This window comes from Aquibacillus rhizosphaerae (assembly GCF_030282825.1).
GTDB lineage: Bacteria > Bacillota > Bacilli > Bacillales > Amphibacillaceae > Aquibacillus_C > Aquibacillus_C rhizosphaerae.
In genome coordinates this window covers 519,042-576,255 of sequence record NZ_JASTZU010000063.1, presented here as the reverse complement: position 1 = coordinate 576,255, position 57,214 = coordinate 519,042, and the positions used below count along the sequence as shown (strand labels likewise).

General features: G+C 35.5%; 47 protein-coding genes and 4 pseudogenes (1 of these 51 running past the window's edge). 13 read left to right on the top strand and 38 right to left on the bottom strand.

Features of this window, described 5'->3' with window-relative positions:
• Positions 1-264 precede the first annotated feature (264 nt).
• Both QQS35_RS23000 and QQS35_RS22780 read left to right on the top strand, forming a co-directional pair.
• Complete coding sequence (locus QQS35_RS23000; protein WP_407934004.1) at positions 265-2,325, top strand: Ig domain protein group 2 domain protein; 2,061 nt, start codon at positions 265-267, stop codon at positions 2,323-2,325.
• A gap of 278 nt (positions 2,326-2,603) precedes the next feature.
• The gene (locus tag QQS35_RS22780) at positions 2,604-2,927 is read left to right on the top strand and encodes a DUF2628 domain-containing protein (protein ID WP_285934557.1); all 324 of its coding nucleotides are present in this window, start codon (positions 2,604-2,606) and stop codon (positions 2,925-2,927) included.
• Between the two features lie 120 nt (positions 2,928-3,047).
• Here QQS35_RS22780 and QQS35_RS22775 read toward each other — a convergent pair whose 3' ends face one another.
• The 3 genes from QQS35_RS22775 to QQS35_RS22765 form a co-directional block, all read right to left on the bottom strand.
• Entirely contained in the window at positions 3,048-4,001 is a 954-nt protein-coding gene (locus QQS35_RS22775; protein ID WP_285934556.1) for an arabinan endo-1,5-alpha-L-arabinosidase, read from the bottom strand.
• Between the two features lie 231 nt (positions 4,002-4,232).
• A complete protein-coding gene (locus QQS35_RS22770; protein WP_285934555.1) occupies positions 4,233-5,228 on the bottom strand; it encodes a hydroxyacid dehydrogenase in 996 nt (331 codons plus the stop codon).
• 242 nt (positions 5,229-5,470) lie between these two features.
• Positions 5,471-6,610 (bottom strand): DUF2264 domain-containing protein, encoded by a 1,140-nt coding sequence (locus tag QQS35_RS22765; protein WP_285934554.1) that lies wholly within the window; start codon positions 6,608-6,610, stop codon positions 5,471-5,473.
• 307 nt (positions 6,611-6,917) lie between these two features.
• On the opposite strand from QQS35_RS22765, the gene QQS35_RS22760 reads away from it, so the two are divergent.
• Both QQS35_RS22760 and QQS35_RS22755 read left to right on the top strand, forming a co-directional pair.
• Positions 6,918-7,787: an AraC family transcriptional regulator gene (locus QQS35_RS22760; RefSeq protein ID WP_285934553.1), complete on the top strand. Its 870-nt coding sequence runs from the start codon at positions 6,918-6,920 to the stop codon at positions 7,785-7,787.
• A gap of 502 nt (positions 7,788-8,289) precedes the next feature.
• Positions 8,290-8,766 carry a hypothetical protein gene (locus tag QQS35_RS22755; protein WP_285934552.1) on the top strand — a complete coding sequence of 159 codons (477 nt, stop codon included), beginning with the start codon at positions 8,290-8,292 and terminating at the stop codon, positions 8,764-8,766.
• Positions 8,767-9,031: 265 nt separating this feature from the next.
• Here QQS35_RS22755 and QQS35_RS22750 read toward each other — a convergent pair whose 3' ends face one another.
• The 9 genes and pseudogenes from QQS35_RS22750 to QQS35_RS22715 all read right to left on the bottom strand — a co-directional run bounded on the left by QQS35_RS22750 (position 9,032) and on the right by QQS35_RS22715 (position 17,138).
• Positions 9,032-9,685, bottom strand: a complete 654-nt coding sequence (locus tag QQS35_RS22750; protein ID WP_285934551.1) for a DUF3889 domain-containing protein — start codon at positions 9,683-9,685, stop codon at positions 9,032-9,034.
• Positions 9,686-10,118: 433 nt separating this feature from the next.
• Complete coding sequence (locus QQS35_RS22745; protein WP_285934550.1) at positions 10,119-10,838, bottom strand: 5-formyltetrahydrofolate cyclo-ligase; 720 nt, start codon at positions 10,836-10,838, stop codon at positions 10,119-10,121.
• A gap of 235 nt (positions 10,839-11,073) precedes the next feature.
• On the bottom strand, positions 11,074-11,490 hold the full coding sequence (locus QQS35_RS22740) for a hypothetical protein (RefSeq protein ID WP_285934549.1): 417 nt from the start codon (positions 11,488-11,490) through the stop codon (positions 11,074-11,076).
• A 716-nt stretch (positions 11,491-12,206) separates the two neighbouring features.
• Positions 12,207-12,533, bottom strand: a pseudogene (locus tag QQS35_RS22735) (redoxin domain-containing protein); the annotation flags it as partial.
• 15 nt (positions 12,534-12,548) lie between these two features.
• A complete protein-coding gene (locus tag QQS35_RS22730) occupies positions 12,549-12,716 on the bottom strand; it encodes a hypothetical protein (protein ID WP_285934548.1) in 168 nt (55 codons plus the stop codon).
• Between the two features lie 671 nt (positions 12,717-13,387).
• Entirely contained in the window at positions 13,388-14,887 is a 1,500-nt protein-coding gene (locus tag QQS35_RS22725; RefSeq protein ID WP_407934002.1) for an extracellular solute-binding protein, read from the bottom strand.
• A 685-nt stretch (positions 14,888-15,572) separates the two neighbouring features.
• On the bottom strand, positions 15,573-15,812 hold the full coding sequence (locus QQS35_RS22865) for a DMT family transporter (RefSeq protein ID WP_331490940.1): 240 nt from the start codon (positions 15,810-15,812) through the stop codon (positions 15,573-15,575).
• The gene (locus tag QQS35_RS22860; RefSeq protein ID WP_331490939.1) at positions 15,779-16,090 is read right to left on the bottom strand and encodes an EamA family transporter; all 312 of its coding nucleotides are present in this window, start codon (positions 16,088-16,090) and stop codon (positions 15,779-15,781) included. Before QQS35_RS22860 ends, QQS35_RS22865 begins: the two co-directional genes overlap by 34 nt.
• Before the next feature lie 28 nt (positions 16,091-16,118).
• Entirely contained in the window at positions 16,119-17,138 is a 1,020-nt protein-coding gene (locus QQS35_RS22715; RefSeq protein WP_285934575.1) for an FUSC family protein, read from the bottom strand.
• Positions 17,139-17,628: 490 nt separating this feature from the next.
• On the opposite strand from QQS35_RS22715, the gene QQS35_RS22710 reads away from it, so the two are divergent.
• The gene (locus QQS35_RS22710; protein WP_285934547.1) at positions 17,629-17,784 is read left to right on the top strand and encodes a DUF1540 domain-containing protein; all 156 of its coding nucleotides are present in this window, start codon (positions 17,629-17,631) and stop codon (positions 17,782-17,784) included.
• Positions 17,785-17,964: 180 nt separating this feature from the next.
• Here the strand turns inward: QQS35_RS22710 and QQS35_RS22705 are convergent, their stop codons facing one another.
• The 4 genes from QQS35_RS22705 to QQS35_RS22690 form a co-directional block, all read right to left on the bottom strand.
• Positions 17,965-19,092: a DUF4145 domain-containing protein gene (locus QQS35_RS22705; RefSeq protein ID WP_285934546.1), complete on the bottom strand. Its 1,128-nt coding sequence runs from the start codon at positions 19,090-19,092 to the stop codon at positions 17,965-17,967.
• 133 nt (positions 19,093-19,225) lie between these two features.
• The gene (locus tag QQS35_RS22700) at positions 19,226-20,101 is read right to left on the bottom strand and encodes a radical SAM/SPASM domain-containing protein (protein ID WP_285934545.1); all 876 of its coding nucleotides are present in this window, start codon (positions 20,099-20,101) and stop codon (positions 19,226-19,228) included.
• Positions 20,102-20,488: 387 nt separating this feature from the next.
• On the bottom strand, positions 20,489-20,635 hold the full coding sequence (locus tag QQS35_RS22695) for a hypothetical protein (protein ID WP_285934544.1): 147 nt from the start codon (positions 20,633-20,635) through the stop codon (positions 20,489-20,491).
• A 114-nt stretch (positions 20,636-20,749) separates the two neighbouring features.
• Complete coding sequence (locus tag QQS35_RS22690) at positions 20,750-21,451, bottom strand: HAD family hydrolase (RefSeq protein WP_285934543.1); 702 nt, start codon at positions 21,449-21,451, stop codon at positions 20,750-20,752.
• Positions 21,452-21,739: 288 nt separating this feature from the next.
• Here QQS35_RS22690 and QQS35_RS22685 point away from each other — a divergent pair, with 288 nt between their 5' ends.
• Positions 21,740-22,291 (top strand): DUF7010 family protein, encoded by a 552-nt coding sequence (locus QQS35_RS22685; RefSeq protein ID WP_285934542.1) that lies wholly within the window; start codon positions 21,740-21,742, stop codon positions 22,289-22,291.
• 186 nt (positions 22,292-22,477) lie between these two features.
• Here the strand turns inward: QQS35_RS22685 and QQS35_RS22680 are convergent, their stop codons facing one another.
• A complete protein-coding gene (locus tag QQS35_RS22680; protein ID WP_285934541.1) occupies positions 22,478-22,930 on the bottom strand; it encodes a DUF305 domain-containing protein in 453 nt (150 codons plus the stop codon).
• 234 nt (positions 22,931-23,164) lie between these two features.
• On the opposite strand from QQS35_RS22680, the pseudogene QQS35_RS22675 reads away from it, so the two are divergent.
• Positions 23,165-23,663: pseudogene (locus tag QQS35_RS22675) on the top strand (DUF3231 family protein); the annotation flags it as partial.
• A gap of 250 nt (positions 23,664-23,913) precedes the next feature.
• Here the strand turns inward: QQS35_RS22675 and QQS35_RS22670 are convergent.
• Entirely contained in the window at positions 23,914-24,030 is a 117-nt protein-coding gene (locus tag QQS35_RS22670) for a YjcZ family sporulation protein (RefSeq protein WP_285934540.1), read from the bottom strand.
• Between the two features lie 183 nt (positions 24,031-24,213).
• On the opposite strand from QQS35_RS22670, the gene QQS35_RS22665 reads away from it, so the two are divergent.
• Both QQS35_RS22665 and QQS35_RS22660 read left to right on the top strand, forming a co-directional pair.
• Positions 24,214-24,627 (top strand): hypothetical protein, encoded by a 414-nt coding sequence (locus QQS35_RS22665; protein WP_285934539.1) that lies wholly within the window; start codon positions 24,214-24,216, stop codon positions 24,625-24,627.
• Between the two features lie 315 nt (positions 24,628-24,942).
• Positions 24,943-25,026 (top strand): annotated as a pseudogene (locus QQS35_RS22660) (YjcZ family sporulation protein); the annotation flags it as partial.
• Positions 25,027-25,352: 326 nt separating this feature from the next.
• On the opposite strand, the gene QQS35_RS22655 reads toward QQS35_RS22660, so the two are convergent.
• The 4 genes from QQS35_RS22655 to QQS35_RS22640 form a co-directional block, all read right to left on the bottom strand.
• A complete protein-coding gene (locus tag QQS35_RS22655) occupies positions 25,353-25,928 on the bottom strand; it encodes a hypothetical protein (RefSeq protein ID WP_285934538.1) in 576 nt (191 codons plus the stop codon).
• A gap of 751 nt (positions 25,929-26,679) precedes the next feature.
• Positions 26,680-27,669, bottom strand: coding sequence for a D-alanyl-D-alanine carboxypeptidase family protein (locus tag QQS35_RS22650; protein ID WP_285934537.1), 990 nt, complete (start codon positions 27,667-27,669; stop codon positions 26,680-26,682).
• Positions 27,670-28,016: 347 nt separating this feature from the next.
• Complete coding sequence (locus QQS35_RS22645; protein WP_285934536.1) at positions 28,017-28,667, bottom strand: SDR family oxidoreductase; 651 nt, start codon at positions 28,665-28,667, stop codon at positions 28,017-28,019.
• Between the two features lie 124 nt (positions 28,668-28,791).
• Positions 28,792-30,297, bottom strand: a complete 1,506-nt coding sequence (locus QQS35_RS22640; RefSeq protein ID WP_285934535.1) for an MDR family MFS transporter — start codon at positions 30,295-30,297, stop codon at positions 28,792-28,794.
• Between the two features lie 215 nt (positions 30,298-30,512).
• Between QQS35_RS22640 and QQS35_RS22635 the strand changes: the two genes are divergently transcribed.
• A complete protein-coding gene (locus QQS35_RS22635) occupies positions 30,513-31,406 on the top strand; it encodes a TetR/AcrR family transcriptional regulator (RefSeq protein WP_285934534.1) in 894 nt (297 codons plus the stop codon).
• A gap of 183 nt (positions 31,407-31,589) precedes the next feature.
• Here the strand turns inward: QQS35_RS22635 and QQS35_RS22630 are convergent, their stop codons facing one another.
• The 5 genes from QQS35_RS22630 to QQS35_RS22610 all read right to left on the bottom strand — a co-directional run bounded on the left by QQS35_RS22630 (position 31,590) and on the right by QQS35_RS22610 (position 36,093).
• Positions 31,590-31,844: a hypothetical protein gene (locus tag QQS35_RS22630; protein ID WP_285934532.1), complete on the bottom strand. Its 255-nt coding sequence runs from the start codon at positions 31,842-31,844 to the stop codon at positions 31,590-31,592.
• A 312-nt stretch (positions 31,845-32,156) separates the two neighbouring features.
• Positions 32,157-33,779: an ABC1 kinase family protein gene (locus QQS35_RS22625; protein WP_285934531.1), complete on the bottom strand. Its 1,623-nt coding sequence runs from the start codon at positions 33,777-33,779 to the stop codon at positions 32,157-32,159.
• A gap of 125 nt (positions 33,780-33,904) precedes the next feature.
• Positions 33,905-35,146 carry an ATP-binding protein gene (locus tag QQS35_RS22620; RefSeq protein ID WP_285934530.1) on the bottom strand — a complete coding sequence of 414 codons (1,242 nt, stop codon included), beginning with the start codon at positions 35,144-35,146 and terminating at the stop codon, positions 33,905-33,907.
• Between the two features lie 442 nt (positions 35,147-35,588).
• Positions 35,589-35,789: a hypothetical protein gene (locus QQS35_RS22615; protein WP_285934577.1), complete on the bottom strand. Its 201-nt coding sequence runs from the start codon at positions 35,787-35,789 to the stop codon at positions 35,589-35,591.
• Positions 35,790-35,847: 58 nt separating this feature from the next.
• A complete protein-coding gene (locus QQS35_RS22610; protein WP_285934529.1) occupies positions 35,848-36,093 on the bottom strand; it encodes a stage VI sporulation protein F in 246 nt (81 codons plus the stop codon).
• Positions 36,094-36,303: 210 nt separating this feature from the next.
• Between QQS35_RS22610 and QQS35_RS22605 the strand changes: the two are divergent.
• Positions 36,304-36,474 (top strand): annotated as a pseudogene (locus QQS35_RS22605) (ATP-binding protein); the annotation flags it as partial.
• A gap of 362 nt (positions 36,475-36,836) precedes the next feature.
• Positions 36,837-37,844, top strand: coding sequence for a DUF3231 family protein (locus QQS35_RS22600; RefSeq protein WP_285934528.1), 1,008 nt, complete (start codon positions 36,837-36,839; stop codon positions 37,842-37,844).
• 451 nt (positions 37,845-38,295) lie between these two features.
• On the opposite strand, the gene fadH is transcribed toward QQS35_RS22600, so the two are convergent.
• The gene (gene fadH, locus QQS35_RS22595) at positions 38,296-39,066 is read right to left on the bottom strand and encodes a 2,4-dienoyl-CoA reductase (protein WP_285934527.1); all 771 of its coding nucleotides are present in this window, start codon (positions 39,064-39,066) and stop codon (positions 38,296-38,298) included.
• A gap of 203 nt (positions 39,067-39,269) precedes the next feature.
• Here fadH and QQS35_RS22590 point away from each other — a divergent pair, with 203 nt between their 5' ends.
• Positions 39,270-39,425: a hypothetical protein gene (locus tag QQS35_RS22590; RefSeq protein WP_285934526.1), complete on the top strand. Its 156-nt coding sequence runs from the start codon at positions 39,270-39,272 to the stop codon at positions 39,423-39,425.
• 99 nt (positions 39,426-39,524) lie between these two features.
• Here the strand turns inward: QQS35_RS22590 and QQS35_RS22585 are convergent, their stop codons facing one another.
• From QQS35_RS22585 to QQS35_RS22540, 10 genes are all read right to left on the bottom strand, one after another.
• Entirely contained in the window at positions 39,525-40,433 is a 909-nt protein-coding gene (locus QQS35_RS22585) for a hypothetical protein (protein ID WP_285934525.1), read from the bottom strand.
• Between the two features lie 154 nt (positions 40,434-40,587).
• Complete coding sequence (locus tag QQS35_RS22580) at positions 40,588-41,841, bottom strand: Bcr/CflA family efflux MFS transporter (RefSeq protein ID WP_285934524.1); 1,254 nt, start codon at positions 41,839-41,841, stop codon at positions 40,588-40,590.
• A 142-nt stretch (positions 41,842-41,983) separates the two neighbouring features.
• Positions 41,984-45,046 carry a glycoside hydrolase family 2 TIM barrel-domain containing protein gene (locus QQS35_RS22575; RefSeq protein ID WP_407934001.1) on the bottom strand — a complete coding sequence of 1,021 codons (3,063 nt, stop codon included), beginning with the start codon at positions 45,044-45,046 and terminating at the stop codon, positions 41,984-41,986.
• A 40-nt stretch (positions 45,047-45,086) separates the two neighbouring features.
• Entirely contained in the window at positions 45,087-47,273 is a 2,187-nt protein-coding gene (locus tag QQS35_RS22570) for an alpha-galactosidase (protein ID WP_285934522.1), read from the bottom strand.
• 172 nt (positions 47,274-47,445) lie between these two features.
• Positions 47,446-49,515 (bottom strand): beta-galactosidase, encoded by a 2,070-nt coding sequence (locus QQS35_RS22565; protein ID WP_285934521.1) that lies wholly within the window; start codon positions 49,513-49,515, stop codon positions 47,446-47,448.
• A gap of 124 nt (positions 49,516-49,639) precedes the next feature.
• On the bottom strand, positions 49,640-52,753 hold the full coding sequence (locus tag QQS35_RS22560; protein WP_285934574.1) for a glycoside hydrolase family 2 TIM barrel-domain containing protein: 3,114 nt from the start codon (positions 52,751-52,753) through the stop codon (positions 49,640-49,642).
• Positions 52,754-52,888: 135 nt separating this feature from the next.
• Positions 52,889-53,716, bottom strand: coding sequence for a carbohydrate ABC transporter permease (locus QQS35_RS22555; RefSeq protein WP_285934519.1), 828 nt, complete (start codon positions 53,714-53,716; stop codon positions 52,889-52,891).
• Positions 53,713-54,558: a carbohydrate ABC transporter permease gene (locus QQS35_RS22550; protein ID WP_285934573.1), complete on the bottom strand. Its 846-nt coding sequence runs from the start codon at positions 54,556-54,558 to the stop codon at positions 53,713-53,715. The genes QQS35_RS22555 and QQS35_RS22550 overlap by 4 nt, the downstream gene beginning before the upstream one ends.
• A gap of 452 nt (positions 54,559-55,010) precedes the next feature.
• A complete protein-coding gene (locus QQS35_RS22545; RefSeq protein ID WP_285934518.1) occupies positions 55,011-56,318 on the bottom strand; it encodes an ABC transporter substrate-binding protein in 1,308 nt (435 codons plus the stop codon).
• Positions 56,319-56,632: 314 nt separating this feature from the next.
• Positions 56,633-57,214, bottom strand: partial view of a sensor histidine kinase gene (locus tag QQS35_RS22540; protein ID WP_285934517.1) — the 3' portion only. 1,173 nt of this gene lie beyond the right edge of the window; the window shows 582 of its 1,755 coding nt (coding positions 1,174-1,755); the start codon falls outside the window, past its right edge; it ends in the stop codon at positions 56,633-56,635.

Sequence of the window (57,214 nt, the reverse complement as noted above, 5' to 3'; positions counted from 1 at the left end):
AAAGCACATTTTTAAAGTGTCATGGTCATTCGAATAAAGGTTTATTAAGAAACATAGAAAAAAACGCTAGTTTTTCACTGGTCCCGGACGGTTCCTTGCTTCCATAATATTTGATTTGGAAGCAGAGAACCGTCCCCTGCTTCTTCACTTAAAATTAACGAGAATTTAACTTTTCCTCTATACTAACTCTATATTCGTTTGCTAGATTGTAAGTGTTAGAAGGATTTCTCACAAATGAAGGAGGAATGTACGTTGATTAAAAAAATGTTGATTAGTCTAGTATTGGTAGCAAGCTTATTTGGATTTGTGGTTCCGAGTGTATTAGCTGAAAGTCCAACAGATCCAGCTCCAGAGATTTCCCCGCCTGGAAATGCTAACGGAAAGTCTGTATTATTTGATAACGCCCACGGTCAAACCGCTGGAGCAGCTGACTGGGTGATTGATGGCGCATTTTCTGATTTTGCTGATGCGATTGCAGACGAAGGCTACTTTGTAAAAGAATTAAGAAAGGAAGGCAGGATTACCCTAAGTGATTTAAGTAACTATGAGGTATTCGTTATTCCTGAAGCCAATATTCCTTTTTCTACACAAGAACAACAAGCATTATTAGATTATGTGGATCAAGGAGGTAGTATCTTTTTCATCGCAGATCATTATAATGCAGATAGAAACAAAAATAGATGGGATTCTTCAGAAGTTTTTAATGGGTATCGCAGAGGGGCTTGGAATGACCCAACGCTTGGCATGAGCCAAGAAGAAGCGAATTCATTCTATATGACAAATGTGAATAGCTCTGATTGGCTATCCAACAACTTTGGTATCAGAATTCGTTACAATGCTTTGGGTAATGTTGCTGGTGATATTATCGTTTCCCCACAGCAAAGTTTCGATATTACCGAAAATGTAACAGAAATGACAATGCACGCAGGTTCGACACTTGCAATAACTGATCCAAATAAAGCAAAAGGTATTGTATATGTCGAAGAGACAACACAAGCTTGGTCACATGCAGTAGATCAGGGTGTCTATAATGGCGGCGGTGTAGCAGAAGGTCCGTATGTTGCCATTTCAAAGCCAAGTCTAGGGAAAGTGGCAGTGATTGGAGATTCTTCACCTGTTGAGGATATCACTCCAAAATATAAACGGGAAGAAAATGGTCAAACAAAAACAACCTATGATGGTTTCTATGATCAGGATAATCATGTGTTGTTAACAAATTTGATTAATTGGCTAGCAGAACAAGAGACTTATACTTCATTTGATCAAGTTTCAGGTTTGCAACTTGACCAGCCGACTGATTTATTAACGATTGAAAATCCCCAGACATCTACAGAGCCTGAACAAGAGCCTTGGGCAACCCCGTCTCCCGGATATAATTGGTGGGATAATTCTACTTTTAGTGTTGGCTCATATGGTTATAATGATACTCGTAGTGAAGAACCTCCCACTGAAACGGATGGGACCGAGAATTTTGAAAGCGGCAGTAAAGGAGCATATGCAGCTGGTAATGTTTCTTTAGATTCTGGTGAATGGCATTTTGACAATGCACTACTTGGTACGTTAGCCTCTGATAAAAAGAGCGGTTCACAATCTGCTCGTATTCGATCCAACGGAAAGATCAGTATGAATTTTGATGTAGAAAGTGCTCACTCAGTGACCGTCTCTCATGCGAATTTTGGAAGTGATACCGGTGCCGCGTGGTCGCTACAGAAATCGACGGATGGTGGTAGTAGTTGGACAAACGTTGCTGGTCCTTTTGCAAGTAACAGTTCACTTGAAGAAAAAACAGTCGCTGTAGAGGAAGCGGGAACGGTCAGATTTAAAATTGTTGTAAGCGGAACTTCAGGTAAACGAGTGAACATTGATAACTTTACAATCGAAAAAGCAACGAGTGAACCTCTAGAAGAATTTGATACAGGTTCTAAAGGAGCATATGCAGCTGGTAATATAAATCTAGCGTCAGGAAACTGGCATTTTGATAATGCACTTCTTGGCAATTTGTCCTCGGATAAGAAAGATGGGTCCCAATCTGCACGTATTCGTTCCAATGGAGCAATTCTTATGAATTTTGACGTTAACAGGTCCAGTACTGTAACACTATCTCATGCGAATTTCGGAGAGGATTCCGGTGCCGCGTGGTCACTTCAAAAATCGACGGATGGCGGTAATAATTGGACGAATGTAGCAGGTCCATTTACAAGTAATGCGAGCTTAGAAGAGAAAACAATTAGCGTGAATGAAACAGACCCTGTTCGATTTAAAATAGCGGTAAATGGAAATACTGGGAAAAGAATCAATATAGATAAGCTTATTGTAAATCCATAATGGTATTTGGAAGCAGGGGACGGTTCCTTGCTTCCTTTTTCTATCTTATCTCTCCAAAAAACACTTGTCCTTATGCAAGGTATAGTATTTTCCCTATGAGCATTTTCATCTGATATCACAATTATTAAGACATGAAATCTTAACCTATAGTCTTTTAGACAGGGGGTATATAGTCCCTCGTGCAATTATATTGATAATTTTTAATAAAATCAGTTAATATATGTCATATTTTGTAGTATAATTAGACTGTTCGTACTAAGTGGAAAGGAGGAGATGACATGAAAGGTATTTTAAAGAACGAAGCTGGAATAACAAAGAAAGTCAAAATCGGTTTTAGTTGGACTACATTCTTCTTTGGATTTATTCCTGCCCTAATTAGAGGAGATTTAAAATGGGCTGTAATAATGTTTCTTTTGGCAGCTGTAGCGGGTGCTTTCACATTTGGCGTTGGAGCTTGGATTCCTGGTCTTATTTTTTCTTTTGTTTATAATAAGTTATACATAAAAGAGCTTCTTGAAAAAGGCTATAAGCCGGCTAATGAAGAAACAAAAAGGGAGTTGGAAGCTAGAGGAATTACTTCTGGTATTACAACTGCAGCATAAAAAGGCTTTGAAAACTGGTCACTTCGTGTGATCAGTTTTTTTGTCTTGAAGAAAGCAGGGACGGTTCCTTGCTTCCAAAATCTTTGTTTTGGAAGCGGAGAACCGTCCCCTGCTTCTTCCTCATTTTTTCAAGTAAGGCCAATTATCCGCATCCCAATATAATGGTCTTATTTGCAATGTCGGTTTTCCTTCATTCAAAGCATCATAGGCATGATTGACTAAAATAGAGGAGTCACCATCACCTGAGAAGAAAACAGCACAATGACCAGGTCCTATCCAACGATCATCTCCAGCATCAATTTGTGTCCCGCCTCCCTCCATCATGGAGACACCATCTTTATCGAAATATGGCCCCGTGATATCTTTCGAGCGTCCAACGACAATATTATATGTACTTTCTACTCCGCGACAGCAGAAGTCAAAGGATACAAATTGAAAATAATAGCCATGACGATGTACGATGAAAGGCGCTTCAATTGTATTAGGTTGCTCCGTCCGACTGGAGATGGATAAAAGTTCTGCACCTTCTTTTGGCTTCATTGTCTTCGGATCCAATTCAATCAATTTGTTACCTGACCAGAAAGAACCAAAATTTAACCAGGGCTTGCCTTGTTCGTCAACAATCAAATTTGGATCAATCGCATTGTAATTATCTTCTTCTGTAGAGTGGATTACATGACCATGATCTTTCCAATCATAATCAGGGTGGTTCGGATCAATCGTTGTGTTTGTTACCAAACCAATGGCAGACGTATTTTTTCCAAATGTAGAAACGGAATAATATAAATAGTAAATGCCATTATGAAGCGATATATCTGGTGCCCAAAGACTTTCCTCGTCTTTTTCTGGCACATACGCTTTACACCATTCTGGTAAGGTTTCGAAAATAGAACCTTCCGCCTTCCAATTAGAACCATCTTCTGACGATTTTATCTGTACCCCTCTTCCTGTGTGAAAAACATACCAAGTATTCCCCTCTTTAGAAATGACGGGATCGTGTGCCCATAATTGACCTTTTAAGTCCCAGTCTACCTCATAAAAATTAACGCCCTCAAAAGATTTTGTATTAAACATAAATTTTTCTCCCTTCAGATCTTTCCGTTTGGATATCGCGTACCTTATAAGCTAATTTCTCAGCAAGCCGAAGAACAATTTAATTATAAGCGTTTTCATCACTTTTAGTAAATAAGTCAAAGCATAAATTATGTTAATTTAATGCGTTTAAAAGAAGCAGGGAACGGTCCAAAACTTTTGATGCGTGAGCGCACGAGCCTTCACCCTGCTTCTTATAATTAACGAGGAACCTTAAGCTAAAATATTAAAATGTTCTTTCTTAACCTGCCATTGCAACGGTACTCCATTTAGGTATCGTTTAAACTCTTCTAGCATATAGTGGCCCATTCTTCCACATTCTTTCCCTTCACTTCCTGCCAAGTGTGGTGTTAATACCACATTATCTAATTGATAAAGAGGAGAGTCTTGGTTTGGTGGTTCAGGAAAAGTTACATCTAAGACAGCCGTTATATCTGACCTTTCTTGTAAAACTTCAATCATTTCTGTTTCTCTTACTATAGCTCCTCTTGAAGTATTGATGAAACTAGAGCTTGGAGGCATTTGAGAAAAATGTTCTTTGCCAATCATGTCCTTGGTCTCATCTAAAAGAGGTGCATGTAAAGAAACTACTTCTGATTTTCTGAAAATTTCATCCAAGCTACATAGTTCCACACCTAACTGTTTGGCTTCTTCTTCCTTGATATATGGATCGTAGCCAATCACTTTAATATCAAATGGTTTAAGTAGCTCACAAACAATTTTCCCAACTGTACTTAAAGAAATTACTCCAACCGTGCTTCCAAAAGCACCTGGGATATCAAAAGGTTTTTTGGGGAATTGCTTTGTACTTCTAACACTTCTCGTAAATGTCCATCCTTTCTTTAAGCAGAACAAAATCTGTGATAGTGTAAATTCTGCCACTGGTACAGCATTCGCTCTAACAGCATTAGTGATTAATAGTTCACGATCCCAGGCTTCATCGGTTACAATATTCTTTAGTGATCCCGCAGCATAAAAAAATGCTTTTAGATTTGGTGCCGCATCAAGCAAAGCTTGATCAAGCTTTGGACCTCCCCAACCAGAAAAAATCACTTCTACCTCCTTTAAAACTGAAAGGTCCTGCTGAATTTGTTGATTGGTCATAGGTGATCGATATATATCTGATAAAGTCGCAATTTCTTTCCTCACTTCTTCTGAATATACTAATTCAAATGGATCTTGATCCATAATGTACAATCCTTTTACCATCATTATCACTCTTTCCTTATTAGACTATGACATGGGACAAGTAATGCGGCCCAATTAATAGGCCTTATAAGATTTGGATTTCAAAACGATAGGCAAGAAGTCTCCATCTTCCACCTTGGATGAATCATATTGTCTGGACAATATAGGACAAATGCATTCTGTTTTAGTACGATATAAATGGATGTTTTTTGTGAATATATGATTCCACTCACTTTTTTTCATGGATTGTGCTAAAGATAGAATTAATGTAGAGCTGCATCGATGGAAATTGATTTTCCTGACCAAGCTTTCTTCGTTGTCCACTCTTCTTCCCCTTGCCAAAAAGAATCATCCGACGACAAGCCTAATGGAAGGAAAACGGTCGCACACAAATATAAACTTCCGGTAGAAATATAAGGTTCGCCTAATTGAGGCTGATGACCACATAAACCGATTTTTAACCATCCCTCATCATCAAAGGTTCCTGGCATTTCTATCAATCTTCTAATTACAGCTGTTAATGCGCACCGAACTTGTGCTGGCTTAAGACTATCATCTAACCTCTGTTGCAAAGCCATCTGCGCTAAATGTTGGAATGCTCCAAAGCGATAAGCTATCGATCTTCCTACAATAGGAAAAGTACCTTCTGGTGAAATACTTCTCTCCAAAATCACCGCATATCTTATAGCTCTTTGGTGAATTTTGGACTTCATCTCTTGCCAATCAGGTGAAAGATGAGCAACATGATCAATAATATCTACCATCATAGGTTGAATAACAAAACTGTTATAATAATCTGCATGAAATGCTGGGCCATCTCCATATACGCCATCACCTACATACCATTGCTCATGTTGTTTTAATGCGTAGTCAACCCTCATTTGATCCCAATCTTCCTCAAGTATATATAAAGCAGTTTCAATCATTGCAGAAAATAATAGCCAGTTGTTGAAGTGTGGTTTTCGGGTACGTGTTTGTTTTAATGCTTCAATAACTTTAATCTTTACGGTCGGTTCTAGTTTTCCTATCAGTTCCTTAGGTGCACGCACTAAGGCATGAGCAAGGAAGGCAGTATCAACAATGGGTTGGTGACCATTTGAGAAATTCATATAATCTGGTGATAGTTGGTCCGTCGCTTCTTTTATACCACTTCTAATAAGCTCTGCATATTGCTTTCTTAGTAAGCCTTCTTCACCATCCTCTGGACCATTTTCAATCCACGGAGCCATCCCACACACCAGCCTAGCAAACGCTTCCAAATGAGTATAATCTTTTTGACCTTCATTCTTTCCTTCAACAGGCATACGTTGCTTTAACTGTTTATTCGCTAGAGAAGTAAGGACTGGATTAGCAATTTTTAGCATCGTTTTTAACCAATACGCTCGGTCATTAATATTTGACATACATTCACCCCTAATTTAATTATGGTTTTAGTTATAATTAACAAAATTTCACTTTGCTAATTATATCAGGTTATTAAATTATAACTTGGCTCATAGGATAAAAGTTGTTGTATAATAACTAATAATATCGTTATATTGTTCTAACTTAAATTTAGAACAAATTGTAATCTTATTTAAGTGTAACAAAGTATGGGTTCATTATTCTTCAATAGGTACGCGAAATGGAAATAATTCGTATTTAAAGACTATTTAATAAAGTTTTCATCATAAAACTTTATACAATACACCACATATACGGAGGGTAAAAATGAAGAATAATTTATTTGAACAAATAGATTTAAAGCCGTTTCATTGGATTTATCGTAGAGTTTCAGACAAGGATTTTCAAGGATTTTATCACTGGCACCAAGGGTGTGAATTACTATTTGTCTATCGCGGACATGGGCGTGTTATTGTAAATCAGCAGACTTATGAATTAAAAAAGGGAATGCTTTTCTTTTTTCAACCTTTTCAATTACATAAAGTACATGTTGAAGTATCCGCTGATACGCCCTATGAGCGGAGTATCATGCACTTTGATCCACTAACTCTCGGAAAAAACTTGCACTTGTTTCCTGGTCTTAATGCCTTATTAAATCAATTACAAAATGGTGTAAATGAAACTCAAGCATTTGATTTAGAAAATGAATATGATTATATGTACGTGGTATGTGAAATATTTAATAAATCATTACACACAAGCCATATGGAGGAAGATAGTCAGCTGTTTCTTATGCAATTGCTCTCTTGTATCCGTTCCAACATTCACGATGTTGAACTAGATATACCCACTAATAACAAATTTCGTTCCCTTCACTATTCAGAACGGATTATGAATTGGGTAGAAGAACATTACATGGAACCTTTTGACTTGGAACGGTTATCGGCTGAACTTCACTTATCAAAGTCCTATGTCTCAAGAGTATTCAAACGTGAAACTGGAAATAGTTTAACAGAATATATTACTATTCTGAGAATCAAGCAAGCTTGTCAATTACTACAGATGACCCAGAAACCAATAGAATTAATCGGTGAGAGCGTAGGGTTAGGAAGCGTATCCTATTTTATACAGTTGTTTAAAAAAATGATAGGAACAACTCCACACCAATATAGACTTTCACATCAAGCAATTCAATAGGAAGCAGGGAAACAGTTCCCTGCTTCTTTTTAATCTACCTTTGTGACTCTGGATTGATAGTTTTTCAACAGTTTCATTAAATCCCCTACTGACATCTTGCTCATTAATTCGGCAAAAGATTATATTAATTAATCAATTTCATAATAACAATTTTTTCGTCACTTACAACAATATATAGTTGGGTAAAACCATTTCCAAACTATATAATTAAAAGTGCTCATCAAGTTAAATTTGTAAAACAAGATTGCCTATGGAGAAAAGCGAATGGGTTAGCAAAATAATAAAATTTCGCACCAAAGATACGAAAGTTAGGAGGAAAGCAACTTGAAAAATAGTAAACATAACTTTTAGAACTGATGCTTTGAGTAAATCCCTACTAACATGCATTCATAGATCATATTTAATTACTTTTCTCGTGGGTACACGCACATTTTTCTAGGTACAAGTTTATAGACCAATGACTACTGAATAGGATGATAGGAAAAGTCAGAGGAGTGATATAATGTATTCAACAAATGAAAAAGGGTATTTGCAAAATTCATATGAACAGAACTCATTTCCTTTATCCGTACCATTTCAACCAAATAATTTCCCACATGTAACTGTCGACGAAAGACAAATGATTCCGAATTTCCCATGGCAAGGAGGTTCTATGGGCCCGCAAATTGGTTTTCCTGGCTCACCGCCAACTACACCACCAGGGCAAGATATGCAAGGAGGACCTCCAACATCACCACCTCCATCTTATGTTCCTACACAAGCGCAAACACAGCAAGCATCAACGTTTGCCGTTGATCCCGGAAGTATTAGTGGATGTCTATTCAAATTCACGTATGTGTGGGCGCGAGGTTTTCAGCAATTTTGGTTTTATCCAACATTTGTTGGTAGAGATTCAGTCTCGGGATATCGATGGATTGGATTTAGATGGGTTTATTCCGGAATAAGCTTACGTCAAATTCAATCGTTCACTTGCTTTTAAACGCATAATAAGCTATCCACTATTGGGATTCCATAGGTGAAAGAATTGGCTAGCTGCCACTTGAATCAGGTTTTATTTTCCAGATTTAGATTTTGGTCGACTAGGAATTGGGATAAGTAGCCTAACTAAAAAGTGGAATACAAATCTTAACTAGTATAGCTAGTGGGAGTATTATTAATTTCAAGACAATATATTATTGATTCAGAAAAAATAGGGGACATCTTACTTCCATCTAAGGAAGCAAGATGTCCCCTCACATGCAACCTTACATTCCCACTTCCTGTATATCAAAAGCAATAATTCTATCTGTTCTCGGGTTATACGCTACATTACCTCTTACTTTTTTCGTTTCTTGAGATGATTTTAAAATGAACTCATACACTTCTTTTTCTTGAGTTGGAGATACATTTGTTTTATTCACTAAATTATATTCCGTTACATTGTAGGATGGATATCCTGCTTGGGTAATTTCTAGCAAGTATTTCCCCCACTTCTCCTGTTCAAGTTCAGGAGAATAGGTCATTTCCACATTAATTACCCCAATACTTGGATTAGCTCCTAACGTTTCAAATGCTTTTCGATGTACGTTAATTTGGTTAGCTAAAAATCCAGGTACTTTATCTACAATCGTAACAATAACCTCTCTGTTGTTCGAAATATTCTTTACCTTCAAAGTCTCACCACATTGGTAATTCGTAGTTGCCCCTACAGCAGCAGTCATAAATTGATTTGTTGACCACGGAATCCCACACTGCGTTATAGGTCCTCCATCTGTCCAATATGCCTGACCTTGTATAGGTTGTTGACGAAGATAACTATATGGAACGGGATTGGCGTTCCAGTGTTCATATTTTTCCTGACCAGTGGGATACGTTACATTAGGATTTCCATATGAAAAATAGGGATAATTTGCATACATTATTATTCCTCCATATCTATTACATTTTTTATAAGATATGCTTTTCATAGGCTGACTTGTGACAAAAGTACAGGAATAAACCTTGGGTGATTAGATAATTACTCTAATTTCAAACTTATACTGTTCTTTCTCGTTAGGGATACGCGTTAATAAGCGTAATCGATATAATTCTGTTTTTTTCTACATAACTAGCTTTGGAAGCACTTCATTTTACATATCCTATTTATAAATTCTATTACTTCAAAAACTTAATCTATTAAAATTAATAGTGCAACTGTGAATAGATGAACACCAATAGGGAAGGGTTTTTATGTGGGGAATAAATGAGTCTATATACAGCCAGCCGAATTCCATAAGTTAAATATGAAGGTATTATATTAAGATATGCAGTATAAATTACTAAGGAACGGAATAAAACACGGGAAGAGAAAACCTATGTCCCGTTCCTTGTAAGTTCTTGTATTTCTCTTAAAACGGGCATGGCTTCTAATTCCTCTTCTGTTACAAGGTCCCATTGTATGCCGTTTGGCTTCTTATATGGAGAATCAGTTTTAATAAGTTCTTTTTCTGTTGCAATCCAATCAACAGTTAGATCAAAAGGATCTATCGGTATATCCTTATCAGTTAACTGAGCACTGTGAATCGTACCAATAACCGGAATATCTGGATTTCCAAGTTCTCTTATAATCGCATATTCCCGGTCTGCATACCCTTCCCCTTTTCCTATTCTTCTGCCATCTCTATTTAATGCAACAGAACCCGCAAAGAATAAGTCAATGTTTGGAATCTCGTCAAGGGCAATCTCTTTACCGTAAGATTTTATATGAGATAGACTAGCTGCTCTTCTTTCTTCGCCCGTTGGGACCCATGCTGGCTTTACGATGATGAACCCAGCTTTTAACCTGGGGGTCGGTACAAGTAATGTCTTCATGTCCTTCAATATTTGTGCTCGAATTGGAAGCTGTGGAGCGTCCGGATTAACTTTAATTACTTTTGCGTTTTGATACTCAGGCATTTGGGTTACAAAATGCGCTGCCTTTTCTGCACCTTTAAAATTAGGAATGCGATTTTGTAACGGGAAAGGAAATCTCCCCAGCTTGTTGTCAGTTAAATACTTCCACTTTTCCTCACGAACTTCTTGTTTAGTTACCAAATTATTTCCACCTACTATACCTATGAGAGTTTATATGTAATTTAGTATATACAACTTTAGGTATTTTTGCGAAAGCAGATCTGCTAATCCAAACTTATTTTATGCTTTATAATAACCCATTTATTATCAGCGACAGCCTCTCACCATTAAAATAGTGAGCTTCCCAGTTGAAAGTAAACGATTAATCATATTTTTTAAATCTCTATTCCACAAAAGATCTCCTTAAACAGAATATTTATACACTCATCGTTTTAGGTTTATTGCTTTTTAGGGATGCAACTAGTTTCTTTTTGAGTTTATCCGATTCGATTATTTTATTTGATACATCTATAAACTCGAGCTCGTCATCATTATCAAGCGCATGATCCACCTGAAAGTTTAAATAGTTTAAAGTCAATTCTATGTCTATTATAGAAAGTAACAGGCCTTGTGAATGATAGTAATCCAAATCTGAAAGAGCAGCAAAAAAAGAGTTTTGACTGTTATGTTCAATCAAAAAATACCATCCTACTCCATTGATATATTTACGTTCATTAATAATTTTAATTACATCGCCTTTATTAATTTTTATAACTTCTGAATGATCACCGTCAGGACAAAAACAATCTATCTGATGAAAAAATGATTGGACCGTTATAAAATGTTTAACCATCCCTATTATCCCCTTTTATTTGCTATTATTTTCTTAAATTGTTGATAACCTCTTAAATAGCACGATTCAATCTTCCTCATTCAAGTCCAAAAGAAAGGTATTTATTCTAGACGATTACTAAAAATCCGATGTCTCGATATCATAGAAATCACAGCAAGGACACAGATAATTATCATTGCTACATTCATCTTCAACAGTTTCCTGGTTATGTATATAACCGCAGCATTGACAAATTATAATACTCACTTACCTCCCTATATAAACAATATTCCATTGAATAAGCTACTAAACCCTTAGCTAGACCATAAGGATAAAATTGTATTAATTGATTAAGGAGATTATATATGAGAATGATTATCATTGTCAATATATCTTGAATAGATAATTACTTCTCACTAAATTAAGAGAATGGATAAAATAGCCTGTACCTCATTCTCCTTTCAAAGTTGATGAAGCTCCCATTTAACCGTTTCTGTTAGCATAATGGTTTATTCGAACACTTTATAAAAGAAATTAAAGTTTTCACTGAAAAATTAAAAAGTGCCAGCACTACATAAAGAACCATTTAGTAGTGCTGACACTTTTAAATATTTTTTTATTGTCTGTCACAAGGAATAACAACTGAAGTAGTTCTTTTCGTCTGAATCGCATTTCAAAGGCATATATATGCAGTCTTGTTTCCTTAACAAAGAAAGTCAGATTCTGCTACACTACTTCTATTGCATTGATTGATATTCCTCTTTTATTTCTTTAACCGTCTTATCGAACTCTTCTCCCCATAAATCATTAATTGTGCTAAATACAACGTTTCCCTCTTCATCTAAGATTCCGTATCCTCTGTAGGCAGCATTACCATTTTTCATGCCCAAATGGTCTATCATCTTAAGCTCAGGGTCTGAAATGAAAGGTAAACTTTGACCGTAGGATTCTTCTAAGGAGTTGTACAATACTACCTGTTGTTCAGGGGTATCCCCACTGATAATAAATTTGTTCACATCCAAATCATTCAATTGATCAAGATTTTCATGCAACTCAACTAGTTGCTGTTGGCAATGCGTTCAGGTATATGTCGTAATGAAAAAAAATAAAGTGGGTTTATCCTGCGGAAAAGCAATTTCACTGTTTTCCTGGTCAAGTAGAGTCATAGATTCTCCTTGTTCTTCTTTTCCACATGCTGAAAGAACAAGGACTGTCATAAGTAGCATAAGTATAAGTTTAGATTTCATAGCGTCTATCCTTTCTATATGTAGAAATCTTTATTTTTTAACTCTATCTTTTACATCGATAAAAATCAATCTTTAAGAATTCACTTACAATCTTACTCTTTATTTTGTCTAACTTTTTATTTTTATTTGATAATCTCCTCACCTTACCATTCGAAAATAATTCATGGAATAGGAAGGTCAATATATATATTTCTTTCATCCTTTTCATTGACCATGAGTGACAACTTGAACATTTTGTTTCAGGTCTTAAGTTCATATAGATAATATTTGAAATTACATCACAAAAAAACAATATTTTTGGAATCAATATAGCCATTTCGGAACATGGAAATTTTCGGACTAACATTATATTCTTTCTATTACCCTTAATTATTACTTTAATCTTTATTGATAAAACGGTGATATTTCAATTGGCTTTTTGGTTCACTTAATTCTTCTTTATTGCTTTAAAAAAATAAATTTCTAATTAAGATACTATTAATGCAACTCAGTAAAACAATCTAAAAAAATTCTATCATTTATGTAAAGGACTTGCTATGATGGAACAAAAGTTAGTGTTTCATTTGTCATCACCCTACAAATAACAGAGACACCATCCATAATAATAGATGATGCCCCTGTTTATGTTTTGCCAACTAAGAAACCTAGCGGACTAGGCCGACTTCTATGCATTATTTATTCTCTTGATACGATGCATTAAATTCATCTAGAATATCTTGCCCACCCTCAGCTTTCCACTTTTCTAATGCTGCTTCAAAACCTGCCTCATCCGTTTGGCCAAGAATGTATTTATAGGATTCATCGGTGATAATTTGTTGTAATCGACTTCCGTCTTGAACAAATGTTTTAGAATCTAACGTAACCGTTGGATCATTTATCAAATGATTTTCATTATCTTTCGTCAATTTTTCCGCTTTTGCCTTTGTCTCATATTCCATTGCACCTTCATACCTACCATTCGTATCAGGTTCCCCTATTTCTAAAGACTGGAATGGTTTAACTTCTCTATCCACTTTTGCTTGGTCTTCTACAGGCAATGCACCACCATCACTTACTGTATAGTGTTCATCCTCTATACCCCAATAAGATAGATTCGCTAGTTCTGTAGACATCATACTATCATAAAAAGCAAGTATCTCTTTCAACTCTTCTTCTGTTTTTACAGCACTTTTTGGAAATACAACGCCACTTCCAAATCCAGGAATAGCCCACACGCCAAATTCACCATCTGGTCCTTTTATATTGTTTTGCACATCAAACTCTGCGTCTGGGTTAAGCTCTATCGTATCTTTATACAAGCTAATGACATCTCCCATTGCACCAACATAGATTCCCGCTGTACCATTTTTAATGAAATTCTTTTGGTCTGGCTTACTCGTTACAGGAAAATCCTGGTTAATGTAGCCATTGCTATGAAGGTCTTTAAAATAATCCAAAGTTTCTTTATATTCTGGATACATAAATTCTGGTACAATTTCTCCATCTTTTACCCCAAAGTTGTTTGGGGTACCAAACCAAGATGCAACTGTTTTGAAAGCACCATAAACTAAATCACTACGATCAGATATGCCGAATGTATCGTCCTCCCCATTTCCATCTGGGTCATCCTCTGTAAAAGCTCTAGCCATTTCGTAAAATTCCTCTGTTGTAGTTGGAGTATCAAGACCTAAATTATCTGCCCAATCTTTCCGATAGATTATCCCTTGTCTAGATAATGGTCTACCTTGATAAAGCGTGTAAATTTTCCCATCTACCATTGAGTTTTCTAAAATTTGCGGCTTTAATTTACTTAGATTCTCATAATCATCTAAGTATGGACCAATTTCCCAAAACTGATCATCCCGCATCGCATCTTTAAACTGATTAAATATTGTTATATTTCCTAAATAAACCGCATCTGCAAGTGAATTTGTTGCAAAAGCTGTATTTACTCTGTCAGCGTATGTACTATCGGGAATCCACTGCATTTCAATATTTGTAGACGTTTCTTCCTCTAATTTATTTAAAATTGTATCTTCAGGAGCTTCTGGTGTGTGTAATGGTGCCATAATTGAAAACCCAGTTGCCCCACTTTCACTTCCCGCTGCGTCTTGATCGCCACAAGCAACAACTATACCCATCAATAGGAATAGGGTTGCGAATACTGTAAGCTTTCGTCTCATATTTTTCATTCGAACCACCCACTTAATCGTTTTTTATTTACAACTCTAATTATATTGAAAACCCTTTCATATGTGAATAATCATTATCATAGATACGTATAAGTAGAGGGTTCAGTTAGTATAATGATTATCTTTATCGATTGATGAGTATCATTTTTTATCAGCTGATTATGTATAAATTTTAATCGGTTGCACTAGCATAATACAGGCTTTTTTTTAAAAAAACAATATAGAATAGAATAAAGCTTATATTTACTATAATCATTGTCTTTGATTTAAAATATCTCTTAATAATGAAAGATACTTATACAGTTTCTTTCATTATTACGATTGATAACTAACTTCTTTATTCTTTAGAATAATTCACTGTAATTCGGTTAATTTAATAATGAACATTTCCTTTAACATTAGTTGGTATAAAAAAGCATAGCTACCATCTATCTATAAAAGATAAGCAATACGAGAGATTTTAATGATGAATGGAGGGATCGACATGGTTAAGGACTCACATGCACCAAGAGAAAAACAGAATGGCAATGGCAAACTACCAGATGAACAAAAAAGAGGAAAAGGCAAATCAAATTCACGAGGAGTCACTCGATAGTGATATCATAGTCCCTCTGAAGAGTACAGAGGGACTGTTTCTTGCCCCCATATACAACCTATCTAGCAAGACATTTAGATCATTATTAATTTAAAGGGTCGGATGACCAGATATAACTGTCTGTTTAGTACACTTATTAGACTTTTTTTGAACTATAATTATAGCTAAAATAACTAGTATGATTCCGAAGTATTGCCATACGTTTAAATATTCATTAAAAATAATAAAGGCAAATACGGAAGCTACTACGGGCTCAATTGTTGCTATAATTGATGCCTTACTTGATTCTATTACACTCAGACCTTTTGTGTACAAAAGAAAAGGAAGCATGGTTGAGAAAAAGCACTAAATAAACACCAATTAAAAAAGACAATACTAATAACGCCAGTTCCGATAAAGTATTTACTATCAACTAGCTTGATTTTAAACAACTTTCGATTTTTAATTATGACGAAGACGGTTAAAAATATAGATGCAGATAAGACCCGAATCGTAACAACCTGTGTAAGGGTGAAACCTAATTCGTAAAGGTAGGTAACAAAGATTCCGATGATGCCCCACAAAGATGCCCCTAAACCAATATATAATACTGCTAATTTACTATTCATCATATACTTCCTTGCTTCCACACTATTCTCATTTTCCATTTTCTCTTATCTTAAGATACTGATTTATTAGTTTCTCAAGCCGCTCCAGATGAAATGAATAGTCAACTATGGAAGATGCAATAATCATGATACGAAGTTTTTGTTCTTTATTTACATGATAAAATTCTAGAATCCGGTCATAAAACCTATCTTTTTCCTTTAATATATCGTTTTCTATATCCTCATGGTCTTCTTTTATTTTACCTAAGTATTTCAACAATAAATATTCATGGTATTTTATTAATTCTTCCAGCTGTTGGTCAAATACTTCATTTTCGTCATTTTCAGATTTACTTTGAAAATAGTGTTCCTCGATATTTTCCAGAAGCTGATTTCCCTCTTGTAAAACCTTCAGCATTTGTTTAAACACAACGATTTCTCTTATATTTAATCGTTTTGCCTTACCTAACTTTTCTCTTTCTTCATCGAATAATTTATATTGTTCTTCTAATTTTTTCAAATCCTTCTTAAAGCTCCTGTTAATATCTTGATAGGAAGCCTCTGTCATTTCATTTGAAATCGCCGTTCTCATTAATAACGACATATTTCTAAAAGTTACGTCTACGTTTTGAATAAACTTCTTTTTGTATTTTGGGGGATATACCAATATATTAACAATTATTGCAGTGCTAGTTCCTATCACAATGACAAGAAATCTTTCTAATGCAAAATAAAAGTCTCCACTTCCCGTCGCACTCATTATTGCTATGACAGTAACAAGCGTTAGCGGAATAGTGGTTTCCATTTTCAACTTGATATTTAATGAAATCATAAAAATAATTACGAATCCGATAATGACCGGGTTTTCACCAAAGAAATATATAAAAAACAAAGAAATTGAAGCACCTAATGTATTTGTGATTACTTGATCTAATAATTGCTTCCATGTACGGTAAACAGAAGGTTGGACTGCCAATATCGCCGCTACTCCAGCAAAAACAAAATTATCCAAACTGAAAAAAATACAAATATAAATTGATAACGTAACTGCTAAACCTGTTTTTAAAATTCTTGGACCAAAAGGAATATCTATCTCTCCCCTTCTTAAAAAATAGTAATGCTTATTTATGAACTTATCATAAGTTGAGAAAAAGGGATAGCTTTCCTATCCCTTTTCCATCAGCTGATTAACTTGCATGTTTTTTTGATTGAGGAATGAAGAAAGACAGATGTGATGATTAGACCCTCCGTCACGAATATTATTGCATCTTTCTTTTTGTTGCAATGTTATGGAAAAAGTTTCATGAATAAATAAACCCTCGTTTGTTTCTAAGCGGGTTTTAGGGTAAAGAATTTTAGAAGAGAGTCTTTCAGTAGATTAGCAAAAAAAGGAGGATGGAGTTCTGACTCAAACTGTACTTGACAATTGTATTAATACTAATAAATAGAGAGTCTATAAATCTATAATACACAAATATAACATTAGACCCTTTATACAATAATAACTTGTACATTAAAATTATTATTGATATAATGTAAAAAAATGGAGGTGAGAGATTATGGCTTTAGACGTATTATGTGAAGTAGAAAACTGTGTTCATAATTTGGAAGGTGAAAAGTGTGGAGCTGATGAGATTTTTGTAGTTAGCCACAAAGGCAGTACAGCTTCTTCGCAACAAGAAACTGACTGCAAAACATTTGAGCTTGAGGTTTAATTTAAGTTTTCTGGGTAGCTTTCTGAGCTACTCTTTTTTTATATTTTATTTACATGATAAAGATTATCATTCTCGTTTATACTTGTCAAGCCTTTAAAAGACAGTTTTTTAAATTTTTACGGATATAAATTTTGCCTGCTCCTTTTATAAATAATTATATTTGGTTAATAACTCAAGTATTTAATTCATCTTATCCAATTGCTTTTCCTTTAATTGATCAAACAGCTTCTCTACTGTACCGACACCTACATTTTCATATTTTGCTAGAATAACAAGTTCTTTTGGCAGCTGCCCTACCATTTCGATTTGGTCTTCATTTAGTTGTCTAATCAAGCTAGGAATTCCAGTGAATTCAGAAGTATTAAGTTGAATACTAGCTAACTGTTCTGTTACAATCACATAATTCGTTTTGTAAAATAAAAAAAGTTCTCCTGGCCGCTCAAGTAGTAGTTTACGACGTGTTTTTTCTTCCTTAATATAGTCCTGTAATTCATCAAAAAGCGTTGCATCATTTTTTTCATTATAACGTTTCACGTGCTTGTGTAGATTTTCTAAGTCCTTTGGCAGTTCACTCATAATTCTTGCCTGTTGTTCTCCACCTAGTCGGATGAGAAACATTTCTGATTTGCTAAACCGTTGGGGCAACAAAAAAGCATCCCTAAGGAAATGGGGAACCTCTAGTTGTTGATCCTTATAGGAAATCTTACGTATTGTTGTGAATCCTGGCAGTTCCGGTTGAAATGGTAAGTCTATTTCTTCCTCGATCGCAGCAATTTCCGGTTTGGCTGTTTCTTCTGAGAGCTTATGTACCGATGCTGTAAGGAGCTCTTCTAATGCTTTTAATCTTACTTCTACTTCAGCTATATCATAGGACTGCTCCATTTGTGGAGATGGGTCTTGATAATCTGGTACGGTTAGATTAACTGGACCATAAACTTCCACATACCATTTTACGATTTTGTACACTGCTTCCCACGACAATAAAGCCTCTGAAAAACGAAAGATTCGAGAATCATGGGCAGCCTGGTTTCCAATCATACGAACATGATGCAGCGCATCGCGAATCTCATTTGTTAAATACCCATGTTCATCTAATGAGGCTAATCTTTCTTTTAAGTGTGTTCGTTGATCTACTGGGATTTTCTCAATCTGAACTACTTTTCCTAGGATCGTCTCAATAAAGACTCTAGCATGTGTCAGCATTGTACGTGGACTAGTGAAGATACTATTTTCTAACTCACGTGCCACAAGGGCCAGTTCTTTTGATACGGGCTCAAGAAATTGATAAAAGTAGGTTTGCTTGTTCATGGGTGTTTCCTCCGATGTTTATACTGTGACGTCATCCATTTTGTTATGTAATCGACAATCAAACTTCTATTTTAACAGAAAGTTTATACATATTTAAAAGAAAAGTAATGGTAATAACTTCCACTACTTCATATTAACCAAACCGTTTCCTGTAACCGCATTTCCTACATAATTCCTCTACTGCAACCCTTTTTGAAAATCCATCGACGAGTTTGGTCGCTCTGTCCCCTGCAATAATTTCTGAAAAAGAGGAGTTTTTTATATTACCAAGGTTAATTACACCTTCTCCATCTAAACAACAAGGAACAACCGTACCGTTCGTTAAAATACCTGCTTGGTTGCGGAGTCCATAACAAAAACCTTTGCCATCATCCTCTTCTTCTTGTAAGGAGGGCCATTTGAACTCATAATCTTGATTAATGAAGATTCGGTCTGCAATTTTTATACCACTTCCCGGCGTGATTTTTTCTTCAATTTTATATGACAAATTAAATTCCGATTCAATCAATGCAAGCATATCTCGGTTACGTTGTTTTTCCGCATTCGTCGCATTATCTTCGGATAGGTTCCATAGTCTTAAGGAAACAATCATGTCGGATTGGTGTGTTGCTTCTTTAATAAATGAAAGCACACTACTTACGTATCCTTCCTTATCGACTGATCCTTCATGACCATCAAAACTGTGTAGGGAAAAATTCATCTGTCTTAAAGCTGGTTTATTTAGTAATTGATGCTTCCTTTTATTAATTAGTGTTCCATTGGTGGTAATATTCACCTTAAACCCTTTTTCATGGCTTATGTCTAACAGTTGATCAATCTTGGGATGAAGCAATGGCTCACCTTTTACATGTAAATTAATGTAGTCTGTATGCGGCTTAATCTGGTCTAACCTTATTGCAAAATCCTCAACGGAAACAAATTGCCTCTCTCTAATCGTAGGTGGACAAAAGCTACAAGCGAGATTACATACACTTGTAATCTCCAAATAAAACTTCTTAAACTTTTTCAAGTTCAGTTCCTCTTTTCTTGATCAACTAGTTTTTTTATGTTTTTTGGCAATAATTCTCGATCAAACTTATATAGTGTCTGTTAGAAGTAAAGTGATTAACAAAGGTTTATAGTGTAAAAACAAGGAGTACAGTGCTATTTTATTTATGATAGTAAATTTCATAGCTCATTTTTTGTTTCATTAGTTTAAAATATATTATAACAACAAACACGGAAAATGATGAAAAATAAATAATAAATATAATTTCACTATCATATTGCATTGTAGATAAAAACACAGAGGAGTTATAGCTTTCTTAATAATACGACAAATAGCACTTGGACCAATAATCCAAGCGCCATTATAACTTAAATGTCATGTGTATCTTATTTAGGAATTTTAAAAAAATTATCTTTCTGTATTTTTCAGCGTATCTAGTTTATCTTGTTTAGGTTCTTGATGTTGTTTGGTGATATCATTATTCATTTTTAAGGTTGAAGCATCCAAATTATTATTTAAAATAGCTTCTTCATTTAGTTTTTCTTTCTTAGCCATTGTATGTCCCTCCATTTTATTTCAAGAATAGATTTTCTTATGGTGTGCATTCTTTCATTTAAAATGTAGCTGACGGAAAAGTATTTTCTTTCAAAATAAAATCTTTACAAGGTTTCAATCAACAAATAAATCTAAAAGATCCTTTGCACTATGCACTTCATTATCCGGCTTATAATCAGTGTCAGTAGGTACAGATTTTCTACGATGATTCATCCAAATTGCCTGCCAACCTGCTTGTTTCGCCCCAACTATATCTTTTTCAAAAGAGTCACCTATGTAAACTGTTTTTGTTGGTTCAAGTCCAAGTTTTTTTTCGACAATATCAAAGATTTCCCGCTTCGGTTTGGCGTGACCATGAGTTCCTGAAATAAAAATGTTCTCAACAGGAATCCAGCTGGTTAAGTCAAGCTGGTTAATTTTCATCGATTGATGTTTCTCCTCACCGTTAGTAAGAATGGCAAGTTTTTTCTCTTTTTGATGCAGCAAGTCTAATAGCTCTACTACTTCATCAAACATCGTGATTTTTTGTTGTTCAACAACATACGTCTCATGAAAAGTAGTTGCTTTTTCTTTATCCATCGGGATATTAAAATCTTTACATGCAGCGATAATCCGACCAGTTTGCCATTCAAATTGGGATATCTCCCCTGCTTCACTTTGGTCAAATAAAATCTCACTATACTTCCTACTAGCTGTGTATATTTGATCAATCTCTTCATATGTAAACTGTCCTTTAACCAACTTTCTAAATGTATGATGAAAAGACAGTGCTTGATCGTATAATGTATCATCCACATCAAATATTATCGTATCCATTTAAGTTAGCCTCCTTAATCTATTACTATCATAGCATGTATTAGGACCTTAAAAGAAAAATAGGCAGCTATTTCGAACGGGGGTCTATTTTATCGGCAAGGCAAGACAATATTAACAATCCTTCGTACTGCTTATCAAATGTATGATACACAAATACTATGATAAAAACATTCTGTAATAAAAAATTTAAATGACCTTTTGGTATTTTATGTTAAAATTAATATCGGAATAATTGATGAAATGATCTAAACCAAAGCATTATGTAAAAAGAGATTAGGGGGATTAATTTTGGAATTATCAGAGATGAGAAATAAACTATCAGTAAGTGGAAAAAATGGTATAGGTTTTCTGTTGTCTGCTGTAGTAATTTGGTCAATCATTACGGTAATATTTTTACAACCAATAGAAACCTATCAGAAAAATATATTTATGTTATTTTCAACAGGATTAATGTTTCCGTTGTCTATTGGCATCTCTACGCTATTAAAAGCCGATTGGAAATTCAAAGATATTCCATTGGGGAATTTAGGAATGTACTTAAATGTCGCGCAAATTATTTATTTTCCTATACTTATATGGGCTATAGTAAAAAATCCGGAGGTAGCAGTTATATTTTTTGCTATTATAGTAGGTGCCCATTTCTTTCCATATGGGTGGCTTTATGATGCAAAAGCCTATTATATAATGGCACCTTTGATTTCAGTAATAATTATGACTGTTGGGTTATATTTAGTGGAGGCAAAGTTGTGGTTGATTCCACTCTGTATGGTTGTTCTTTTTCTAATCTTAATTTTATTAGTCTATATAGATTATAAGAAAAAGTTTAATCACGCGCATTGAGTAATAAGATACCAAACTACCCTAGTAGAAAAGTTTGTAACCTTGTGAACACTTTAATAACAAATGATCAAAGTAGCTTTTAATTATGAAGATGATATTTTAATAGTATACCGTTCTATAATATTTTCATACCAATCTGTTGTTTTGCTACGAATACAAATGGCTCCCAGTGACGGGAGCCATTTCTTATTCTTCCTCTTCAAGGTCTTCTATCAAGTTCTTCATTTCATCAATTTCTTTACGTTGTGCATTTATAATTTCATCCGCCAGTTCACGAACTCTTGGGTCTGTTATTTCGGCATGCTCACTTGTTAATATCGCAATAGAATGGTGGGGAATCATTGCCTCCATATAATCTGTATCATCTACAAGCGTTTGGCTTCGTAAAAGAAATAGTGAAAGGGAGAATACAATAATACTTACTGTTACAATCCCGATATTCGCTTTTCGATTTTTTAACATATTACGCATAAAAATTAACATAATAATTGCCATTGTGGCACCCATCAATAGTGCCATGTATGCTCTGGTTTCACTAAAAAAGACATGGCTGAATTCAAACGTACTTAAATATTTAAAAATAAACATTACAATCGTTGATGTTAAAACCATTCCAATAAACTTTGCGTATGGTTTCATACTATACACTCTCCTTGTCCAAATACTTATAAAAGATATTACCCGAATTCGATATAAAATAATCCTTTTAGATTAATTCTTCAATAAAAACTTGGTGTTTAATCGTTAATCGAAACAAAGAATATGTAATTCACAACCAAACCACGTATATAAAAGGGAATATATAGAAACTAATGGTAGTATCTATTTAATAGAACTACTCAATTTGGGAACGATTAACACGAGGTAAAAATTATGAATGAAGAGGAAATAAAACTTACTTCATCTGAAACAGGTACGTTGTGGGACAATATGTAAATGGAACAGCTGTAGATATGGTGAACAAATATATGATAACCATTATTGAAGATAAAGAAATTAAAGCGCTTTTTGATGAAGCAATTCAGATATTCTACAAACAAAAGAAACAAATTTCTGCTTTCCTAGAAAAAAAAACGGATTTCCTATTCCCATTGGGTTTACATATTCAGACCTAAATAAAGGAGCAAAATGATTGTTCACTGACATATTTTGTTTGCATTATTTGCATGTCATGACTATGCATGGTTTATTAGGTCACACTACTTCAATTTGTTCTTCTGTAAGAAAAGATTTACGTCATTTTTATGATTCTTGTGATAATGACGGAAAAAGAATGTACCACCAGACTACGGAATTACTACTCAAAAAAGGACATTTTCAAAGGGATCCTTATTTTTACCCTAAAGCAAATCCTGAATTCAATGAAGGGCAATAATTTTTATTAAACAAATGGTGTATATTTAACAAAAAAACAATTCGAATGTAGTTTATCTAACAAATTACTCATACCTTTTTGTTTAAAAAATAGTACTTCCCCCATCAAAGAAATTACTTCAGTCGGGATGCTTTATGTAGCGCACAATAAGTCTAAAATGGTGATTACATTCTTTTTCAATCATCTAAGAAGGGTATCACTAAGAAAATCAACTTAGTAATACCCTTTTATTATTTTAAAACATTAATTAGTATGCGCCGTATGCGCCATATCCTCCTGCATACGATGCACCAATGATGATTAATAGAATAAATAAAACAACTATTAACGCGAAACCTCCACCATATCCATATGCTGCACTCATTTTTTAGCCTCCTTTAGTTAGCTACATTATTATCTTATGAATGTATAACGTATTTGTAAGGGCATTCGCCTATTTTATTAACAAAATTAATTACTTTATATTAAATTTGACTTCATAATGTGCATACATACCATTCATATTATTTATACATGCATACGGTAAAGAAAAGGAGTTGATAAAAAAATGGATAATTTAACCGAATGGGAATTATATGAGCAATACAAAGAAAAAAAAGCAAAAGGAGAGAAAGCTCCCTCCATTCAAATCTTGTCGAAAGATTGGAACGATAACGTTTTACCTGTAGTAAAGGAAAAACACTTAAATCCCTTGCTTCAACTAATGGATGAAGCTAGGTATGCCTATCTTAAAAGTGTAAAAGATTATTACGTTGTTTTAGAGCATTATAAGAGTCAGTTTCATGATATATATCGATATGAAGCATCCAATACCAATAATCATGGTCCTTTACCAGTAAACGAGCTTATGAATCCAAGAAATTCAAGAAACCTTCCACTCATAAACCCAGATCATTTATTTCCATTGGAGTACCGTAAAAACATTCCAGAGGATCTTAAAATCGAACGTTATAAAAAGTAAGCAAAGATAAACCGTGTCATTGTCTCTCAACCAGTTAGAGTGACAATGACACAATTTTGATATAAAACCTCTTATCAATCTTTTACTAAATTGATAGAATGTTACTTCTCTCTTTATAACCATAGTTTTTTACAACTCAATAGAATAGATGGATCCCACAATTATACACTTTCTCCTATAGGATTAACCAAGACAATCATTGTTTTTTCTCTCTCTAGTATCATACGCCTTTCCCTTTCTATTATTTCACCATAGTATCAAGTTTAGAAAAGAGAGGGGATGAATCAGTTGAGTGGAGGAAACTTCGGTTGAAATAACAGTTTTATTTTGTTAGTTGTTCTTTTCGTCCTATTAGTCATCGTAGGTAATAACTACCCTACGGGTGGAGATTATAGCTAAATATTAGTTTCAGAGATATAAAGATAATCCAAGCCATAACAGCCAATGTGCTCATTAACATCTCCTATTGAACGGTAGAATAGGAAGGCCCTCACCCTATTCCTGTTTTTGGTAATGAACTCCAAAAACTAACCCCTTACTAGTTTATAAAAGCCACTTGTTTTCTTGGTAGGATACGTGTGGCTTTTATATACGAAACCATAAGACAAGTCTGTGTACACTTTGAAAATTTGTAGATGATTCTCTTACATAAAGTTCTTTATCATAGAAGTCGCTTCCGAATTAGAAAAGCCAAACACCAAAATCTCAAATGGAGTATTTTCTCTTTATTCACCAGCAATTGCAGCGTATTTGTTAACAATGAAGATTATCCCTTTCATCCAAATGAAACTATACATCAATGTAAATAGGAAAATGTAGATAACCATCCGCAGATCCAGTTCCTCTCCCACTGAAGGACCCAGTACTGGAAATTGGATTACAAATAATAAAAATAAAATAACTAACATCAAAGCTACTGCAGAAAATATAACTATCATCCATCCTTTTTTAAATGTCCTAAAAGTAAAGCCCATGCTAAGTCCTAGTAATCCTGTTGTAAATAAATATAAATAAGCTTCTCCAGGTTGAATCATAGATAAAAGTGCAAAAGTTACCAAATAGGTTAAAAAGCTTGTTTGAAGTGACCTTAATGCAGCTAAAACTATTGGAAGCGAAGATAGTGCACTAATTAAAAGTCCGATACCGCCAAACATTCCTGACGTCTGTAGTATGGCAGCAATCACTCCAAGCATTGCACCGTACACGACACGTTCAGCGTTGCTTTCATCCTTTCTTTTCATTCGTTTTACAATATGGACCTCATTTTTAAAAAAGTAATCCGGTGTTTCATGTTGTATCACCTAACTTTACAAAGTGAAAACTTTTGTCTTTAGCCTACTTGAAGAAGAAACGTCATTTGACAATTGTGTGAGACGATGTGATGAAACATCTATGTTATAAGGAAAAGGATTTTTGTTTCTAAGAGAGGAAGGTTTGCAGTAGATTTATATATCTAATTCGTAAATTATTGAAATGGATGCCATTTCTAACATATATTCTTTGATGACTAGCTGGTTTGTTTGCTTTTGGTGAATAACTGGTTACGTTATCTGAGTAATTTCAGGAAGACCCAGAAGTAAGCCAAATTGTTCAGTAACAGCAAAGGCTCCTAATGTATTCATATTGGTAAGTAATAGTTGATGCAGTCGCATTCAAATGCATACTTTTCACTCTTCCATTCTGGTCACCTTAACCATTGACTAGCGGCCAGCATAAGTTAAAGTGAATTTCTTTTGCCAAGGATTTACCCTATTCTACGTTAGCTCCTTATAAGTTAATGTCATCCTTGAAGCTTTTATGCATGATTTTATTACCATTTTAAGAGGACAAACTTTTAAAAAACAACTTTAATCAAGGAGAATTTTTAAGGGTCTTATATTAAATTACAAACAAACTTAATCAATTTCATAATACCAATCTTGTCGTCACCTACAACAATATATAGTTGGAGAAAACCATTTCCAAACTATATATTGTCATAGATGACTGAATAAGGTAATTATGAAATTGGCTCAACTAGTAAAAAATCTATAAAATTATGAATGAAATTATTCATCGACCAAAAGCTGCTTCGTACAATCGTTTTGTTTCAGAGAAGCGTTCCGTTTTAGTAGATGTTCCCATAACAACCGATACGAACCTCTCACCCTGTCTTTCAACCGTACCAGCAAAACAATAGCCCGCTTCATCTGTAAACCCTGTTTTAAGTCCATCGACTCCTTCATAACCCAGATTTTGTACATTTAAGGTAGGTAGCATCCAATTTGTATTTGTAAATGTTTGTTGGCCCATTGTATAAGTGGAAGCATCAATGACATCAAGAATAGTAGGAAATGATTGAATTAAATGCCTAGCAAGCATTGCTACTTCCTGTGCAGACATTCTATTTGAATCTGTTTCAGCTCCGACAGAATAAAACGTTCCAAGATCCTTGTTATTTAATCCCGTACTATTTACATATTGTGTGTGTTCAAATCCCATTTCTTCAGCTTTTTGATTCATTTGTAACACAAAATCCTTTTCACTACCCGCAACAGCCTCAGCTAAAGCAATCGCTGCACCATTTGCCGAATGAATCGCCATCGCCTCAAATAACTCGCGAATCGTATACGTTTGTCCCTTTTGTAAATGTACGGAAGAAAACCCTGGGGAATTGGATATGGTATAAGCATAATTGCTAACTTCTACCGTTTGATTCCATGTGACTTTTTGTTGCTGAATCGCTTCTAAAACTAAAAGCTCGGTCATCATTTTTGACATACTAGCAACAGGAAAGGATTGGTCATTATTACGCTCATAAAGAATGTTGCCATTATCTACGTTTATCAATATGACCGAACTAGCTTGGATCGCGAGTTCAGGTAATCTCTGAATCCTTTCTGGTATATGTAATTCTATTGGCGTTACAGTGTAATCAACACCAGACACACGATTGATTGGCAGAGTAGGTTCTGGTTGTGTGACAAGCTTTAAACCATATAGACCAGCACCAAACAATATTACTAGCAGAATTATTAATCTCAAGCTTTTTAACAAAATCATGTGACCTCCCAAATAAAAATAGGCATTATATAAAAGTCCTTCCATTCACATTGTCTTATTCGATATGAAAGGCATTATTAAGTATAGCACCACTTATTCATTTTATATTGGGGTGTAATTCCACCTTTTATATCATACCTTTATATTTAATTCGTTCAAACCTTTCATAATCTTCTTTTGTGTATCGTTTACCATTATCCCCCGGTGCATCTTTATTATATTGAAAACAAGAACAATTCTAAAGTTTAATAACTATCCGTTCGTAAAACTATTATAAGATACAAATATTTAGAGAAAATTCCAAAATAAAGAGGACAGAAACACTGTCCTCTTCATTGTTCCTATATTTAAATTAGTTTCATTGCATCCTTGATAGGTATAGTTCCAGTTACTATCTGAAATTCTTTGCCTACTGTTGATTGATTTTTTAAGCAAGCCGTAATGACACTTGCAACATCCTCGCGCGGAATTTCTCCTCTTTCCACTTCAGATGCAGCCTGAACTTTACCTGTTCCTTTTTCATTCGTAAGTGCTCCAGGATGAATAATCGTGTAATCCAAATCTGATGACCGTAACCATTCGTCCGCATAATGCTTAGCTGCCACATACGGGGCAAAGGATGCAGGAGCAGCTTGAATTGCCTCTCGTCTTGTGTCAAACGAACTAATCATAACGAATCGCTTCACACCAGCTAATTTAGCTGCCTCGATTGTTTTCACAGCACCGTCCAAATCAATCATTATTGTTTTGTCTTTGCCTGTGTGTGGACCTGAACCAGCTGTGAATACAATCGCATCGACACCTTCAGCTGCTTTAGCAATCGTTTCGGTATCATGTTCAAGATCAACAACTGCTGTTTCCGCACCTAATTCTTCAAAGAAGGACGCTTGCTCCTGGTTACGAATCATCGCTCTTGCTTCAAGACCATCACCGACTTGAATGAATGTAACAAGATGTTTTCCAATTTGACCATTTGCGCCAACTACAAGTACCTTCATTTTTCTCCACCCTTTCTACTTATGTTAAAAGACACGCTCCTTGGCGAGTCTATTTACATTTATCGTAAACCGAAAAGATGGATAATGTCTAGAATAGGGACCTGAGCGGAATAAAAACGTGACCTTACGTCCCTAAATTTGGGACAACATTTTGCTCATTATCATCAGATGGTTTGATTTCAATTGGACCATCTTGTGGTGTTGCTCGCTTAATAAAGAATGCAAGAATGAGTGCTACAATGGCAATGATGGAAGAGATGAAAAATGCAAAGTTAATTCCTTTTAGCATCGATTCAATCATAATTTGTTGTTGCGCCTCAGCAGCTGATACTCCTAATTCTGCAGCTAATGTAGTTGCTGTAGATTCCGTTCTATTAGACATTAGCGTCACTAACAATGCTGTTCCGATTGCTCCTGAAACTTGGTTCAACGTATTGTTCATCGCTGTTCCATGCGGATAAAATTTTGCTGGTAATTGATTTAAACCGTTTGTAGATACTGGCATCATTACCATCGATATCCCTAACATGCGGATAGCATTTAACACAACCAAATAACTGTACGTAGAATCTAATGACAACGTACTGAAAAGGTATGTCGTAATTACAGTAATCGATAATCCGGTAATAGCCAGCACCCGTCCACCGAACTTATCAAATAATCTTCCTGTTATTGGTGACATAAATGCCATTACTAGGGCACCTGGTAACATTAATAGTCCTGCGTCAAATGGTGATATTCCACGAATCGTTTGAACATATATCGGTAGCAAAAGCATTCCAGAAAACATGGCCATATTTAAAACCATCGTAATTGATGAGGATAAAGCAAACATCGGATACTTAAAAATACTGAAGTTCAACATGGGTCTTTCAAGTTTGGACTGACGTAAAATAAACGTAGTTAAAGATACAACCCCAACAATAATTGTTCCATAGACAAGCGGATTGCCCCAACCCTTGTTGCCTGCAGAGCTAAAGCCATACAGAATGCCTCCAAAACCTGCACTTGATAATAAAAGTGAAAGAATATCCAGTCGAATATTCACTTTTTCTTTTTTATCTTTCAATAATAAAATACCAAGTAATAAGACGAGAGCTGCAATAGGTGTTACGAAATGAAACAACATTCTCCAGTCATAGTGCTCGATAATCCAACCAGATAAAGTCGGACCGATTGCTGGTGCAGCCATTAAAATTAAACCAAAAATCCCCATTGCAGCGCCTCGTTTTTCAACAGGGAAGCTTACCAACATGACATTCATTAATAGTGGCATCATGATTGCTGTTCCAGAAGCTTGTAGCATTCTTCCCGCAAGCAACAACGGGAATACATGCGATAAACCTGCAACAACTGTTCCAAGTAAAAATAAGCTCATCGCAGCTATAAAAAGCACTCGAACGGAATATTTTTGGATTAAATATGCTGTGGTTGGGATCAGGATACCATTCACTAACATAAAGCCAGTTGTTAACCACTGTACTGTTGTCGTTTCTATTTTCAAATCCGTCATAATGGATGGAAGTGCAATATTTAGTAACGTATTGTTTAAAAATGCAATAAAAGCTCCAATCATTAAGACTGCAAGAATTCCGTAGTTTGGAGCCTTGGTCTTATGGGTTGAATTCATGGTTATTCCCTCCTATACTATCGGTTCATAAACTTGAACCATTTGTTCACATAGGCAATATCATATAACACTGTTCCAAAGAATGCAAGACTAATTTCAGCCTATTAACAAAAGGGTTTGTTTAACTGATGAGAGTAGGTTATGATACATATTAGACTACCAGTACAATCTATAAATTTGCAGAATTTTAAATATATAAAAATAAAGGTGATAAAATGAATTCTCGGAAACAACATGTAATAAAAATGTCACATCAGTTATTTATTGATCGTGGTTATCATGCAACATCAATTCAAGACATTCTAGATTATAGTGGGATTTCGAAAGGGACATTCTACAATTATTTCGCCTCTAAAAATGAATTACTCATTTCTATTTTTAAAGGCTTACATAGCAAGATGAAAAAGGAGCGAAATGAGTTACTTATTGGTAAGGATGAATCCGATCTTGACGTCTTCATAAAGCAATTTGAACTACAGATGAATATCAATAGAAAGTACAAATTGTTTACTCTTTTTGAAGAGGTTCTAATTTCACCCGATCCGGAATTGAAGCAATTTGTTAAAGAAGCACAAATAGGGGTTATAAAGTGGACATTCGAACGATTTGTTGAGATTTTTGGAGAAGACAAAAAGCCTTATTTGTTGGACTGTGCGATTATGTTTATTGGTATCCTAAATCAAAACATGAAGTACTATGCTTTGGAACATGATCGGTACACGACAGGCGTCCACCAAGTTGTCCTTTACAGCGTACTTAGAGTTGAGAAGATGGTGAAAGAGTTGGCAACGTCTGGGGAGCAACTAAATGAGCCTGAGCTTCTAGATAAGTGGGTTCCAAAAAAACTCAAGGTTAATGGAACGTTTCAAGAAGAACTTAATCAATCGATAAACGACTTAAAAAAGATAAGCCTTGAAAATCATGATGCTACAAAATATATAGAGTTGTTAGACTTTATTCAAGATGAATTGTTACACGCTAAAAATCCCAGAGCTTTTTTAATAGAAAACACGTTGGTACCTTTAAAAAACTCAAGTCTTTTCGATTCAAAACAAGTCGAGCACCTAGAATACCTTGTATCGATATTTTTCAATGAACATAATAACTAACCTTTATTTCAAGACAGGTCTAGTTCACTATTTAGTAGGATACTGACATAAGTTTTTACAAAACTCTAGTGCGACAATCACTCGAATTGCAACCTGGCTTTCATATAAAGTGAATTTGTTTCATAGCAGTTGCTTGCTTGTTTTTTTAAAATCTCAAGAACTGCTTATTTCCCCTCTATAGCACTAGTTAAATTTTTTATATAATAGTATTATAATTCCACAAACAATAGTTACTCCTACCAAAGAAACTATATAGAAAAGAGGTGAAAAGGCTATTCCAAAGGCTATTTCACTCTGAAGATAGTTTATACTTTCCCATTCACTAGGCTCATCTACTTTATAGTATTTTGTTCTAATATAACCCACAGTCATAGTGCCAAAAATATAAAGCAAATGAATAATAACTGAACAAATAAATGCTTGAATTGTTGTCTTCAACTAGCTACCTCCTTCCTATCACCGGGTAACAACCATAATGAAACTACTTATCGTCTAAATTATAAATGACGTAACGTATTTTTTCCGTAGCGCTGGGTTTAGCACTCAATATAGAATGCAAAGTTACAATGCAGTTAGTGCAGACTTTATATAAATTTAGTCATAAACAACAATCTTTTAGATAACAGCTTTAACTAAAAACTAAATAATTTTTTTCATATATACAAAAGCGAGTCTTTCAACTGATAAATTCATGTATTTTGAGAGCTTATTTATTATGTAACCATGGGAATGACTGGGATTTTTCTAACTTTATCTTCTACGTTTTTCATGCATATATTTCATCCATTTTTGTTGCTTATAATTACATAAAAAGTAACCAATACTAGAAACGATAAATAAGGCAATTGATAGATTCAAAGTAAGTGGATGCAATAAATAGGCCCCAGAAGCTATCCCTATAATTCCAAGTAGTGTTAGTTGAAATAATTGCCTTTTGGTATTTTCATAGATAGTGAACTGAAATTGTCTTCGTTGCTCCGTTTCTTTTAATTGTTCAAGCTTCTGAGGCAATTGTAGAAACTCTGTGACCGAGTGAAAGATTTTAAATATAGGCTGAGCTTGTATCCATTGCCAAACATACGCCCACTTATTGTTTCCTTGTTTGTTTAACCACTTCATAAACACAGGTTTTGCTATATCGATTAGTTCCTCTTTGGATGATAAATCGATAATAGTTCCCTCAATAGTTACATAAGCACGACCTAAAAATACAAACCTGGTTGGAACTTGGATAGGTAGCGCTTGTATCATATCGTTCAATTCTAATTTGAATGAGATGATATCCAATTCTTTTAACTGCTCGGGTTGGATGGACATCAGATCAGCTAGTAACCTTTCCATTGTTCTTGAATCAGCCTCGGGGAGAAGAAATCCTAAATGGGATAAGCATTCTACTGCTTTAGTGTAGTTTTTAGTAAGAAAACTTTCAATTAGTCCCTGAAAATAAGTTGCATCCTTTCTGGTAATCTCTCCTACCATTCCGAAATCCAGTAGGATGATTTTTCCTTCCTTTGAAACTAAAACGTTCCCTGGATGTGGATCAGCATGGAAAGTACCAGGCTCAAGCCATTGGGGAAGAAACACTTCAATAAGTCGCTCTGCCAACTGATGGCGATTCACCTCTAACTGGTCCAAAGCCACAGCATCTGTTAATCTTATTCCTTCTACCCATTCCATTACCAACACCCTTGATGTACTAAGATCCGAGTAGACGGAAGGAATTTGAACAATCCCTACATCTTTATACCGTTCTTTAAAAGAGAGTAGCGATTCCAGTTCTTTTTTATAGTCAAGTTCACGCTCTATTACTTGTCTTAATTCCTTAAACAAAACTTTGAAATTAATAAATCCTTTAGGTATAGGAACAAAATGATCAGCAAACCAAATGATAATACCCAGCGTTCGAAAATCGATTTCGACAATCGATTGAATATTAGGACGTTGCACCTTGATTGCAACGGCTGTTCCATCCTTTAAAACCCCTTTATACACTTCGCCGATTGATGCTGACGCTACAGCATCTTTATCGATAGAAAGTACGTGTTCGTGAAGAGGTTTATCCCATTCCGTTTCGATAATTCGATGGATCTCATTCCAGTCAGATGGAGGAACTTTATCTGTTAAATCATGTAATTGTTTTATAAATGCCTGAGGTAATAAATCAGCACGTGTGCTTAAAAGCTGTCCAATTTTAATTAGCAAACCTTCCAATTCAAAAAGCGTTTTCCTGAACCTCGTTCCGATTTCCCCCCAAAGTTTTTCCCATTCTACTTCAGGTTTTTTTCTTAATTTATACCAATATATTTTCATGAAGATGATAAAGGCCATAGATAGTACTCTTGACATACGAACCAGCTTATTACTTTTATTCACCACAAACCTCCTAAATTCCACTTGTTATAACTATGTTCAACACGGTAATCAAATTCATAGTAATAAAACAGTCATAATGTAGAAATTTCTAATACTACTCTTAACATGATTTTCAGAAAAAATGACTAATATTGGTGTACTGGCAATATGATGGTAACTGTTGTTCCTTTTCCTTCGTCACTGTCATACTTAATTTCCCCATGGTGCTCCTCAATAATCTTAAAACTGACCATCAAACCGAGACCTGTTCCTTCTGATTTTGTTGTATGAAACGGGTCTCCTAATAATTCTAGGTTTTCTTTGGAAATTCCATCCCCCTCATCTCTTACAGTAATCTGAACATAATTGTCATCTAACCTCTTTACTTTAACGAACAACTTTCCACCTGTTGGCATAGCTTCCATACCATTTTTAATAATATTAATAAATACTTGTTTTAGATGTTGTGCATTACATTCGATTTCTGGAAGATCTTCCTCTAATTCTTTTATGATTGCAACTGGGTGTTCCATTCCATTATGGTGATTCATTATAGCTATAACATATTCAATTAATTCTTGTAGATTATTCTTGGCATAATCCATACTGGGTCTACCGATAACGATTAGATCATCGAGTATCGAATTAATTCGTTCTAATTCATTTGACATGATCCGATAATATTCATTATCTTCTGGGTATTTCTTCTTTTGCAATTGCGTTAATCCTTTAAGAGAAGTTAGCGGATTTCTTATCTCATGGGTAATTGAAGTGGCGAGTTGTCCAACTGTAGCAAGTTGTTCCGATCGTCTCAACTCGTCATTTAATTTTAATCGAGAAGCAAGGTTTGAACAGAACCGAGTTAAAAGTATGTAAGTTAAAATTGATAATAAGCTATACAAACCAATTGCTGTTAAAACAGTTAGAGATTGAAACACTATCCCCGAAGCTACATATTTACCAATAATTCCGACTACTGTAAACCAGAAATATTTTTTGTTAATGAACAATGGTGAAAAAAGGATAAAAACTAATTCAACTGCGTTTCCATTATTAAAATCACTATTTGTTCCATAGTAAATAAGAAAATTATTAATACAATCAACAATAATAAAACTTATTAAATGTAAATATTTCACTATGTACACTCTAACTCTATTCTTTATTAAATAAAGAGATAAAAAAAGGATAGGTAAAAGGAGGGAGTGATACCAAAAACCTAATCCTTTGTCTGAGAAACCTAATTGTTCATTATTAAAATAAGGAAATATATAGTAATAAATTAGATCAAAGCCGATAAAAAATAAATAGAATAGTGGCAAAAAGAGCTTTAATCCTTTAATTTCTTCCCCTTCCATTAATAGGTTGTGACTAATATTCTTACTCATATGATTACTCCCTTATCCTGGCGATGTAATGTAGTTTAAAAGTCGGTGGACATTGGGGTTAAATTCAGCTTTCTTTCATTTATAAGGAGAGAAGATAACCACTTATTTTAAGATTCAAGAGAACTAATGCACTTTACTGCATCTTTTGTTCACTTGTCATACATTATCATGCTTATTTCTATTAATACTGTATCTTATAAACTTCTACATTTAAAGATTCGACACAAAAATACATTCACCTTCATAAGTGGCCATCTTCCTTTTAAACTCGTCTATGATTATCGGATCATTATAGTTTTTCAGTGTTAATGATTAGTATTTATCGAGAATTTTCTATAGAAAGAATCCAGTTACTCGTCGAATCTTGTTCACATGCGCACCTATATTTTTTAGTCCTGGTATTAAATCCTTTACTTTTTAATAGTGCTAATACTATTAATTTTTACAATTCTAATGCCCCATAATGAAACAAGGATGTTTTCCGCTTATGCTGCGTGAATCCAAATTCAGCTAATCTTTCACTCTTCCAATGGTCTTTTAATACTACACGCGTCTTGCCTCGGATTATTTCATCAGAAATAGACGCAGTTAATGCCTGTCCTCTAATTTCAAAGTAAGGCCCCACCTGTATTGGTCTTTCCACCAATATAACCTTGTCTGGCATTAAATAATAAAAAAGCAGAGAATTAACTCTGCTTTTTTTACTTCATCATTTTATTAATTGTATTTTCGTTAATTGCCTTTCCATTTGATAACATTTTTACTATCATATCTTCTGTTTCTCTAGGAACCTTTTTGCCAGCAAGTTTACCAACCTGCCTTACTAATGTCCTTGCTGTCTTTTCATCTTGAAGGTTTTTTCCATTAAATGAGCTAGCAACCTTAGCAATGCTTTGCTTATCTATTCCTGTCTTTTTCTCCACTTTTTTTAACAAGTCTTGACTCATAGAATCCCTCCTTTATTTATTAGATTATGATTCCTTCCTATAAAGGTTTGGATGCTTTAACTAAATTACTGGCGATTAGTAGATTTAACCATGGTTAAAAAGCTATGTTCCTATCTTTAAAGATAAGAGCTCACGAGTTGTCTTACTCTAAATGAAGTCACAAACCTTTTTGGATATAAATGCTACATTAAGAATCTAAAGAAATGATTAAGTACGAATTTATCGACAACCGCAAACTTTAAAACTTGGACAGATATATTCCAGGATACTAAAATAGCCAATGCCATATTAGACCGAGTCCTTCATCATGCGACAGTAGTGAATATTACAGGATACTCTTACCGTATAAAAGATAGATTACTTACCAAAAGAAAAAGATGACTAATCGTGTATGGAAAGAGGTTAGGCTAATGTGTTCATTCAGTGTTTCAAAATTAACGGTGTAACCGTTTAATAAGATGATACAGTTTTCGCTTGATAAAATGGCACACTTATCTTCCAGTTAAAAACCTGTCTTTCATTTAGTAATAGGGTTGAAAGAGTTTATGTAGGCATCAAATTATTACACAATTAAACACAACACAAGTGTATATTGCATTATTTTTATGCACATCCAAGGAGAAATTCTTATTCAACAAACGAAGCAATTATGTTAAATAAGAATGATGAGTATTATAAAAGATAATGAATAAAGATACCATCTTATACTAAAGCTAAAATAAGAAACTTTAGGAGGAGATTATATGCCAGAAAAACCAGCTATTACATCATCTGAATTAGGTGTATTATGGCTTACATATCAGGAAAAGACTATGATTTTACGTATATTAGAATATTTTATAGAAAAAGCCGACGATGAAAAAGCTAAGGAGATTATGACTAATTTATATGGGGAGATTGACAATTATGTTGGTAAAATCAAAGAAACTTTACAAAATGAAGGGGCTGTAATACCAGTTGGATATACTGCTCAGGATGTTAACAAGGAGGTGCCAAAGTTATATGATAATGGGTTTGACATCATGTTTGTTCGCCTATTAAAAGAAATTAGTATGGGTCTTCACTCATTAAATATCACTATGTCTTATCGAGAAGATATTGTACTGATTTTTAAAGAGCTAACTACCATTACTCAAAAGTATTACAACCTTTGCACACAATATTTACTTGAAAAAGGACTTCTTGTTAAATCTCCTTATGTTTCAATGCCAAAGTCAGTTGAATTTGTTAAAAATAAGCAATATTTGAGTGGACTCTCCGTGAATCCATTTAGCGAAAAACGTTCTTTAAATACAGTGGAAGTTGCTCAACTTCATCATTCAATTGAATCAAATGTTGCTGGGCTTCAAATGATTACTGGTTTTGGTCAATGTGCAAATAAGCAAGAGGTTAAAAACTACTTTAACGATGGAGCCGAACTTGCTAAAAGTATTGTAAAAGAATTAAGTGAAACCCTACTTCAAAACAATATTCAAGCTCCCCAAACAGCAGGTGGTAATGCAACCCGTTCAACATTAGCGCCATTTTCTGATAAATTGATGTTGTATTGTACAAGTCTTTTTTGCAGTTTTTCTATGGGCAGTGGCTCTTTAGGTACTGCTTTTAGTTTGCGGAATGATTTACCAGCTAAAATGACTATTTTTATGAAAGATATATTTGAATATGCTCATAAAGGCGCAAAAATAATGATTAAAAATGGTTGGATGGAAGAACCACCTCAAATGGAAGAACGTAACCAAATGTTGAAATGAGTGATACAGGGTCAAGGATTATAGAAAGTCTAAAAAACATGAGGCTTTATTATGAAGTATAGCTTTACCAGGATTCGTTCAGTTTCAAAATGAAAATTTATTTTAAAGATGTGTATTCATTTTTTATGGAGATTTTGTTAATGTTTTTAGCAATTTCAATTTAGCGCTTATACATTCATTTACAGGAGAAATACAAAAAGCCATTGATGTTACAAACTTTCAATGTGTTTTATCCTTGTGTATATATATTTACCATGTGGGATGCAGACGGAGAAGTGAAATGCTTTTCTATATACCTTTTGTAGTTGGATCGTTAATAAATGAACAGAGTAAAAGAGATGCCCTAGTATAAATACTCTATTTCGCAACAAATCAACCAAAGAAAAAAATCAAATTTACTCTGTTCAATCACTTTATCAAACCAGGCTAACCTTGTAAGCTCCAGTTTAGATTAAAATGGATGCTGGTTTAACCACTGTCCCCCATCCATTGTTATACATTCACCGTTTATATACCCGGCATTACTAGAAAAAAGAAAATAGGCAAGTTCAGTAATTTCTTCAGGTGTGCCTAGTCGACCTAGAGGTACACTATCTATTGTTCTCTCGATTGCTGATTCGGATTCCCACAACTTTTCAGCCCCTCCAGTTCGATCAATTGGACCTGGTGCAATGGCATTAACACGAATACCATATTTTCTTCCCCATTCCACAGCAAGGGTTCTCGTCATTGAAAGTACACCCGCTTTCGCTGCTGCTGAGTGAATCACACCCGTACCAGCATTCCAAGCATAAGTTGCTACCATATTGATAATGCTTCCTTTGATTTCCTTTTCAATCCAATGCTTTCCTACTTCACTACTACAATAGAAAGTTCCATTCAAAACGATGTTAATCACTGAATTCCAACCGTTGGCACTTAATTTTTCCGCAGGGCAAATAAAATTCCCAGCGGCATTATTGACTAAATAATCAATCTGTCCAAATTCTCGGATAGTAGTAGCTACCATTTCCTGCACATGATCAATTTCACGAACATCCATCTGAAACTTCAACACCTTAGCATCACGGTTCTTTTCATTAATTTCCTTAACTGCAAGGTCTAGTCTTTCCTCATTTCTACCTGTGATTACGACTTTTGCACCAGCTCGCGCAAAACAATCTGCCATATACTTCCCCATTCCGCTTGAACCACCTGTTACAATTACCACTTTTCCCTTCATACCCTTCCACCTCTTTAATGAATAACTATTCATTTTTACTAGTTATAGTTTATCATGAATGCGATTACATTTATAGAAGGTTTTAAATAAGAACCACATAGGTATATATAAATTGTACATTACAATCGTTAAAATTATTGTATATACTATCTGTAAGGAATTTTTTTCAATTATTTATTATTTAAGCATAGGAGTGGTTAGGAATGATAAAAAAAGAAAAAAGCTTTTATATTGGTATAGGTGTTCTTCTGGGGATTGGAATTGGTTTAATATCTTCTACACATATTAAGATCATAAACATTGGTCATCTAAAGAAATTGACAGTTAATCATAGTGATATCGATGAAGATAGTCACTAAATTCATACTAGTGTACTGTTATACTAGCGTTTATTGAAAGACAAAAAAGGTGAATTTTGGAACATGAAGGGGACAAGGTACCTGTCCCCATGGTCGAGATTAATAAACCTCCTTTTCAAAGGTTTCACCATCGTTATAGATTACTTTAATAACGAAACGCATGTCCTCGTATTGCTCCACCTCATTTAAATTAAAAATTTTATATCCAATATCAGATGAATTATGTAGGTCATCTGATTCAAATTCCTGTTCACCTATTAACGTTTGATTTTGATACTTCTGAAGATAGGCTTCTTCTACATAAATAGATGAAACCTCTCCACTATGGCTAGTTAATGAAATGATTGGGTTACCTTTTTCCATATGTACATCTGCTTGTAAAAACCCATAATAACTCGTTCCAAAATAACCTAAGTTTTCAGTATGTACTTCCCCGCTTTTGATGACATCATCATTGGACATAGATACAAAATACTGAAAGTCATATGGACTCTGCTCCTCTGCTATTTGTTCTTCCAACTCTGCTTTACTCATCTCCTGACCTGAATCAGTATATAATCCAATATCCCATTGTGGCTTTAAATCAATTTCAATTGGTACTTTTGCACGAAACAATCCTTTTTCTAACTCTTCCGCAGAAATAGCTGTGTAGTTTTCGTTCTCTCCAAGCCTGTAATTAAAAACAACTTGAGAATTGTTAGAAAGCTCCTTTATTTGCCAATCAAAGTTAGCCACTGCTTCGCCATCTTTTAATTCTTCTGTATTTAAGTCCATGTTGATGGCACTAATCCAGCTTTGTTCCCTTTGTATTTCGTCCATTGCCATCTGAATTTGACTCGTTTGATCATTAACGTTATTTATAATTTCATATTGATATTCAGAAATAGAATTTACTTGATTTTGTACTTGATCCAATCTAGATAGTAAGGTGATATTGATAACTATGCTAACAAGTAATCCTATAGCCATAAAAACCCCAGAATATTTTATCTGTTTACCAGTTTTCAATTGTTTCTCCTCCATTTTTTTATGCTCTAGATTCACTTTCAATCTGTCTATTAAATTAATATTAATTATAACAAATAATTCCACACGCATACGGATAAGCTATTGAAAATAAAAATAGGAACAGATAGACTGTCCCTATTTTTATTTTCTTGTATTAACTTTTTTGTTCTTCTAATTCGGGCTTCTCTTTTTTAGTTAGTGTAAAGAAGGCGATAAAGCCAATCAGAGAACTACTGAATAATGCTGCACCCATTGGCACTGCTGAAGCTTCGTTAATTCCAACGATAGGAGCTAATATCGAACCAACTACTAATGGAAGCATACCTAAAAGCGCACTCGCACTCCCAGCTCGATGTCCCTGATGTTTCATGGCCACTGAAAACGAACTTGTTAAGACAATCCCAATCGTTAACAGATGAATAAATATCGGTATCACTAACATGTATAATGGTCCTTCCATAATTGTCATGACTAGTAATAACGCGTTTGTACATAACGATGTAATGACACCTGTGCGAAGTAAAGTTCTTTCTTCCAGGATGTCACTCAAGCGTCCAACAAGAAAACTTCCTAAAATAATTGCTAGACCATTAATACCAAATAATAAACTAAATGCTTGCGGTGAAACATGATAGATATCTTGATAAACGAATGGTGTACCAGCTACATATGCAAAAGTTCCCCCTTGCACAAAGCCAACTACAATAGCATAACCAATAAAAGACCGATCTTTCAGTAGACTTCCCATCGTTCGGACGGAACTTCCAATCGAACTAGGTATGCGTCTTTCTTCTGGCAATGTTTCTTTTAACTTGAACGCAACCGTTGAAACAATAACGATTCCGAGTAGGCTTAAGAACAAGAAAATAGTATGCCATGTTGCAAAAGGCAATAGTAAAACAGCTCCACCACTTAACGGTGCGATGATTGGAGCAGTCGCATTAATCACCATCAAAAGCGCAAAAAATTTCGTTAATTCTTTTCCAGTAAACACATCACGCACAACAGCACGCGAAAGTACAATTCCAGCTGAAGCAGTAAACCCTTGTAAGAATCGAGCAATTACTAATATCGTTATATTCGGTGCAAGCGCACAAATAAGCGATGCAAATGCAAATAAAGTAAGGAATAGTAATAAAGGTTTTTTTCTACCTCTTGCGTCACTAATTGGACCAACAACGACTTGTCCGATTGCAAGTCCGATTAAACATGCGGTTAGACTAAGTTGCACCAGTGAAGCACGAGCCTCTAAATCATCAGCTATTTCTGGGAAACTAGGTAAATACATATCAATATTGAATGGCCCTAACATGCTAAGCATAGCGAGCAGAAAAGCCAAGCCTAAGCGCTGTTTCCCTGTTGGATTATGTAATACAGATTCATGTTCTTTCTGTTGAATTACCAACACCCCCTCTAACCTTTTATATTATGAGTGAATATGTTGGTTTAGTCTAACCATATGCAAGATGATGGTATGAATGTCGGTTTCTCCTAAGACATCAGAAGAGAGTCCCCTTTATAGGAGACTCTCCATCTAAAAAATAAAAGACTCATATCCTACTTATTAAAAACTCAAAACTCATATCCTCATTTGCTTTTATTAGATGTTCATCATGAACCGGTGCACCCCAACTATCGTCTCCACCAACACCCATTTGTTTACCTGCAATGGTTACTACGGTGTAATGAATATTCGGTAATTCGTAATGATGTTGCGCGTTCTCAAGTTCAAATGCAGTGTATGGAGAAAAATTGCATTCAAGTGCCTTATTTGTTGACGCTATGTTTAAACCTTTCCCTGTTTCGCTTGTTACACTTACCCAGCGTATACCGGTCCGGTTCCCTGATTCTTGTGGCATTACATATTTCGATAGATTATCAGCTACTTGATTTTTAAATCTACCTAGCCTTGCTCCCATTGCTCGGTCTGAATAATTTTCTTCTGGACCCATACCATACCACTCTAAATTGTGGTAATCTGCAGGAACTTTAAATGAAACCGCAAAGATAGGCATGTGTGGTAAGTGATTAGCACCTTGATATGCAGATTTCACTCGGATACTACCGTCTGAATATACGGAGTAGATTACCTTTGTCTCTATTTCGTCACTAATGGAGAATTTATAAGTGAATCCTACATCAACATGGTCATCCTCTTCCGTAAAAAGAATCTCCGTACATTTTCTAGCAAGACTTGCTGTTAACCAGCATCCTGATTCAAAACTTTGTGCATACCCTCTATCGTTATCTGTTGTAGCTCTCCAAAATAAAGGAGCCGGTGGATAGGCAATCATTTCTTCACCTGCATAATTAACTGAAGTTAAACTACCTACTTGTTTAGAAAACATAATAGTAAAATCATTACCATGAACGCCAATGTTCACGTCACCTTCTACTACTTTTAAATTCCCTTTACTAACCTCTTCTTCTGTGTCTAACTCGATGTCATACACAAACTGACCAAAAGCAACTTCATAACCAGCTTCTGCCCATAAGTTATGTTCTTTTAGCTTAAGTAATGTATGAATACAATACTCTCCAGAATCAAGTTGCAAATCATCCGGCCAATAAAAAGCAATGCGTTCTTTACTTTGCGGTTCTACATCAGCAGAAACTTTGTTTCGGTATAGTTCTTTACCTTCTACATATAGGATATATTCTAAATCATACGCTAATACATTCGTAAAAAGATGATTGTTAATAATCGTTACACCAGTCTGATCAGGTATAAGCTTGACGTTTTGATATAAAAACTTCACCTCTTGCATTTTGGGGGATAACTCCCGATTAGCATGAACAATACCGTTCGCACAAAATCCATAATCGGTTGGTCGATCGCCAAAATCTCCACCGTATGCTAAGTACTCATCCCCGTAACGATCTTTTTTTATTAATGATTGGTCGATATAATCCCAAATAAAACCACCCTGATACATCGGGAACTTATTTTCAAGGTCCGTATATTTATACATCCCACCTAGCGAATTCCCCATCGCATGCATGTACTCACAGCTAATATATGGCTTTTCGGGATTATCATTCAGATATCGCTCAATATCTGCTGGTTTTGCATACATACGACTTTCCATATCGCTCGTTGCGTTGTAATCTCGATCGTAAAAAACTCCTTCATAATGAACAAGCCTGCTTGGATCCACCGATCTAAAATAGTTGGAAACGTTTAGAATCACTTCTCCAGCATAGGACTCATTCCCACAAGACCAAATAATAATAGATGGATGATTTTTATCTCGTTCGTACATGGAAATAGCTCTATCTATGACAATATTTTCCCATTCTTTTTTGTTGCCTGGGATATTCCAAGAAGGTTCAACAGCACCCATCTTTTGCCAGGAACCATGCGTTTCTAAGTTCATTTCATCGATCACATACAAACCATACTCATCACACAGTTCATACCAGTATGTTTGGTTTGGGTAATGAGATGTACGAACAGCATTCATGTTATTTCTTTTTAATGTTTTGACATCCCATAACATATCCTCTCTCGTAATTGTTCGTCCACTATAGCAATTAAATTCATGGCGGTTAACACCTTTAAAAACAATCCGTTTTCCATTAATACACATGATTTTATCAATCATTTCAAATCTTCTAAAACCAATCTTTTGCGGGATAACCTCAACTAGGTGATCATCCTTATCGAAGATTTGAATATATAATTTGTATAAATAGGGGTCTTCAGCACTCCACAGATAAGGAGTATCAACCTCGACAGTAATTTTACCTTTTAGCTGATCAGGCTCCGTTGTTTGGGAAACTACTAAATCACCGCTTTTATCGGTTAGGTTTGCTACTACTTTTGTTCCATCTGGTACTTCTGATAAAAAGCTTAAATCTACATCAAGTGAACCAACTTTGTACGTGGCGTCTAACTGCGCACGAACATTCAAATCATTCACGTGAATTTTAGGAACAGTATAAAGATACACTTCTCGAAATATACCTGAGAACCTCCAAAAGTCCTGATCTTCCAACCAGCTACCTGTACTTCGTTGATATACCTCTACTGCTAATTTATTTTCTCCGTCATGTAAATAGGGTGTCAGCTCAAATTCAGCCGGGGTAAATGAATCTTCACTATATCCAATGAACTCACCATTTAACCATACATAGAATGCTGATTCTACCCCCTGGAAAGATATATAAACCGGCTTTTTGTCCATGTTAGTCGGTAGATAAAATGACTTCACATAACTACCAACTGGATTGTGATCCTCTGGTATGTCAGGGGGAAGAATATCATTATGACCATCCCACGGGTACATCGTATTTACGTATTGTGCTTTCCCATAACCTTGTAGCTGAATATGTCCTGGAACAGTAATATCACCCCATGATGACACATCAAAATCATTTCGATAAAAATCCTCCACTCGACTTTGAGGATTAATAGCGTAATTAAATTTCCAATTCCCATTTAAGCTATGTCTCATCTTCATAGCAGAATTGGAATTTGCTTCTGTTATTGTTTGATAATAAAGATGGTCTGAATGTGCAGGAAGTCGATTAACTGCATATACATTTAAATTTGAAAGCCAATCAATACTCGGCTCTAATGTTGATTTATAAGCTTCTTTCAATCTAATCATCCTACCTTTCTATTAAACATTTATTCCAATCATATTTATCCTAATCTTCTTCTAGGCGGTACATGACACTTTTAAAGTCATGATCTGGGTAAGGTACATTCAAACCCATGTTCATAAGTTCATCTCCACCATAAACTTCTCCAGTTTCTAAAATTCGATAATCTTTTTCGGGGTCTAATCCAGCCAACTTTATTGTATGGAACGGTCCATTTGCCTCTGCAAGCACATGGACATAGAAAAACACCGCTTTTGATTTATCTTCATTTACATGAACTGTTCCATAGTTTTGACATAGAAAAGGATCTACTACCCGATATAGGTCACCGAATTGTACGGTTTTACGAATAGATTTATATATCGATACTTGTGCTTTAATTTGTTCGAGTTCTTCTTCGGCTAACTTGGTTACATCCAATTCATAGCCTAGGTTTCCGTCCATTGCTACATGTCCTCTCGTTTCAAGTGGTGTTATTCTCCCTACCTGATGGTTTGGTACTTCAGAGACATGGGCTCCTATAGTACTTACAGGGTAAACAAGACTTGTTCCATACTGGATACGTAACCGGGATATGGCATCCGTATTATCACTCGTCCACGTTTGCGGCATGTAATAAAGCATACCAGGGTCAAATCTTCCACCACCGCCAGAACAGCTTTCAAACAAAATGTGCGGAAATCGAGAAGTGAGCTCCTCTAACACAGCATATAAACCTAATATGTATCGGTGAGCTGTTTCTTTTTGCCTAATTGGCGGAAGGCTAGCTGACCCAATTTCTGTCATATTTCGATTCATATCCCACTTCACGTAGTCAATAGGGGCACTTTCTAAAATGGCTGTCAACCGGTTTATTATTTCTTCACAAACATCCGACCTTGAAAAATCTAAAACGAGTTGGTTTCTACTTTCAGACCGTCGTCTCTCAGGTACATGTATACACCAATCCGGATGATTTCGATATAAATCACTGTCAACAGAGACCATTTCAGGTTCAAACCACAATCCGAATTTCATTCCTTTTTGATTAATCTTTTTCACTAAAGCAGGTAAGCCGTTCGGTAACTTGTCTTCGTAAACAAACCAATCACCCAAGGAAGACTTATCGTTATCTCGCTTTCCAAACCAGCCGTCATCTAAAACAAATAACTCAATCCCTGCTTCGGCGGCATGATCTGCAATGCGTAAAATGGAATCTTCATCAAAGTCGAAATAGGTCGCTTCCCAATTATTGATCAAAATCGGGCGCTCTTTATGTCTATGTTCGCCTCTACAAAGTCGATCTCTGTAAAGTTTATGATAAGTTCTTGACATGTCACCTATACCTTTTGAACTGTACACCATTACGACCTCTGGTGTTTGAAAAAACTGATTCGGTTCAAGCAACCATGAAAAATCAAAACTGTTTATCCCCATCGTGACACGAGCTTGTTCCGTTTGATCTACTTCTACAGAAGCGTCAAAGCTTCCACTATAAACAAGACTAAAACCATAAACCTCTCCAGTATTCTCTGTTGTTTCAGGTCGAGTCAATGCAATAAAAGGGTTTTGATGATGACTGCTAGATCCTCGTCTACTTCCAACTGATTGCATTCCTATTCTTAGTGGAAGCTGCTCTATATCACGCTCACGGGCATGAGCACCCGGCAAATTAACCATTTCAAAATGCTTATCACGAAAATCCACATTCATCGACGCAGCCTTTAACAGACGGAGAGAATCTTTTCCGTTATTTTCTATATAAGTAGAGCGCGTAATCACATCCAAGCCCTTATATACGGAATACGTTAACGTGATAACTAAACCTAATTCAACATCTTTTAGCCGTACTTTTAACGTTTCAGCCTCCTTATCATCTTCTACATAGGTAGCAGGGAGACCGGGTAACTTAGGCTTTCCAGAAATAATTTCATGTGAATCATAGCGAAGATCTGTTATTCTTGATCCATTTGATTGCTCAACCTGAATTGCAGGACCTCTAAAGTCCGTATTTCCATAAGCAGGGTATTCATGTGGAAGTGTATCCAGTGAAAAGCCTCTGTCTTCTTTGTTCGGATTACCAGAAAAACCTCGATCAAGATAACGAAGGTTATTAGGTACACGGGATTGTCTCACTCGCTTACCCCAATATAAATGAGCTAAATAACCCTCTTTTACAATCTGCATAACATAACTTGTATGTTTAGCCTGTAGGTGAAATACTTTACTAGATGAATCAAAAGTTATTGGCATAAGTAAAACCTCCGAATACGATTACATTTTATTTAGAATAGTGTAAACGCCTGTGTGTTCATCCAAAGTCAACCCGAGAAAAGCCTTGGTAGACAATGAATCTCGATATCTTTTATTTATATACACTCACGTGAAAGAAATGTTTTCCGCCCATTTTATACGTATAACAATCTTAGAAACTAGCTTTTCTTTTTAATACTTTCATTCCATACGCCGGTATTTCCATTTTATTTGGTACAGCCTTTCCAGTTCGTACATCGATAAGTGCTTTGTCTATAAGATCGACTACCTGTGTATCTGCACTAAAATTAGATAGGAAGATAAAATCTTTTTCACCATCCGTTCTTAATTGTGCTGTAACTGCATACGGTAACTCGCCGTTGATTACTGTTTTGATTCCTATTTGCTTTATCAACGCACCATAAAAATCAGAGTGACATTGATTTTCAATTCTTGAAGCTATATAATATCCCCTTCCTTTTCCCAATTGATTAACCGTTATTGCAGGTCTTCCTGCATAAAAATCCTCTTGGTAAATTGCTAGTGCTTGAGCACCTTCAAGATGGATCAAATCACATAGGTCATACACTTCAAAGGAACCCTTAAGACCAATTTCGTTATCTTGTGAAAAAATAATTTGATTTGTTTGACCATCATGCAAACCATCTATCTCCTCTGACCAAATCCCTAGTGTCTTACGAAGTGGACCAGGAAAACCTCCTAAGAAACAAAGGTCATTCTCATCTACAATCCCTGACCAATAAGTAGTTACAAACTTTCCACCATCGTTTACAAATTGTTCTATTTTTTCACCAACCCCTGGTTTTACCATGTATAGCATTGGTGCAACTACTAGCTTATATTTTGATATATCCGTGTCCATATCAATGACATCTACAGGTACACCCTTTTCCCAGAACGCTTTGTAATGATTTAGAATTGTCTCTTCATATTTCACACCTATATTACGGGGCCCTTGGGCATCTTTCACCGCCCAGCGATTTTCTGTATCAAAAATAATTGCTACCTCAGGTTCTACACTTGTACCTACTATTTCATCCAACTGTGTTAATACTTCTCCGACTTCCGTAACGTCTTGAAATACTCGAGTATTCTCACTTCCCACATGGTCTACTACGGCACCATGAAACTTCTCACTTGACCCACGACTTTTACGCCATTGGAAATACTGAACGGAATCGGATCCATGTGCAATTGCTTGTAAAGAAGATAATACATGCATACCTGGCCGTTTTAACTTACTAATTTCTTGCCAGTTCGTTAAACTCGGCGTGCTTTCCATGAGCAAGAATGGTTGACCACCTTTTAAAGATCGAAACATATCATGGTTAAAAGCAGTCCAGGCAGCCACATTAATATCATCCGCGGTAAAGTGCCAGGTTGGATACGAATCCCATGAGACGAAGTCCAGTTCTTTTGCAAATTTAGCATAGTCCAATCCTTCAAACGCTTCCATGAAATTAGTTGTCGCAGGAAGATTTGGATTCCTTTCCTTTAACGGCGCGATCTCATGTTTATAAAAATCAATCGTTTGGTCTGAAACAAATCGCTTCCAATCTAAATTTAGACCATGAACCATTGTTTCCCCCTGGGGAGCAGGTGACTCTACTTGTGACCAAGCTGTGTACGTATGACTCCAGAAGGTTGCCCACCAAGCGTGATTCAGGTTATCTAGTGTTTGATACTTTTCTTTTAACCAGTTTCGGAATGCGTCCTGACAGAAACCGCAATGACACTCTCCTCCGTATTCATTCGATACATGCCAACCAATAACTGCTGGGTGATTGGCATAACGTTCTGCTAGCTTAGCATTTATAATCTTTACTTTTTCCCGGTACACAGGTGCTGTGTAACAATGGTTGTGTCTCAACCCATGTAAATTCCTGACACGGTTTGGTCCCACACGTAGAACTTCCGGATACTTTTCAGACATCCAAGCCGGTCTCGCTCCACTTGGTGTTGCCAAAAATGCATAGATACCGTTTTCAGCAAATGTATCTAGAACATGGTCTAGCCATTTAAACTGAAAATGACCTTCCTCCGGTTCAATCGTCGTCCAAGAAAATATACCTACTGACATTACATTACAATTCGCTAATTTCATTAAACGAATATCTTCTTCAAAAACTTCAGGGTATTGGAACCACTGTTCAGGATTATAATCTGCACCGTGCAACATTTTTGATATTTTATCACTAACGGGTTTGAATTTTTTCACCATGATTTCCCTCCCTTATTCTCATTATCTACATTGTAGTAGATGGTTTTAAAATTAGTAGGAATTAAACAAGTATTTTTTGTTAAGTTGCTTCTATATGTTTTCCATGTCAAGTCATCATCGCAATTTATTTCAGACTCGGCTTCATCTTTAAAGTAAACTGGAATGGCCCACTGTATAATCTATACTTATCTAGTACGTCAGGACCACAGCTAGATGATCCAAGTCCATGTTGTTTATGGTCAACTTGTACGGTAATGAAATTTTGCTTAACTAAGTCGTACGTATGCTGCGCTTTTTCGATAGTTTCTAGTGGAAAATATGAAGCGTTAAAATCAACGTGTGGATCACCTATGAATTCGATACCAACACCACTTTCATTCGTTAATGTTGCCCAGTGTACGTCTAGCCTACTTCCATTTTCTTGTGGATAAACGTAAGGTGTATAAAGGTCTTCTACTTTTTTCGACCATACGCCAAAGGCACTTGCTTCCTTGCTATCTATATAAGCCTCGTCTGGTCCACGACCATACCACTTCACATGATCAAACATGGATGGAATTTCCATATTTAGACCGATTCTAGGGAACGTTTCCGGAAGTTTGCCATATGGATCGCCTTTTACATTTACCCTTAGTGAACCAAACGCATCGATTGTGTAGGTGTAAGTTGTTGTAATTCCCCAATTCCATATTGGTGGAGCAACACGAGCAACTACATTTACTTCTACTTGATCGTTTCCTAAAATCTTATAGTTAACCGTATCGATTCGATGCTGTAACCTGTGAAGTCCGTAATTCTTCCATTCTGTAACGGAAGGAACCTCTTTCCAGGGGATCTGTGACCATAAATCATTATCAATAGGCGCACGCCACACGTTTAGCTTTGGTCCAGCCTTAATTAGGTCGATACCTTGATATCTCCATTCTGCCAAACTACCAACAACCTTATCGAATCGAAAGATAAAATTATCCCCTTGTACGATAATACTATTGATAATATCGTCGACTTGTAACGAGATTCCCGAGCAAGCAACTTCCTTCAGTTCAGCCTTTTGGACTGGTAATTTAAACTGACCCCAAGCAACTCGATGCCCCACTTTTGCCCAATCCGTATTCTTTGCAAGCGTAAAATCAATGTTCAACCAAACATCATCTGTTGAACCATGGAACATATTTATGTCGTAACCTAACTCAACTATTTCACTAGAACGTTCCGAAATGTTTCCTATTGGAAGTATCCCATTTTCAACGATTGATTCTCCTGACATAATCGTCCATGTCGCGTGTAGATGCGCTAATGAAATAAAATCATATCGATTTGTAATCTTAACTTTGCCATTTTCCAAATCAACAGCATCGACAATAACAGGCTCGATTATTTTTTTATATTCCATTAGACCTGGTGAAGGTGTACGATCAGCCATTACCAATCCATCAATCACAAAGTTGGAATCGTGTGGATTCTCTCCAAAGTCACCACCGTAAGCAAAGTATTCTTGGCCATCTTCTGTATACTGACGAATACCATGGTCCAACCATTCCCAAACAAAACCACCTTGAAGACGGTCGTGTGTATAGAATGTTTCCCAATACTCTTTTAATCCACCTGGACCGTTACCCATTGCATGCGCATACTCACAAAGGATGTGCGGCTTTTTTAAATCTATTCTTTTCCCTAGTGCGTCCATTACTTCAACTGCTGTGTACATAGTCGTACATATATCAGAAGATTCTGGATCACGCTTTTGATCATAGCCGCTTTCTGTACGTGTGATTGCACGACTTTCACCCTCACAGTGAATAAGTCTTGTATCATCAAATCCTTTTGCCCAAGTCGCCATTGCAACATGGTTTTTCCCAAACCCAGATTCATTTCCTAATGACCACATAATGATTGATGCATGATTTTTGTCACGGTGTACCATACGCTGCATTCGGTCTAAGTAAGCAGCTTTCCATTCTGGGTCATCACTCAATTGATTCCAATTACCAATCACATCAAACCCATGCGTTTCTAAGTCTGCTTCATCAATGACGTATAAACCATAACGGTCACATAAATCATAGAATCTCGGGTCATTGGGATAGTGAGCCGTTCTAACCGCGTTAATATTATGTTGTTTCATTAGTTTAACGTCTTCCATCATCCACTCCAATGGCACCGCCCGTCCTAAATCTGGATGGTGATCGTGGCGGTTCACACCTTTAAGTTTTATTGCAACACCATTTACCCAAAACAAGCCATCCTTTAGTTCGACTGACCTGAAACCGACGCGTGTCGGGATTACTTCAGCTACATCTCCAGCTGCATCTTTTAGCGAAAGTACTAGGCTATATAAATACGGATTTTCCGCAGACCACTTATTTGGCTGTATAACATCAAAAGTTTGAACGATTGTTTGTTTGCTATTAGCTGCAATAGACATAGAAAGTGAGTCTTGTTTAGTTACGGTCGCTCTGCCATTGGCATCTAGTAACTCATAATCTAGCTTGTAGCCATCAACCGCTTTGCTACTACTATTTTCAACAACAGTCTCTATTTGCAGTACCGCATTTTCATTGTTTTTATCTAGGATCGTTTTAACAAAGTAATCTTGTACATGCACTTTAGGCTCCGCTAATAAATATACATCCCGGAAAATACCACTCAACCACCACATATCTTGATCTTCCATGTATGTGGCATCAGACCATTGATAGACTTGAACGGCAACGCTATTTTTCCCTTCTAGAATATAAGGTGTAATATCAAATTCAGAAGGCATTCTACTTCCTTGGCTGTAGCCAACCTTCTGTCCGTTTACCCAAACATAAAATGCGCTATCCACACCTTCAAATTTTAATGTGATATGCTTTTCCATCCAGACTTTTGAGATAAAAAACTCTCTCACGTATGAACCAGTCGGGTTTTCACTTGGAACAAACGGCGGGTCAACCGGAAATGGATAAACCACATTTGTGTACACCGGGTTACCATACCCGTGCATTTGCCAGGAAGATGGGACGTATAAATCATCCCAGTTACTTATGTCATAACCTGTTGTATAGAATTTCTCTGGTGATAGACTTGGGCTAGTCGCATAGTGAAATTTCCAATTTCCATTTAATAATTTAAAAAATGCTGCGTTATCACGCTTGAACGTTAACGCGCTTTGTTTGTCTTTAAACGGAACAAAATGGGCTCGATTCGGTTTACGATTTCGTTGGAGTACATTGACATTTTCCCAGTCATGTTTCATCGTAGGCAACTTTCACCCTCCTATATGTATTAGCAGCTCAGGAATGGTTCTATACCATAACCATTCTTCTGTTCACTAAACTTTAAAGATAGGTACCCGGTCCCACGAATGTGAGACAAGATACCTATTCCCAAATTAACCCTTTACTGATCCCATCATACCGGCTACGAAGTGTTTCTGCATGAAGAAGAATACAGCAGCTGTTGGAAGTGTTGCAAAAACAATTGCCGTCATAATGACACCATAATCCGGTGTATAACCAGAACCAAGGTTTGAAATTAACAATGGAATCGTTAACTTGTCTGGTGATTGTAAAACAACTAATGGCCATAGATAGTTGTTCCAACTATTCATGAATGCAATAATTGCAGCTGCCGCAAAAGTTGTTTTCATCGTAGGTACATAGATACGGAAAAAGATGCCTATTTCACTTAACCCATCCATCCTTCCAGCTTCCACCAATTCTTTCGCAAACATTTTTGTATTTTGCCGGAAGAAAAAGATGAAAAAGGCTGTAACAACTGTAGGTAATAATGCTGCCGCTAATGTATCAATACCTAAGAAAGGCGCTGTCCCAGAAATTTGTCCGAATAAACGGTACAACGGTATCATAATTGCAGCAAATGGAATCATCATCGATATAAGTAGAATACTAAACACTCTATCCTTTCCCGGTGAGCGATAGATTTCAAAGCCATAACCAGCTAAAGAAGCAATTAATAGTGTTAGGAATGTTGTAATTACTGCTATTATGGTTGAGTTAATCATGGCGTTCATGATATCTACTTGACCAAATAATACTTTCAAGTTTTCCAATAAATGCGTACCGGGAAGTAAACGACCTTTGGTAACATCTACGGATTTATTAGTCATACTAACAAGCATCCATAAAAATGGAAATATGGACACTAAAGCTGCAATACTTAGAAACACATAAGTCGCTATTCTCTTTAATTGCTTCATTTTCGATCACCTGCCACTCTAAATTGAATAATAGATAAAATTACAACGAGAATAACAATGACGTAGGATACAGTCGCTGCATATCCAAAGTCTGGTGTATATTCAAATGATAGGTTGTAAATGTACATCGAAATAGAAAGTGTCGCATTTGCTGGACCACCACTTGTAATATTCATAACCTCATCAAATAATTGTAATGTACCAATTGTCGAAACAATAGATGTGAATAAGATAATTGGTTTTAACATTGGAACTGTAATAAAGAAGAACTGCTGGATTGCAGAAGCCCCGTCAATTCTTGCAGCTTCATACATTTGCTTATCAACATTCTGTAATGCTGATAAATAGAAAATCATGTTGTAACCTGTCCATCTCCAAGTAATAGCCATAATAATTGTAAGCTTTGCTAAGAATGGATCTGATAACCAATTTAATGGTTCTGAAACAAGATGTAAATTTAGCAGTAACTCGTTAATTAGACCGTCTACACCAAATAAATATTTAAAGATAACTGCGTATGCAACCAGTGACGTTACACACGGCAAAAAGATTGCTACTCGGAAAAAACCTTTGAATTTCAATGTAGAATCATTTAGTAGAACAGAAAATAATAATGCTAGGACAATCATTACTGGTACTTGAACTAATAGATAAATTAACGTATTGGTCAACGCTGATATAAAAGTTGGGTCATTAAATAGCCTCATGTAGTTCTCTAAACCTACATATTCAAGGTTAGTACCCATCCCAGACTGAAATGAAAGAAGAAGTGCTTGTATCATAGGATAAAAGTAAAATAACGATATTCCTACTACCGCCAGAACAATAAACAACCAACCCATATAATTTTTCTTAAAACGTTGAGCGAATGTCTTTTTATTTAATGGATTTTCTACATTCGTAACTTTTGTCAATTGACTCATGTTTCCATTCCTCCTTACTCATGAGAAAGACTCGGCTTTATAAGGAAGATGATTCCCCCTGAAAATGAATCGTTTCTAGAATCCCCTCATTTTAAAAATAACGTGTTTTCAAATTTGCCGATGATTCTCTTTTTAGGTCATTGACAAGACATGTTTAGATACAAAGCCTAAGGTAATAGCGCTGTTTTGGCATCGTGTACTACTCATCCAAGTTTCAGGCTTCTCCTTAGGCTAATTAATATTAATTACTTTAATCAATTTCATAATACCTATTTCAGCGCCATCCATAACAATATGTAGTTGGATAAAAACATTTCCAAACTATATTTCGTTATAGATGGGTGTTTAAGGTAATTATGAAATTGATTCACTTATTTTAATTGTGATTCTGCTTGAGCTTGAGCATCTGCAAGTACATCTTCTAAAGCTTTGCCTTTTAGATAATTTTGCACTTCAGCAGCTATGATATCCTCGATTGCATACGTGTTTAAGCCCATATTTACCGGAGGAACATCAGCCATCCATTCAGAGAAATCTTTTACAATTGCTTGCCCACCAAAGAATTCATTTGGAGTAGCATAAACTTCACTACTTGAAGCTGGTTTATACGTACCAATTGCACCTACTTCAGTTACTAAGTCTTCGTAGAATGGCGTGCTTGAGCCGAACGTTTCACCTAAAAATTCAGCAGCTTTTTCTTTTCCATCAACATTTAGCACATACCATGAGCTACCACCTTGGTTAGACGCTTGTTCTGCCCCTTCAATGTCTAAACGAGGAGTCGGAGCAACTGCCCATTTCCCTGATTGAGATTCTTCAGCTTCAACACTAGCAGCAATCCAGTTACCAACAGGAACAGTTGCCACATCACCACTATTGAATGCTGCAAGGAACTGGCTCCAGTCAGAGTTAGCTTTCACCATGTCAGCTTCCATGATTGCTTTATAGTTTTGCAAAGCCTTTTTCAAAGGTTCATTGTCTACTAGATTTACCGTTGTTCCATCATTCTCCACGTACCATGCACCAGCCGTTTGCATCATAACTCGTAAAAGACCTAAGTCGTTTGGATCTAGAGAAATGAAATCTTTACCCGTTTTCTCTTTTACATCTTTACCGATTTCAATGTATTTTTCCCACGTAATATTAGTTAAATCATCCGTTGTATAGCCAGCTTCTTCAAGGTAGTCTGTCCGGAAGAATAATCCCGTTACACCTGTATCAAATGGTAAACCATACTGTTTTCCGTCAAAACTAGTAGATTCCAATTTATACGCTGCAAAGTCATCCGTGTTGAAATAGTCATCGATTGGGAAGAAAGCATCTGGATATGCTTGCAAGAAACTTTGCGCACGTTGATCTTCAATTAATACAATGTTAGGCATTCCTTTCATCGTTCCTGAACTTAATCCAGTATTTAATTTTTGAACGATATCCTCTTGCGCATTTTCTATAATGTCTAATTCCAAGTCACCTTCATAATGCTCTTTCGCAATGTTTAGAGCTGCAATATTAAAATTTACATCCCATGCCCAAGCTGTAATTGATGTTGTTTCATCCCCTGAAGCCTTATCACCTGAGCTAGAATCATTATCACCTGAACTTTCAGAACCCTCACCACTACAGGCAGCTAGAAAAAGAATAGATAAAACCGTTAACACTAAAAACCATTGTTTTTTCATTAAGAAAAACCCCCTCTTTTTTATAAAACACTTAATTGAAAGCGTTATCATAACGCTTGATTTAATCATAACACCGAATCAAATGGGACTGTTAGAACGATATTTAGAAAATAATTTGAATATTTTTAGACATTTATGTAAGCGTTAACAATATGAATTGTACTATATTTAGAAATTGGAATATCTTTAGATTTTCAATTGTCATTTCTTTGTATGCCTGGCTCCTCACGTTCTAAAAAGGAAATCCACTACTACTTAAACAAAGCCTTAAAGTAAAACAAGGGATAAAAACTAACACTCGTACGATTTGAGTGTTAGTTTTTCTTAATTAGAGGCAAGTTAATTTTTACTTTAGTTCCTTTTCCTAGCTCACTTGTTATCTCTACCCCGTATTCTTTACCATATAATAACTGTATTCGTTCATGTACATTTCGCACACCGATGCCACTAAATAATTGACGTTTCTCTTTAAAATAAGGTGATTTTTTTTCAGCCATTCCGTCTCCACTATCGATGACTTCACATATAAGATTATTATCCTTTTGGGCAATCAATAGTTGAATATATCCATTCTTTTTATTAGTGAACGCGTGAAAAAAAGCATTTTCGATAAATGGCTGAATGATTAACTTCGGCAAATGATAGTCCACACAATCTGGAGAGATGAGGTAGTTAACCTTAATTCGATCACCATATCTCGTCTGATTAATTAGGACATAGTTTTTCATATTAACAATCTCTTGTTCAACGGTAATTGTCTCATCCACATTTCCTAAAGCATTTTGCAACAAAGAAATGAGAGCGTCCATCGTATCAAAGGCGGATTCTTTCTTGCCTTCTTTTACTAAAAATTTAATCGAAGTTAACGTATTATAAAGAAAGTGTGGATTGATTTG

What these genes read in the sequence shown, in the direction of transcription:
- QQS35_RS22670 (WP_285934540.1), bottom strand. Translation starts at nt 24,030, where the DNA reads ATGAGTGCAGCATATGGATATGGTGGAGGTTTCGCGTTAATAGTTGTT.
- QQS35_RS22705 (WP_285934546.1), bottom strand. Translation starts at nt 19,092, where the DNA reads ATGAACAAGCAAACCTACTTTTATCAATTTCTTGAGCCCGTATCAAAA.
- QQS35_RS22695 (WP_285934544.1), bottom strand. Translation starts at nt 20,635, where the DNA reads ATGGCTAAGAAAGAAAAACTAAATGAAGAAGCTATTTTAAATAATAAT.
- QQS35_RS22740 (WP_285934549.1), bottom strand. Translation starts at nt 11,490, where the DNA reads ATGGTTAAACATTTTATAACGGTCCAATCATTTTTTCATCAGATAGAT.
- QQS35_RS22780 (WP_285934557.1), top strand. Translation starts at nt 2,604, where the DNA reads ATGAAAGGTATTTTAAAGAACGAAGCTGGAATAACAAAGAAAGTCAAA.
- QQS35_RS22690 (WP_285934543.1), bottom strand. Translation starts at nt 21,451, where the DNA reads ATGGATACGATAATATTTGATGTGGATGATACATTATACGATCAAGCA.
- QQS35_RS22590 (WP_285934526.1), top strand. Translation starts at nt 39,270, where the DNA reads ATGATAAAAAAAGAAAAAAGCTTTTATATTGGTATAGGTGTTCTTCTG.
- QQS35_RS22640 (WP_285934535.1), bottom strand. Translation starts at nt 30,297, where the DNA reads ATGAATTCAACCCATAAGACCAAGGCTCCAAACTACGGAATTCTTGCA.
- QQS35_RS22775 (WP_285934556.1), bottom strand. Translation starts at nt 4,001, where the DNA reads ATGTTTAATACAAAATCTTTTGAGGGCGTTAATTTTTATGAGGTAGAC.
- QQS35_RS22750 (WP_285934551.1), bottom strand. Translation starts at nt 9,685, where the DNA reads ATGTATGCAAATTATCCCTATTTTTCATATGGAAATCCTAATGTAACG.
- QQS35_RS22710 (WP_285934547.1), top strand. Translation starts at nt 17,629, where the DNA reads ATGGCTTTAGACGTATTATGTGAAGTAGAAAACTGTGTTCATAATTTG.
- QQS35_RS22770 (WP_285934555.1), bottom strand. Translation starts at nt 5,228, where the DNA reads ATGGTAAAAGGATTGTACATTATGGATCAAGATCCATTTGAATTAGTA.
- QQS35_RS22765 (WP_285934554.1), bottom strand. Translation starts at nt 6,610, where the DNA reads ATGTCAAATATTAATGACCGAGCGTATTGGTTAAAAACGATGCTAAAA.
- QQS35_RS22865 (WP_331490940.1), bottom strand. Translation starts at nt 15,812, where the DNA reads ATGCTTCCTTTTCTTTTGTACACAAAAGGTCTGAGTGTAATAGAATCA.
- QQS35_RS22610 (WP_285934529.1), bottom strand. Translation starts at nt 36,093, where the DNA reads ATGAGTCAAGACTTGTTAAAAAAAGTGGAGAAAAAGACAGGAATAGAT.
- QQS35_RS22575 (WP_407934001.1), bottom strand. Translation starts at nt 45,046, where the DNA reads ATGATTAGATTGAAAGAAGCTTATAAATCAACATTAGAGCCGAGTATT.
- QQS35_RS22635 (WP_285934534.1), top strand. Translation starts at nt 30,513, where the DNA reads ATGAATTCTCGGAAACAACATGTAATAAAAATGTCACATCAGTTATTT.
- QQS35_RS22545 (WP_285934518.1), bottom strand. Translation starts at nt 56,318, where the DNA reads ATGAAAAAACAATGGTTTTTAGTGTTAACGGTTTTATCTATTCTTTTT.
- QQS35_RS22730 (WP_285934548.1), bottom strand. Translation starts at nt 12,716, where the DNA reads ATGAAATCTAAACTTATACTTATGCTACTTATGACAGTCCTTGTTCTT.
- QQS35_RS22755 (WP_285934552.1), top strand. Translation starts at nt 8,290, where the DNA reads ATGTATTCAACAAATGAAAAAGGGTATTTGCAAAATTCATATGAACAG.
- QQS35_RS22620 (WP_285934530.1), bottom strand. Translation starts at nt 35,146, where the DNA reads ATGAGTAAGAATATTAGTCACAACCTATTAATGGAAGGGGAAGAAATT.
- QQS35_RS22555 (WP_285934519.1), bottom strand. Translation starts at nt 53,716, where the DNA reads ATGAAGCAATTAAAGAGAATAGCGACTTATGTGTTTCTAAGTATTGCA.
- QQS35_RS22570 (WP_285934522.1), bottom strand. Translation starts at nt 47,273, where the DNA reads ATGCCAATAACTTTTGATTCATCTAGTAAAGTATTTCACCTACAGGCT.
- QQS35_RS22600 (WP_285934528.1), top strand. Translation starts at nt 36,837, where the DNA reads ATGCCAGAAAAACCAGCTATTACATCATCTGAATTAGGTGTATTATGG.
- QQS35_RS22645 (WP_285934536.1), bottom strand. Translation starts at nt 28,667, where the DNA reads ATGAAGGTACTTGTAGTTGGCGCAAATGGTCAAATTGGAAAACATCTT.
- QQS35_RS22725 (WP_407934002.1), bottom strand. Translation starts at nt 14,887, where the DNA reads ATGAAAAATATGAGACGAAAGCTTACAGTATTCGCAACCCTATTCCTA.
- QQS35_RS22760 (WP_285934553.1), top strand. Translation starts at nt 6,918, where the DNA reads ATGAAGAATAATTTATTTGAACAAATAGATTTAAAGCCGTTTCATTGG.
- QQS35_RS22650 (WP_285934537.1), bottom strand. Translation starts at nt 27,669, where the DNA reads ATGATTTTGTTAAAAAGCTTGAGATTAATAATTCTGCTAGTAATATTG.
- QQS35_RS22680 (WP_285934541.1), bottom strand. Translation starts at nt 22,930, where the DNA reads ATGAAACCATACGCAAAGTTTATTGGAATGGTTTTAACATCAACGATT.
- QQS35_RS22860 (WP_331490939.1), bottom strand. Translation starts at nt 16,090, where the DNA reads ATGAATAGTAAATTAGCAGTATTATATATTGGTTTAGGGGCATCTTTG.
- fadH (WP_285934527.1), bottom strand. Translation starts at nt 39,066, where the DNA reads ATGAAGGGAAAAGTGGTAATTGTAACAGGTGGTTCAAGCGGAATGGGG.
- QQS35_RS22550 (WP_285934573.1), bottom strand. Translation starts at nt 54,558, where the DNA reads ATGGGTTGGTTGTTTATTGTTCTGGCGGTAGTAGGAATATCGTTATTT.
- QQS35_RS22565 (WP_285934521.1), bottom strand. Translation starts at nt 49,515, where the DNA reads ATGGTGAAAAAATTCAAACCCGTTAGTGATAAAATATCAAAAATGTTG.
- QQS35_RS22560 (WP_285934574.1), bottom strand. Translation starts at nt 52,753, where the DNA reads ATGAAACATGACTGGGAAAATGTCAATGTACTCCAACGAAATCGTAAA.
- QQS35_RS23000 (WP_407934004.1), top strand. Translation starts at nt 265, where the DNA reads ATGTTGATTAGTCTAGTATTGGTAGCAAGCTTATTTGGATTTGTGGTT.
- QQS35_RS22665 (WP_285934539.1), top strand. Translation starts at nt 24,214, where the DNA reads ATGGATAATTTAACCGAATGGGAATTATATGAGCAATACAAAGAAAAA.